This window comes from Sulfitobacter sp. W027 (genome assembly GCF_025143985.1).
Lineage (GTDB): Bacteria > Pseudomonadota > Alphaproteobacteria > Rhodobacterales > Rhodobacteraceae > Sulfitobacter.
Genome location: NZ_CP083564.1, coordinates 113,855 through 169,287, shown reverse-complemented (window position 1 = coordinate 169,287; position 55,433 = coordinate 113,855). Strand labels below are relative to the sequence as shown.

Here is a 55,433-nt window from a genome sequence, read left to right as displayed (position 1 = left end):
GTCTTGGGCGAAGCGATTTTTCGGACCTATTTGCCGGATGCTGAGTGGCGGTTCCTTCTTGAGAACCTCGGCTATTCCTTAGGCTTCATCGCGGTCATCATGGGCCGGATGCAGTTGTTTACCGAAAATACCATCACCACCGTTCTGCCACTGATGCAAGAGCGTAGCTGGTATGTCTTTGGCAGCCTCTTGCGGCTTTGGGGAGTGGTGCTGGGGGCGAATGTCATCGGTGCCTTCGCCGCAGCGGCGCTGTTTATTCATACGCCTGCAATTCCTGGGGAAATTCTGCCTGCCATCATTAGCTTGTCGGAACATGCCACCGGAATGCCTCCGTCTGAGGGGTTCTGGCGCGCTATTCCTGCGGGGGTGATCGTGGCGCTGATTGTCTGGATGCTGCCTGAGGCGGATGAGGCAGCGTTCTTCCTGATCCTGACCTTTACATGGCTCATTGCAGCGGGTGATTTTACACATATCGTTGCAGGCTCGGTCGAGATGGCCGCACTTATCCTGCATGGCGGCCTGGGGTTCCGTCAGGCGATCTTTGGCTTCTTCCTGCCGGTGCTTGTGGGCAACATCATCGGGGGCACCTTGGTCTTTACCCTTGTCGCTTGGGGACAGGTCCGCGACGATGTGGAGGATATATGACGCAAGGCGGTCCCGATTAAAGCCGGGTCCGGAGTGAAAGGATAGGCTTTGGTGCTGCGCAGACCTCCGACCCGACCGGCGATCTATTGGGATGCCTTCAAGGCGAGCTTGAAACAGGCGGCGGATGACAATCTTGCGCTGATCTCGGCTGGGGTGGCATTTTTCGCCATGCTGTCCCTGTTCCCGGCGCTGGCCGCGCTGATCGCGCTTTTGGGACTGATCTCAGACCCGGTGGTGGTGATTGCCCAGCTGGAGGATGTCCGCGGGCTGCTGCCGGCTGATGTCTATGACATAATCAATACACAGGTGACCGGTCTGGTCACTGCACGGGCTGATACGCTGGGCTGGGCTGGTATCTTGTCTTTGCTGGTGGCGCTTTGGTCGGCGCGGGCTGGTGTGGGCGCGATGGTGATCGGGCTGAATGCCGTTTATAACGAACGCAACCGCAACACGGCGAAGCACTACCTCCATGCGCTGCTGCTGACGGTCAGCCTTGTGGCTGTCGGGATCGTGGCGCTGTTGGCCGTGGTGGTCGCACCCATCATCCTAGCCTTTATCCCTCTGGGCCCTTTTGGCAACGCCGTGGCCGATCTGCTGCGCTGGACCGTGGCCACGGTGGTGCTGTTTGCCGGGGTTGGGGTGCTCTACCGCTTTGGTCCAAACCGACGTGCAGCGCGACTGCCCTGGCTGAGCAGCGGGGCGGTCTTGGCTGTTTTGTCTTGGGCGGTTCTGTCGATCGGGTTTTCCTATTACGTGGCCAACTTTGGGAATTATAATCAGGTCTATGGCTCTATCGGGGCCGTAATTGCGATGCTGGTATGGCTTTGGATCAGCAGCTTTTTGATCCTGTTTGGTGCAGCGCTGAACGCTCAGGTCGAACGGCGCACGCGGTCAGACAGCACAGTCGGCCCGGCCAAACCGCGCGGGCGTCGTGGGGCCGAGGCGGCGGATACCTATATCGACATTGCGGAGGAGTGACCGCTACAGCAGGGGGCGCTTTTGGCGGCCCTCGAGTGTGGTCATGCCCACTTTTGCTAAGGCGGCGAGGTTGTTGATCTGAAGCACCCTGTCGGACCATGAAAGCAACTGCCGCTCCTTCAAAGCGCTGAGCGTTTTATTCGTATGGACCACTGACAGGCCAAGAGCGTCGGCAAGATCCCGTTGCGAGTAGGGCAACGGCATCTGGTTGTGGGTGACCATGCCCAGCGATTGGCCCCGTTCGAATATCTTGACCATCGCCCAAGCGATGGCCTGTATCGCAGTGCGCTGGCCGATCGTGGCGAGGACTTCGCCCATGAAATGCTCTTCGATGGCGGCAAGCCACGTGATGTCGAAGGCGCGTTCGGGGTGGGACTTAAAGAAATTCCAAAACTCACTGCGGTTGAACACACAAAGGCGCATGTGAGTCCGGGCCTCGACCGAATGGCCCATCTCGCCCATGATGCCTGCCTGCAAGCCGATAAAATCACCGGGGAAGACAAAGCTGATGACCTGCCGATTGCCGTTCTCCAGCGTTTTGTCGCGGATGCCCATCCCGGTCAGCGCCGTGTAAAGCTGCGGCGAATTTGAGCCCTCAAGCAGGATCGGTGTGCCCGGCTCAACCGTCAATTCGCCAGACTTGAACTTCTCCATAAAGCTCAACTCTTCTTTCGACATCGGCAGGAAGGCATCTTTGCGTTGAAGGGGGCAATAGCGGCATTGTGTCGTCATCAGGAAAAGTTGCCCTCTTATGTCTTAGTTTAATGCACCCCTATGATACCGCCCGTAAAAACAGGCTTTTGCTCACCGGGGGAAGACCATGTCGATCTTGATCTACGAACCGGACCCGTTGGTCTGTTCAGACATAAATGAAACGCTTTCTAACGCCTTTCCGCAATCGCAAATTGACGTTTTGGAGGCATTCGACGTCAGCAAACTGGTAGAGAACATCAGCGATACTCGGCTCGCGGTCCTGTCGCTAAGGCAGGAACAGTTTCATCAGTATTTGCCAGAGTTGCGCAATTTACAGGTGTGGTTTCCGGTGATCTGTATCATGAGCGATAAGCCCCGTTTGACCGATACAGAGAAAGGGCTGAGGTTCATTACCCGCCCTTTTTCCAGCAGCACCTTGTTGAACGCTGTTAACGCCGCGCTTTCTGACCGGCAGTTATGCCAGCCAGAAATGCCATAACCAAATTTTTGAGCCCGTCATGTTCGGCTGAGGTTGGCTGTTCTTGCTGGGGCGCCTGACGCGCGGTGCTGCCGTCAGAGCCGGCCAGAGCGAGCATGAGAAACCCACCGCCAAAGTAAGCCGCGCCGAGGATCAGCGCGGCAGTAAGTGTTGTGGTCACGGTGATGAGGTAAAGCCAAGCTGCGAGGGTCAGGAACAGCAGACCTATTAGCAAAAAGATCGCAGCGCCGGCACTCAGCATAGCGGTGCGGACCGCGCGCCGCACGGACCCGCGCAGATGTTGCATCACCGATGTAAGCATCTTAGCGGCGTGCCGTCACGATACCGACAAGGAAGCCAAGTCCCGCTGCAATGCCAAGTGCAGTGCCGGGCTGGGCGTGCAGAAACTCTTCGGCCTGTTTTTGCGCTTCCATCGCTTTGGCACGTCCGGTTTCGGCAAAGTCGTTGGCCGCCGAGCGGGCGTTGTCGCGCATCTCTTCTGACTTGGCTTTGCCATATTCGCCCAAAGTTTCAGTCAGCGATGCGATGTCATTTTTGAGGAGCGCGATCTGGTTGGACAGATCGTCGATGGTCACCTCTTTTGCGGCAGCTGTCGTAGTCTTGGCCATGAGGGCCTCCTGAATGTTTGTGTGATGTTAGGCAGCGCGGGTGTCTGATGCAAAACATTCCCTGCGCGTAAATACTGCGCAGGGAGCTCTGTCATTCAAACCCGGTTCAGGCGTTGAGCGTTTCCGTCGAGGAAAAGAACATCGCTTGCGAAACTGCCGATACGACCTGGTCCACCGAATAGGGCTTGGAAATCAGGAAGGCGGGTTCGGGTTTGTCGCCGGTCAACAGGCGCTCAGGGAAGGCCGTGATAAAGATCACAGGACGCATGCCAAGCTCGTTCAGCAGGTCGTTCACCGCGTCGATACCCGATGAGTTGTCGGCCAACTGAATATCGGCGAGGATAAGGTCCGGCACATCGGCCTTGCCGAGTTTCACAGCCTCTTCGCGGGTGCGGGCGATGCCGGTAACGCGGTGGCCCATCTCTGCCACGATGGATTCAATGTCCATTGCGATGATGGCTTCGTCTTCGATAATCATCACCGAACCCGACGTGCTGTCGGCCATCTCGCGGTGGGCGATCTGGATCAACTCGTCTGCTTCAGCCTCATCAACACCGATGATCTTGGCGATTTCACCGTGGGAAAACCCTTCGATCGTGTGCAGCAAGAGCGCTTCGCGGCTGTTGTTGGTCAGGCTGGCAAGATGGCGCTGCGCCTTGGCCCGGGGACCGCTTTCACCTTCTTCCACAGGGGCGCCTGCGCTGGCCCAAATTCCATATAGAACTCTGAAAAGACCCGTCTTTGTGTCTACTCCGTCGAGCACCGAGCGATCAACCAAGATGGCTTCGAGGGCCGCCGCGGCGAATGTGTCACCACTAGTTTGGCTGCCTGTCATCGCCCGCGCGAACCGGCGAAGGTAGGGGATGTTGGCTCCCAGTTCATCGCTGATGCTGGTCTTTTGTGTCGCATCGTTCATCTAGTCGAATCCTTTTTTACTTTTCTTGGAACCAAACACGCTGACATTGTGTTTGGTTCCAGTATGCGTACATAATTATTTAAACGAGACGACGATGCCAGAGGTGATGTTAGTGAATTCAGGAAACAAGGACGAGCGCGAGCGCGTCATCGACGACAACCTTAAGCGTGTCTTCGATGAGACGCTCGACGAAGGCATCCCTGACCGTTTCAAGGATCTGCTTCAAAAGTTGAAGGAACAGGATTCAGAAAAAGGAACGTCATAATGACCCGTCCCGATCCGCGAGACGAGCTGGTAGAACATCTGCCGGCCATGCGGGCCTTTGCCATCAGCCTGACCCGCAATGGTGCAACGGCAGACGACATGGTGCAGGACACGTTGGTCAAGGCATGGACCAATATCGACAAGTTTCAGGTTGGCACCAATATGCGTGCGTGGCTCTTCACGATCCTGCGTAACACTTATTATTCCTCGCGCCGCAAAGCCAAACGCGAAGTGTCGGATGTCGATGGCGTTCTGACGGACGGTTTGGCCGAAAAGCCCGCGCACGATGGCCACATGCAGATGACCGATTTCCGCAAAGCGCTTGCTCTGTTGAAGGATGAGCAACGCGAAGCGCTGCTTCTTGTGGGGGCCTCTGGTTTCTCCTACGAAGAGGCTGCTGAAATGTGTGGCGTTGCCGTTGGCACCATCAAAAGCCGCACCAATCGGGCTCGCGCGCGCCTTGCCGAACTGCTTGGCCACCATGAAAATGAATCGCTTGAGATGACTGACGACGCAACTATGTCTGTCCTATCCGCCTCAAAAGTTTCTTCTTTCTAAATATGACATCTGGCTTCTTCAGCGGTGATCTGATGCGTGGGCTGACGATCCGTATTCTGCTGTTTCTGTCACTCGCGCTTTTGCCCATCGGGCTGATCGCGGTGGTACAGACACGGCAGATTGCGGATCAAAGTCGGCAAAGCGCGGAGCTATCGCTGATCGCCGTCACGGAACAAGCATCCGCGGCGGAACGCCGGGTGATCCAAGAGGCCTTTGGTGCCGCCGAAGCCTTGACCTCCATCGTGCGCCTGCGGCGGGATAACCCAGAGGAATGCACGGCGTTTCTGAAGGAGTACAAACAGGCCTCGGATATCTATTCACTCGTGGGATTTATCGGCCTTGATGGGCGGATGACTTGCTCTTCCACAGGGCAGAACCATGATTTTTCCGATGACAAAAACTTCCAATCATTGCTGAAAGCGCCGGTGCGCCGGGCGATGCCGGTTTTGCAGGGGGCCGTTAGCAATCAAGTAGTCACCTTGATCAACGCGCCGGTCTATGAAGAGCGCGAGCTAATTGGATTCATGGCCCTCAGCATCCCCGAAGATGCGATCAATGCGATCCGCGAGCCGAAGGGAAAGCACAGCAGCGTCGCGATGATGACCCTCAACAAAAAGGGTCATATCCTTACTACGGAAAATGGACTGGAAGTCGCAAAGAAGGAATATCCCAGCGATGTCGCCCTGTCGCTGCTGACCACCGCAGAGCCGAACGTATTCTTTTCGCACAACTCCGAAGGCCAAGAACGCGCCTATGCGATCGTGCCGATTGTGCCCGACACTGTTTTTGCGCTGAGCGCTTGGCCGAGCAACACCCCCTTTCTCGATACCGGCGTTTCCACACGGCTAAGTGCGCTTTTGCCCATCGTTATGTGGCTGGCGAGCCTTATCGTGGCCTTTTGGGCGTTGAACAGGTTGGCGATTAACCACATTCGCAAGCTTGGGCGGCAGATGCGCCGCTTCGCGCTGAACCGCACCTTGCCCCGTGGCACGCTCGGCCCCTCGGTGCCGACTGAATTGGTGGAGATGGAATCTGCCTTTGTCGGTATGGCGGAATCGATTTTGAGAGATGAGGCAACGCTGGAAGACAGCCTCCGCCAAAAGAACATCCTGCTAAAAGAGGTTCATCACCGGGTTAAAAATAACCTGCAGCTTATCTCTTCGATCATGAACATGCAGATCCGTCAGGCCAAGAGCGAGGACGCCCGCTTTGTCCTGCGGCGGCTGCAAGATCGGATCCTTAGCCTCGCCACTGTTCATAAAAACCTCTACCAAAACGACGATCTTGTACGGGTCAACGCGAGCGAGTTGCTGCGCGAGATCGTGGGTCAACTGCTGTCCGTGGGGCTTGCCTCAGGCTCTGGCGTGAAGGTTGAGCAGTCTTTTGAGGCGATCGACATTGACGCCGACGATGCCGCTCCATTGACCCTGCTGGTGTCCGAAGCGCTGACCAATGCGCTGAAATATGTCTCTACGGTCGAGCATGGCAAAGGGTTTATCTCGCTCAAGCTGATCTACACTGGCCCGGAACAGGCGATGCTTGAAGTGCGCAACACCATCGGCAACCCCGAAGAAGTGAAATCAGGCACCGGTCTGGGCTCGCGGCTGATCCTTGCCTTTACCCGGCAACTCAATGGCCAAGTGGAGGTAGAGACGACCGATGACGTATACCAAATACGGGTAAATTTCCCTGTCCCGAAGGACAGCAAGATCGTCTACGACTACTGACCCGGGAAACGGTCTGCGGAATCTTGCCGGAATCGTGGCCTGCGTGTCACAGACTCGTCATGAGCGAAAAATTAGTCGGAACCCTTTGCTCCGCGCGCGGTTGAGCACCTGAAACGCAGTGCAAAAAGGAATACGGAGATGCCCACTGAGCTATTTCTCGGCGGTCTGACCATCCTGACCTTAGCAGCGGTCATCATCCTTGCCCTTACGACGGGCAGAAGGGAACTTCACCCGGATGAGGACCGTACCGGGCGCGACGAGCAGCAACCGGAGACCCAGAGGTCGAACTACCGGTCAGACTACTAAGACCTGACACCCTATCGACCGCCCCGAGCAGAACGCTCGGGGCGGTCGATATTTATAAGGGCGGTATTAGAAACTTGGGGGTGTGCAGGCGCTGACGATCTCGCACAGCTCATCACTGATATTGCGGAACCGATGCGGTAAACGGCTGTCGAAGAGATAGCCATCCCCGGATTGCAGCAAGCTTACCGCGCCATCGACCGTCACCTCGATACTCCCGCGCACCACCACACCGGCTTCTTCGCCATCGTGGCTTAGAAACTCCGGCCCGGTATCCGCGCCGGGCTCGTAGGTTTCATGCAGCACCTGAAGCGCGTGATGCGCCGCATTGCCCAGTTGACGCAGTGACACGCCACCTTGGTGACTTGGCGAAATCTCGGTCAATTCCTGCGCGCGGTAGAACACTTTGGCGCTGTCGTCTTCTTCAAGGATCGAGAAGAACTCCGCCATGCTGATGGGAATCGCATCCAATAGGCTTTTTAACGAGGCGACAGACGGACTGGTCCGGTTCTTTTCGATCAGCGATATCGTGCCATTAGTGAGCCCCGCCTTGGCCGCAAGTTCACGCTGCGATAGCCCATGTTTCTTGCGGATCGCTCTGAGTTTTTCGCCGACGTTCAATGACTTGTCCTTTGTGGGCGCCATCGCCTTCGCCGGATGGCCATTGCGATGGATCAACTGATGCTCATGGGAATTGTTAAATAGTGGCTGCGATGGCGATTGACAATTATATTAAACAGAATATGGATTTTTTAAACGACCTGACACACTAGCCCTCCTTCTTCCCAATAAGGTATCTGTTCCATGTCCAGCACCGCCAAGAAATCGACCCGGAAGTCCGCCGGCAAAGCTAAGGCAGCACCGCAAATGACCGTAGTCGAAGCCAACCCCGCAACTCAATCCAACGGTCAGACCAACACCGAACTCGTCGCCCGCCGCGACGCCGCCGTGCCGCGCGGTGTTGCCTCTGCCGCGCCGATCTATGCGAAATACGCAGAGAATGCCGAGCTGTGGGACGTGGAAGGCAACCGCTACATCGATTTCGTCGGCGGCATCGGCGTGTTGAACACCGGCCATCGCCACCCGAAAGTAGTCGAAGCTGCTAAGGCGCAGGAAGACCACTACACCCACACCAGCTTTCAGGTCGTGCCCTACGGCCCTTACGTCGAACTGGCGGAAAAGCTGAACGCGCTCGCCCCCGGTGACGCGCCCAAGAAGACGCTGCTGGTCACCACCGGTGCCGAAGCCGTTGAGAACGCAGTGAAAATCGCCCGCGCCGCGACCGGCCGTCCGGGCATCATCGCCTTCACCGGCGGCTATCATGGTCGCACCCTGCTGACGCTGGGCATGACCGGCAAGGTCACGCCCTACAAAAAAGACGTGGGCCCCTTCCCGGCGGATGTCTTCCGCGCGCCCTTCCCGTCGGTCCGTGACGGCATCACCGTGCAGGATGCGCTGACCGGGCTGAAGAACCTCTTCCTGACCGATGCCCAGCCCGAACGCGTGGCCGCGATTATCATCGAGCCGGTCTTGGGCGAAGGCGGCTATACCCCGGTGCCCTTCGACATGATGCTAGAGCTGCGCGCGATCTGTGACCAGCACGGCATTCTGTTGATCGCTGACGAAGTTCAGGCAGGCTTTGGCCGCACCGGCACATGGTTCGCAATTGAGCATTCCGGCGTCGTGCCAGACCTGATCACCGTGGCCAAATCCATGGCGGGCGGCTATCCGTTGGCCGGCGTGATTGGCCGCGCCGATGTGATGGACGCGATGGCCCCCGGCGGCTTGGGCGGCACCTACGGCGGCAACCCGGTGGCTTGCGCCGCAGCTCTGGCGGCGATTGAAGCGATCGAAGACGAAGGTCTGCTGGCCCGGTCGACCGCGATGGGCGAAACGCTCAAAGCCCGCTTTGCCGAGATTGGCGAGCGTTCCGCGCCTTTCCGTTTCTGGGATATCCGTGGCCTTGGTGCGATGGTCGCCGTTGAATTTGTGACCGATTTCGACAGCGCCAAGCCTGACGCGGATTTCACCAAACGTGTCATTGCCCATGCTCTAAAGCGCGGCCTGCTGCTGCTGAGCTGTGGCATGCATGGCAACGCCGTGCGTGTCATGGTGCCGCTGACCGCATCCGACGCCATCGTCGAAGAAGGTCTGGCGATCTTTGAAGAGGCGGTCGCCGCCGCCGTCGCCGAAGAGCAAAAGTAAACCAACGGCCATGCCGAATGGATTGGGCGCGCGGGGCAACCTGCGCGCCCTTTTTTGCGGCCTATGCTGAGCACTCTCGTCGCCTGCCGTTACCGGGTCTTGGCATCCGCTGGGGAAGCGCGCAAACTCCGCGCGAAATCAATGCCGGAGTGACGATGCCACTGCTAGACCCCTCGCCCATTTGCACCAGTACGGGGATGTTTCACGTGAAGAGCCTGACATGAGCGCCCCGATGCGCCCCGGCCCCCGCAACCTGATCACCGATGTGACGGGGATCAAGGTGGGCAATGCGCAGGACGCGCGGCTGAAATCCGGCAGCACCGTGCTGATCGGCGATGCGCCCTTCACGGCCTCTGTTCATGTCATGGGTGGTGCGCCGGGCACGCGCGAGACTGATTTGCTGGCCCCCGATAAAACCGTCGCGGCGGTGGATGCGCTGGTGCTCTCGGGCGGCTCTGCCTACGGGCTCGACGCCTGCTCAGGCGTGGTGGATGCGCTCCGTGCGCAGGGGCGTGGTTTTCGTGTGGGCGATGCGCTGATTCCGCTGGTGCCCGGTGCGATCCTGTTTGATTTGCTCAACGGCGGAGACAAGGAATGGGCGCAGAACCCCTATGTCGATCTGGGCCGCAAAGCCCTTGAGGCAGCGGGCAAGGAGTTCGAGATAGGCTCTGTCGGCGCGGGCACGGGCGCGCTCAGCGCGATGGTAAAAGGTGGTCTCGGCTCTGCCAGCCTACTGCTGCCCGATGGCAGCATGGTCGGCGCGTTGGTGGGGGCCAATCCGGTCGGTGCCGTCACCACGCCCGGTGACCGCTACTTCCACGCCGCCCCATTTGAGATCGACAGGGAGTTTGGCGGGCTGGGACCAGACCCTTCCACCGGTTTGGGCCTCACCCTTGAAAGCCGCAAGATGGCCGCCATGTCGGCCCGCGCCAATACCACCATCGCCATCGTCGCCACCGATGCCACGCTGACCAAAGCCGAATGCCAACGCGTCGCCGTTGCCGCCCATGACGGCATTGCCCGCGCTGTGGTGCCAGCACATATGCCCAATGACGGCGATCTGGTCTTTTCCCTCTCGACCGCGGCGCGGCCTGCGGGCGATGTGGCGATGATCGGCCATGCCGCCGCCCTTTGCCTGTCACGCGCCATCGGCCGCGCGATCTATGCAGCCACCCCTGCCGGAGGGGATCTTCTGCCTTGTTGGAGCACGCTGAATGCCTGATCTGCCCCTCTCCGATATCTCCTTCCATTACGAGGTCGACGGCAGCGGCCCGCCGCTTTTGATGCTGGCCGGGATGCTGAGCGACAGCGCGAGTTGGGGTGCACTGGCCCCTTTGCTTTCCGATCACTTCACCCTGATCCGGCCCGACAACCGCAGCACCGGGCGCACGACACCTTGGGACGCCGAAACCTCCGTCGCGCAGATGGCACGGGATGCGCTGGCCCTGATGGACCATCTGGGGCATGAGACCTTTCACGTTGTCGGCCATTCCATGGGCGGGCTGATGGCGATGGAGCTTTTTGGCTTAGCACCCGAGCGCATCCAAGCGCTCAGCATCCTCGCCTCCGCCCCGGTCCGTGCGCCGCGCACCATGGCGGTGTTCGACGCGCTGCTCGCCGTCCGCCACGCGCCGGAGGGGGAGCAGCTTTGGCTTCGCGCGCTTTACCCGTGGATTTTCGTCCCCGGTTTCTTCACCGATCCAGCCAATACAGACATCGCCCTCTCCGCCGCGCTGGCCTATCCCCATGCACAAAGTGCGGAAGCCATGGCCCATCAACTCGAAGCACTACGCGGTTTCCGCCCCACGGTCCGGCCCTTTGATCTGACCTGCCCGACCCAAGTGCTCCACGGGGCCGAAGACCTGCTGATCCCCCGCGCCGCCGCTGAAGAAGCTTTCGCGCAGATACCGAACGTGGTGCAGGCCACTCTGCCCGATGCGGGCCATTCGATCCATTGGGACGCAGCCCCTGCCGTCGCCCAATACCTGCGCCAATTTCACGACACCGCCGGAGACCCGAGATGACACAAGACCTTTACGGATTGGAAACGACAGCCAGCCGCCCGGAAACCCTGCAGGCGATCAATGATTTCATCCACGGTTTTCTGTCCTACCAGCCCAAAGCCGCAGGCATCATCGCCGCCGCCGATACCGACCCAGACTGCCCGCTGGTCAACGCCTACGCGGCCCTTTTGTGGATGTTTCTTGAGCATCCCATAGCGCCGTCAAAGGCGCGTCCCTATCTAGAACGCGCCAACGCCTCGAAAGTCGCAAACGCCCGTGAACAAGAAGTCATTCGCGTGGTGGGGCATTGGGTCGAGGGCGATGTGCCTGCCCTTCTAGCTGCCTGCGACACGCTCACTGACCAATGGCCGCGCGATCTGGCGATGCTGAAACTGGCGCAATACCATCTCTTCAACACCGGCGATGCCGCTGGCATGTTGCGCCTGGCGCTGAAATCCGTGCCCGAGGCCGAGGACATTGCCTATACCCACGGCATGATCGCATTTGGCTACGAGCAGTGCCACCTGCTCGACCGGGCCGAGGCCGCCGCCCGCCGTGCGATGGAGCTGCGCCATGATGAACCTTGGGCGCATCACGCGATGGCCCATGTGATGCTTACCCAAGGCCGCGTGGCCGAAGGCGCGCGCTTCATGGAAAGCGTGGCAGAGACTTGGAGCGATCTGAACTCCTTCATGCGCAGTCATAACTGGTGGCATCTGGCGCTCTTCTACCTGTCGCAAGGTCGCCATGACGACGTGCGCGCCGCCTATGACCAACACATCTGGGGGCTGGAGAAGGACTATTCCCAAGATCAGGTCGGCGCGGTGTCTCTATTGGCGCGAATGGAGTTTGCAGGCATTGATGTCGGAGACCGTTGGAGCGATGTAGCCGATCATGTAGCGGCCCGGGGGCAAGACACGGTCAGCCCCTTCCTGACACTGCAATACCTCTATGCCCTTTGCCGCACCGAACGACCCGAGGCGGCAGAGATGCTCACCGCAATAGAAGCCCGCGCCGCCGAAACTAACGCCTATGACCATGCCGCATGGGCCGAAGTCGCCCTGCCTGCCGCCCGTGGCATCGCCGCCCATGCCGAAGGGGATTGGAGCACCGCAATCCGCGAATTGGGCATGGCTCTGCCTCGGATGGCGGAATGCGGCGGCAGCCATGCCCAGCGCGATCTGTTTGAGCAGATCCATCTTGATGCACTGGTGCGTGATGGTCGGGCCTCTGCCGCGCAGCAGGCTTTGGAAATGCGCCGCACCTATGATCCCGACGGCGTGCCGCTGAACCTGATGCTGAGCGAAGTCTATGAAAAGACCGGCCTGCCTGACCTTGCCGCGCAGGCGCGTGCAAGGGCCGAGCGGACGTTGGCCAGTACCTAAGCGCTAGACCGCGTCGGGCTGGTTGGCCGGCACGGCGCGTTCCAATTCAGGGAGGGCCATGCAATTGGCGTGAATACGACGGATCGTCGGATAGGGGGTCATATCGACCTCAAAGCGGGCGTTGTTAAGCACCTGCGCGTATAGACAGAGGTCGGCCAGCCCCACCCTGTCGCCGTGGGAGAACTTGCCGGTTTCAGGTTCCTGCGAAAGCCGCGTTTCCAGTGCCGTCATCCCTGCGCTGGCCCAATGGCTAAACCACGCCGCCTTGGCGGGGGCATCTGCGCCAAACTCACCCTCAAGGTGCCGCAGCACCCGAAGATTGTTCACCGGGTGCACATCTTGCGCCACCAAATACGCCAGCGAGCGCACCCGCGCGCGGCCCCACGCGTCGGGCGGCAGAAGCGGCGGTTCGGGGAATGCCTCATCCAACCACTCAAGGATTGCCATTGATTGCGACAGCGGCCCCTGCCCCGTCACCAAGGTCGGCACCGCCCCCGAAGGGTTCAGCGCCAGATGTTCGGCCCCATGTTGTTCTCCGGCAAGCAAGGACAGCGGCACATAGTCATAGCGCAGCCCCTTGAGATTCAGCGCCGCCCGCACCCGGACCGAAGTCGAGGAGCGGAAGTAATTATACAGCGCCAGATCGCTCACGCGCGCGGGCCGACGGTAACCTCAAACTCAGCAATGCCATCGACGCCGCCAGTCAACACATCACCCGGCACCACGGCGCCAACCCCGGCTGGCGTGCCCGTCATGATGATATCGCCCGGCGCCAGTATGACTGCCCGTGAAAGGGTTGCGGTATGCTCGCGCACCGACCAGATCATCTGCGACAGATCGGCCTCTTGTTTCATCTCACCGTTTACGGCCAACCAGATGCGCCCTGTCTCAACCGAAGCAACATCTGCAATCGGCAAGATCGGTGCGATGGGCGCGGAATTATCAAACGCCTTAGACCAGTCCCACGGGCGGCCCATCTTCTTGGCTTGGGCCTGAAGATCACGGCGGGTAAAATCAATGCCCACGGAGGCCCCCCAGATGTGATCCATCACATCAGCTTCCGCGATATTCGCGCCACCCTTGCCGATGGCGATCACAAGCTCTGCCTCGAAATGAAAATCCTCCGTCAGCGGCGGATATGGCACGGTGCAGGGCGTATCAAGCGTGGCATCGGCAGGTTTGGTGAAAAAGAACGGCGGGTCACGCATATCATTGCCCATCTCAAGCACATGCGCTTCATAGTTACGGCCAACGCAAAAGACACGGCGCACCGGAAAACGGTCGTTGGTGCCTTGAACGGCAAGGCTGCTCTGCTTTGGGGGGTCAATCACATACATCACTGGGTTCCTCTTGGCATGTTGCGGCCAAGGAACACTCGCGCTTTGTAACAGTCAATGACCCCCGCGCCTATAAGGCCTTAAGCGGCAACTCTTTCACAGGTCCGCACCTTTGCGGATCGCTTCTTGTACCTCACGAATGTCCTCAGCGCTCAGCCCATAGTCCGCGGTAGCAACCTCTGCAGAGATATAGCCGCGCAGCAGATCGCGTTTGACTAGTTCCTTGGGGCGCTCAGACGCATCGCCGTATCCCGCGCCACCGGGGAAGGCCATCATCACCCGGCGGCCATGCGGCACGAACTGCTTGCCCTTGCCACGCATCGGGGTGCCGTCATCTTGGGCAATTGTTGTGGGTGCGCCAGGCTTGCCGCCCTGCCGCCCACGAGCGGGATGATCGACGCGGTCGAACATCGCCTGCATGTCGAACTCATGCCCCTCGCGGGCGCTGACCTCCATATACTGTCCCAGCCCGCCGCGCTGACGTCCTGCCCCGCCGCTGTCGGGCCGCAGTTCCTTACGCCAGATCACCACCGGTCCTGCATGTTCTGTGGCCTCAACCGGCATGGTCATCACGCCTGAAGGGAAAGCCGTGGCATTCAGCCCGTCATGTTCTGGCCGCGCACCCGAGCCGCCGGAGTTGAAGGTCAGCACCTCGGCGCGCCTTGCACCCTTGGGCGGTTGGGTATCCGTGCGGGGGCGCAGACTGACTTGGAAGTTGCACAGGCAGCCCGCACCTTCGGCCGGCACCAAGTTTGGCAAGATTTGATCGAGCGCGGCATAGACCGTATCCGGCACGAAATGCCCGACAATATGGCGCAGCGCGACTGGCGCGGGGTGTAGCGCATGAACGATCGTGTTCTCCGGCGCGGCGATCTCAAACGGGGCGAGCGAGGCCGCGTTATTGGGAATCTCCGGGGCGATAGCGCATTTCAGCGCGTAGCAGGCATAGGCCTTGGTATAGACCAATGGACAGTTGATGCCCTTTTTATCAATCCCCGAGGTGCCGGCGAAATCTGATAGGATGCGATCCTCCTCGATGCTTACCGTGACCTTAAGCGTGATCGGCGTGTCGAAACCGTCAATCGTCATCTCCCCAGTGGCCCGCTGGCGCGGCAGCGCATTGATGCGCTCCAGCGTGGCGCGGCGGGAATTGTCGAGGATGAAGGCGGCGATACCTTCAAGATCTGCGAGGTCAAACTCCCCCATCATATCGACCAAACGGCGGTGGCCGATCTCGTTGCAGGTGGTCAACGCGTAGATGTCGCCAATCAGTTGATCCGGCTCGCGCACGTTGCCGCGGATGATCCGCACCAGTGTTGCGTCGACCTCGCCCGCATCGGCGAACTTCATGATCGGCAGATAGAGGCCTTCTTCATAGACACTCGCTGCATCCGCGCCAAAACCGCGCCCACCAATGTCTACGATATGCGCGGTGCAGGCGAAAAACCCGACCAGCTTGCCGCGATGAAAGGACGGCGTGACCATGGTGATGTCATGCAGATGGCCTGTCCCCTCCCAAGGGTCGTTGGTGATATAGACATCGCCTTCGCGGATGTTCTGCCGCCCAATGCGGCGGATAAAATGCGCCACCGCGTCAGCCATGGCGTTGACGTGTCCGGGCGTGCCGGTGACCGCCTGCGCCAGCATCCGGCCCTCGGTGTCATAGACGCCCGCCGAGAGATCGCCCGCCTCGCGCACCGAGGTTGAAAAGGCGGTGCGCACCAGCGCCTGCGCCTGTTCCTCGACGACCGAGATCAGCCGGTTCCACATGACCTGATAGGCGACGTTTGAATGTGTCTGTGCCATGGGCTTACCCTTTCACGGTGATGTCGATGCAGCCGTCCGGCTGGCAGATGGCTTGGCGCGACGCGGGGACAATGATCGTGGTCTCATCCTCAGTAATCGCAGCGGGGCCTTGGGTGGTGCTGCCCGGTGCCATTTCACCGCGCAGCACCACAGCCGCATCGCAATATTCGGCCAAGGCCGGGTCGAACATGCGCCTTGTGCTGGCCGCATTTGCTGCAGCGCCGGGGGTCGCGCCGGTGATCCGTGCCACTTGTTCAGGTGGGGTGGTGGCGTTGACCGCCCAAACGGTGATCTCGATGTCCAAGCCTTCGACGGTGCGGCCAAAGAGCTTGGCATAATCTGCCTCGAAGAGCGTCTCGAACCGCGCGGCATCTGGGTTCATCGCGTCATCTGCCCCGAGGATGATCGGGATCTCCCAGCCCTGCCCGCTGTAGCGCATGTAGACTTTGAATTCCGACAGGATCTTGGCCTTGGCATCGCAGTTGCGGACAAAACCGGTGGCTTCTTCTTGCAGCTCCGTCAGCAACACCTTGATGCGCGGCGCATCGAAATTCGAAAGTTTCATGTAGACCGAGCGGTTGGCCTCAAAGCTGAAAGGCGCGCGCAGGAAGCCGATGGCCGAGCCAACCCCGGCACCGGGCGGCACCAGCAGGCGTTCGACACCCAGTTTTTCACAGAGCCGCCCGGCATGGAGCGGCGCTGCCCCACCGAAAGCGATCATCGTGTATTCGCTAAGGTCCTCGCCGTTTTCGACCGCGTGAACACGGGCGGCATTGGCCATGTTCTCGTCCACCACCTCGGCCAGACCGAAGGCAGCGGTGGCGGCGTCCATGTCGATCTCCTTGCCAATTACGTCCTGCAACGCCCCTTCAGAGCTTGCGGTATCAAGCTTGATCGAGCCACCCGCGAAATTGTCAGGATCAAGCTTGCCCAGCACCAGATCGGCGTCCGTTACGGCAGGTTTCGCACCACCCCGACCGTAGCAAGCCGGTCCGGGCTCGGACCCCGCGCTTTCGGGCCCCACACGAATTTGTCGCATCGCATCGACATGGGCCAAAGAACCACCGCCTGCCCCAATCTCTACCATATCGATCACCGGGATCGAGATCGGCATGCCGGAGCCTTTCTTGAAACGGTAGGTCCGCGCCACTTCGAAGACCCGGCTGGTCTTGGGCGTCTGGTTTTTGATCAAGCAGATTTTAGCCGTGGTGCCGCCCATATCAAAGCTCAGCACCTTGTCGAGCCCGTAGCGCGCGGCGATGTTCGCGGCAAAGACCGCCCCGCCCGCCGGGCCGGATTCCACCAGCCGCACCGGGAATTCGGCGGCGCTTTCGATCGAGATGATGCCGCCGCCCGAGTGCATCAGGAAGATGTTGCAAGAGACACCCTCCTCCTGCAGCCGCCCTTCGAGCCGCCCGAGGTAGGATTTCATCAGCGGTTTGATATAGGCATTGGCGACCACGGTGTTGAACCGCTCGTACTCGCGCATCTGCGGCGACACCTCGGCGGAGATCGAGACCATGACGCCGGGCAGCCGCTCCTCCAGCACCTCGCGGATCATGCGCTCATGCGTGTCGTTCAGATACGAATGGATCAGCCCCACCGCGACGCTCTCATAACCCGCTTCGGCGATGCGGTCCGCCAGCGCCTCGACCTCGGCCCGGTCGAGCGGCAAAAGTACGGCGCCGGTAGCATCGACGCGCTCTTCCACCGTGTAGCGCATCTGGCGCGGCAGCAGCGGTTCGGGCAGGTTGAGGTTCAAGTCATACTGCTCGAAGCGGCTTTCGGTGCGCATCTCGATCACGTCGCGGAAACCTTGGGTGGTGATCAGCGCCGTCTTGGCCCCGCGCCGCTCGATCAGCGCATTGGTAGCCAGCGTGGTGCCGTGGATGATCTGGGTCAGATCGTTGGGCGTGATCCCGGCCTTGGCGCAGACCTGATGCATCCCGTCGATGATCGCGTTCTCGGGCGCGGCATAGGTGGTCAGCACTTTGGTCGAGAAGCTCTCCCCGCCCTTTTCCAGCACCACGTCGGTGAAGGTGCCGCCGATGTCTACGCCCAGTCGAATGGTTGATGCCATGTCTCACTCCTCTTTGGGCGCAGGATAGGAGCGGGCGCAGCATCGTTGCAAATTATTATATTCTATGGGTGTGAAAGGTTTTTTCGATCCTCGGCCTCGAAGACCTGAGCGCAGTCACGGGCCAGCTCGGCGGCGCGGGTGACATAGGCGGGCGTGCGATCCGCGTGATAACGCGCGGCGACCTGCAGTGGGCGCGGATGCCATGCGGCGGGCAGAATACGCAGCGCCCCGTCGACCAAGGCGCCTGCCACCATAACACGCGGCATTACCGCCACGCCCATCCCGTCGAGCACCATGTTCATCGCCGCCGATAGGCTGCTAGACGGCACCAAACGGGCCTTGGTCGCGGTGGTGCCATCGAAATGACGGATCAGATCAGAATGCGCCTGCGTGTGCCGCGCATGGCCAAGCACCGGATGGCGCAGCATCGCGGCAAAATCGGGTGCGGGGCCAATCTGTGCGGCCAATTCAGGGGCGGCCACCCAGATATAGTCGTAGGTCGCCAAATCCACCTGCCCGCTCGCCGGGGTCGAGAAGGGCGCGGTTTGCAACGTCAGGTCAAGCGCATGGGCGGCGAGTTCTTGATCCAGATCACGCGATAGATCGACGGTAAGTTCGACGGTAAGATTGGGATAAGCCTCGGCCAGCGCGCGCAGAAAGGGGCGCAGCCATGTGCTGGCGACCACTTCGGTCACCCCAAGCCGCAGGCTGTCGTCGATCAGATCGGGCCGCGCGGCGGTTTCGACCAGAGCTTCGGCCTCCCGCAGCACACGGCGGGCTTGGGTCAGTAGGGCGGTGCCCTTTTCGGTCAGTCGGATCGACCCGGCATCGCGTTGCATCAACGTCACGCCCAAAGTCGCCTCGAGCCCTGATATCCGGGCCGAGATATTCGGCTGCGTGGTATTCAGATGCGCGGCGGCGCGGCGGAAGCTGCCAAGGTCGGCGACCCAGATCAGCGCTTCAAGCTGTTTTAGCGTGAAGAGATTGCCGATCATTCGCGCCAGTCGAAAAAGCCCGGACCCGCCTGCGCCAACAGCTTGCGCGCCATGTCTTCGCCCGCCGCCGCACCATCAGAGATGGTGCAGGTCACGTCATCGCCAATCGCGTCGGACCCGTCCGGGCGCAGCACTTGGCCGCGCAGGCGCATGTTGGTGCCGTTAAGTTCCGCCAGCCCGGCGATGGGTGTTTCGCAAGACCCGTCGAGCGTCGCTAGAAACGCGCGTTCGGCGGCCAGTTGTTCGCCCGTAGCAGGGTCATGGATCGCGGCCAACATGTCGGCGGCGCGGCTATCGTTATTGCGGCGCTCGACGCCAATGGCACCCTGCGCAATCGCTGGCAGCATGTCATCCGTATCGACGGAAGCCTTGGGCACCTCGTCCATCTTCAGGCGGTTTAGCCCCGCCATCGCAAGGAATGTCGCTTCGGCCACGCCGTCATCCAGCTTCTTCAAACGGGTTTGCAGGTTGCCGCGAAACTCGACCACTTCCAGATCGGGGCGACGCAGTTTCACCTGCGCCCGGCGACGCAGACTGGAGGTGCCGACAACCGCACCCTTCGGCAGGTCAGCGATGGATTTCAGGTGCGGCGAGATGAACGCATCGCGGCAATCTTCGCGCGGGAGATAGGTGTCGATCACCAGCCCACCGGGTTGCAACGTCGGCATGTCCTTCATCGAATGGACCGCGATGTCGATGGAGCCCTCAAGCAGCGCGGCCTCAATCTCGCGGGTGAAGAGCCCCTTCCCGCCAATCTCTTTAAGCGGGCGGTCGATGATCTTGTCGCCGGTGGTCTTAATCACGACGATGGTGAACGCCTCAAACGGCAGGTCAAAGGCGGCGGCGAGCCGGTCGCGCACCTCATTCGCTTGCGCGAGCGCCAGAAGCGATCCGCGTGTGCCGATGTTAAGGGGCTGAGCCGGGGTGGGGAGCTGATACGTCATGCCGCATCCCTACCCCCGTCGACATGAACTGACAACTGCTGTACCTCGCATCCCAACGGCTTTGCCACAGTTAGGAGCGCCAAAATGACAAAGAACAAGACCATCCTGCGCGCCCTTGCGGGCGAAACCCTGCCGACCCCACCAATCTGGATGATGCGCCAAGCCGGGCGTTACTTGCCGGAGTACCGCGCGACGCGGGCCAAGGCGGGGGATTTCCTGTCGCTTTGCTACAACCCCGAACTGGCCGCCGAGGTAACATTGCAACCGATCCGCCGCTACGGGTTTGATGGGTCAATCCTCTTTGCGGACATCCTGCTGGTGCCCCAAGCGCTTGGTGCCGACCTGTGGTTCGTCACGGGCGAAGGCCCGCGCCTGTCGACGATCACGACAAAGGCCGAGATGGAGGCGCTGAAGCCAGCCGATGCGATCCACGACCACCTCGCCCCGATTTACGAGACTGTGCGCATTCTGTCCCGCGAACTGCCCGATGAGACCACGCTCATCGGTTTCGCAGGTGCGCCTTGGACCGTGGCGACCTATATGATCGCGGGCAAAGGCACGCCGGACCAAGGCCCGGCGCATGCCTTGAAAGACGAAAACCCAGAGGTGTTCGATGCGCTGATGGAGCGGATTACGCTGGCGACCATCGAATATCTCGACATGCAGATTAAAGCCGGGGCCGAGGTGGTGAAGCTTTTCGACAGTTGGGCCGGATCGCTGCAAGGCACCGATTTTGACCGTTATTCGACAGAGCCGCTGCGCCAGATTATCAGCGCGCTGAAGGCGCGGCATCCGGATGTCCCGATCATCGCCTTCCCCCGCGGCGCGGGCGCGCGCTTTGCCAATCTGCATGCGGCGACCGGTGCGGATTGCATCGCCATCGACGATGGCGTCAGCGCGGAATGGGTTGCCGAGCATGTGCAGCCCAATGGCTGTGTGCAGGGCAATCTGAAGTCATCGCATATGGTGACGGGCGGGGATGCATTGGTGCAGGAGACGCGGGCGATTGTCGATGCGCTGGCGAAGGGGCCGCATATCTTTAATCTCGGCCATGGCATCACGCCAGATGCGGATCCGGAGAATGTGCAGTTGATGATCGACACGGTGCGCGGAACGCGAGGCTGAACCTCCGCATCTTACAATGAGGGCCATCGCCTGCCAGCGGGTCGGCGATGAGACGATGGCTCATGCCACTTTATGGTTCAACCGTGATGTGCCTTCACGAAGTCATGCCCAGCCTCTCCAAATCGCCTACCGGGTCGCACCGAAGGTGCGCCAAATATGGGAGGCACGCCTCCGGCGTGACGGGCGGGCAGGCGATGGCCCGGCGCCTGCGGCTTGATTCCGGGCTCGGGCGTCAGTTCAAGCCCATTTCGCCATCGGCGGCAGGCTCATCAGCACTGCATCAGGGTCGTGCCCCGTCTCCAACCCGAACTTCGTGCCCCGGTCATAAACGAGGTTATATTCGGCATAGAGCCCACGATGGCGCAGTTGCACGTCCTTATCGTCCATGTCCCAGTCCATCTCACGCCGCTTATCAACCAGCGGCACATAGGCGGGCAGAAACGCCCGGCCCACGTCTTGCGTCAGGGCAAAATCCGCCTCCCAATCGCCGCTGTTGCGGTCGTCATAAAAGATACCGCCCACACCCCGCGCCCGTTTGCGGTGCGGGATGTAGAAATACTCATCCGCCCAAGCCTTCAGCTCATCATAGAGCGTGGCACCATGGGGGTCACAGGCGGCCTTCATCTCGGCATGGAAATGTTCGGTGTCTTCGTCATACTCAATGCAAGGGTTCAGATCGGCCCCACCGCCGAACCACCACGCATGGGGAGTCCAAAACATACGGGTGTTCATATGGACCGCTGGAACATGAGGGTTCTGCATATGCGCGACCAAACTGATCCCCGAGGCCCAGAAACGCGGATCATCGGCCATGCCCGGCAGTCCTTTGCGCGCGGCCATGGCCGCTTGCGCACGTTCGCCCAAGGTTCCGTAGACGGTGGAGATATTGACGCCCACCTTCTCAAACACGCGCCCGCCGCGCATCACCGACATCTCGCCGCCACCGGCGTCCGAGCCATCGGGCGCGGTGCGGGTGGTGTTGCTGACCACGAAACGCCCGGCCTCTTCCTCGCCGACATGACGTGCTTCGATGTCATGGAACGCCTGAACGATGTCATCACGCAGCTTGCGAAACCAGTCCGCCGCGCGTGTCTTTTTTTCCTGCATGTCGTCGGTCATCTCTGGCCCGCCCTTCTCTTATTCCATCGCCCCATCGCCGAGGATCAAGCCTTCGTGCTCGGCCATGTAGATCCGCAACCAAGGCGTATAATCATCCGGATGCTGCGCGAGATCCACATGCAGATCGCTCAAGCTGATCCAGCGCGTCGCCATCACCTCATCCGGGTTTTCCGTGATCGACAGGTCAGTGGCCGCATGGGCAAGAAAGACCTCAACCACCTCATGTTCGATCAGTCCGCCACCAACATCGGCGCGGTATTCGACCTGTCCGCGATGCTGAAGGTCCAGCCCGGTGATCCCCAGTTCTTCGTCCAACCGCCGTGTGGCACAGGCTTGGGGCGGCTCGTCCCATTGCGGATGCGTGCAGCAGGTGTTCGCCCACAGACCGGGCGTGTGATACTTGCCAAGCGCACGTCGTTGCAGCAGCAGCTTGCCATCGGCGATGACAAAGACCGAGATCGCCATATGCCGCAGACCACGTTCATGCGCGGCGAGTTTCTCGACCGGTTGCAGGGTGCCGTCAACCCAGGCGGGGACCATGATCTCCATTAAATGCGGCTCGCCGTTGTGTTCATCTCACCCTCAGCGCAGAAGAAATTCACTGGCAGTTATCGGAGGAATCTCCCCTAGCCTCAACCACTAACCGGCATGCGGTGCGCCCATGCTACCTTTTGGCGCAGCACAGGTCCTTTACCCCGTCGCAGCGGACGCTAGTTTCGAAGCAGCCAGACAAAGGAACTCATAATGAACATGCGTATCGCGTCGATCTTCGCCATCTGCCTCGGGGCCACGCCCCTTTGGGCGGAAAGCCATGCCTCCGGTGATGCCGAAGCCGGGGAAAAGGTCTTTCGTAAATGCAAAAGCTGCCACATGATCTCGGACGATGAAGGCAATGACATCCAAAAGGGTGGCCGTACAGGGCCGAACCTTTACGGCATCTATGACCGCGTCGCCGGGTCCGTCGAGGACTACCGCTATGGTGATTCAATCGTTGAGGCCGGCGAAGCCGGTCTGGCGTGGAACGAAGAGAATTTCACCGGCTATGTAGCCGACCCCAAAGGGTTCCTTGCCAGCTATCTTGATCAGACCCGCGCGAAATCCAAAATGTCCTATCGGTTGAAGGATGAGGACGACGCGAAGGACGTTTGGGCCTATCTGGTCTCCGTCGGCCCAGAGGTCGAGATGGACGCCGAAGAAGAAAAGGCGACCGAGTAAGCGCGGAACCGCGAAGATCCGGGGGGCTGCCATGGGCGGGCCCCCTCTTATTGCCGCCATCTCCCGCGCCCGCGGTTTGGCCGATAGGGGGTTTCGTGGTAGCCTCTTTGGCATTCTTCCTACATCGGCCGATTGCCGGGAGGTCTGCCATGCGCCTGATCGTAACACTGCTATTATACCTGACCGCGGCGCCGCTTGCCGCGCAGGGGCTGAGCGAACGCGACATCGTACAGGTACAGGGTCTGCTCGCCGACATGGGCTATCGCGCCGAGCTGGGCACCGTCGACGGCGTCATGGGGCCGGGGACCGCCGCCGCCATCACATCTTTCCAGCGCGAGACCGGCAAAAAGGTTACCGGCACCCCGTCGCGCGCCTTGATTGAGCAGCTGCGACAATTGCACGGGCAGGGCTGGGACCGGGGGGAGGTCGTCGCCACCGGGCCGAGCTTCGATTGCGGGCGCGCCGGGACAGCCGTGGAACGGACGATCTGCGCCGACACCCGCCTGTCGCGGCTGGATCGGGACGTGGCACAGGCCTACGCCGCGGCACTGGCCCGCGGCGGGGACCGCAACGCCGTCCGGGCGGATCAGAAACGTTGGCTTGGATTGCGGAACGATTGCGGCAACGACCGGCGTTGCATCGATAATGCCATGACCGGGCGGATCTACATCCTGAACAAGCGCTGATACGCGAACCGGACCGGCAAAAGGGGCCGCAGAGGACGGCCCCGTTCTTGCCTCAGAAACATTCACGCAGCAACTGCGTGGTGTTTTCCCGCGTCAGTTCGATGGGGTTGCCGCCGCAGCTCGGGTCCTGCAACGCGGAGGCCACCAGCGCGTCGATGTCGGGGTCGGTGACGCCTAGGGCTGTCAGATTGGCGGGGATGTTCAGCTCCGCGTTCAGCTTGCCCACGAAATCGTAGAACCCGTCGAACCCCCCGACGATATCAAGATAGGCCGCCGCCTTGGCCAGACGCTCTTCGATCGCGGGGCGGTTCATGCGCAGAACGGGCTGCATGACCACCGCGTTGGTGGTGCCGTGATGCGTGTGATGCACCGCGCCGATCGGGTGGCTGATGGCATGGATCGCGCCCAGACCCTTTTGGAACGCCGTGGCACCCATGGCAGCGGCAGACATCATATGGCCGCGCGCCTCAAGATCACTGCCATCGGCATAGGCGCGGGGCAGATATTCCTTGACCAGACGCATCCCTTCCAGCGCCATGCCTTGGCTCATCGGATGATAATGCGGCGAGCAGAAGGCTTCGAGACAATGGGCAAAGGCGTCCATCCCGGTGCCTGCGGTGATCATCGGCGGCATGCCGACGGTCAGTTCCGGGTCGCAGATCACGACGGCGGGCAGCATCTTGGGGTGGAAGATGATCTTCTTCTCATGGGTCTGGGAATTGGTGATAACGCTGGCGCGACCCACTTCCGACCCAGTACCAGCCGTCGTCGGCACGGCCACGATGGGCGCGATACCGCCCGCGTCTGCTCGGGTCCACCAATCGCCGATATCCTCGAAATCCCACAGCGGGCGGGTTTGACCCGACATGAAGGCGATGACCTTGCCCAGATCCAGCCCGGAGCCGCCACCAAAGGCGATCACACCGTCATGGCCGCCGTCGCGGTAGACTTTGATGCCCGCCTCGGCGTTCATCTCGGTCGGGTTCGGGTCAACGTCCGAGAACATGGCGCGGCCCAGACCTTCGGCCTCCATCAGGTCGAGCGTGGACTGGGTGATCGGCAGATAGGCCAGCCCTTTGTCGGTGACCAGAAGCGGTTTTTTGATACCCGCAGCGGCGCAGGCCTCGGCGATTTCGGCAATCCGGCCCGCGCCGAAGCGGATGGCGGTGGGGTAAGACCAATTGGCAGTCAGGGACATGTCTCAGGCTTTCTTGAGGTGGTAGGATTTGGGGCGTGTCAGCGCGTGATAGCCCAGTTCAGACAGGCCCGCGCCGCGCCCGGTTTGCTTGCAGCCGGTCCAGCAAAGCGCCGGGTCAAGGTAGTCTGCGCGGTTCATGAAGACGGTGCCGGTCTCTAACCGTGCGCCGATGGCGTCAGCCGCCTCGGCATCGGCGGTAAAGATCGCCGCGGTCAGGCCAAACTGGCAGTCGTTCATCAGCTCGATGGCTTCTTCGTCGTCCTTCACCGGCATGATGCCGACCACGGGGCCAAAGCTTTCGTCACGCATGACGCGCATTTCGTGGGTCACATTCGTCAGGATCTGCGGGGTGAGGTAGGCACCATTATCGTCGGCGGGCATCTTTTCGATATGGGCCTTGGCGCCATCGGCCAGTGCTTCGTCGATCTGTGCGCGGACCTCATTGGCAAAGCGGACATTGGCCATCGGGCCGAGGGTCGTCGCTTCGTCCAGCGGATTGCCGAGGTTCAGGTTGTTCACCCAAACGACGGCCTTCTCAACGAAAGCGTCATAGAGGCTCTCATGCACATAGATCCGCTCGATCCCGCAGCAGCACTGGCCCGCGTTGAACATGGCACCGTCCATCACGCCGTCGACGGCGGCATCAAGGTTGGCATCGGCGCGGACATAGGCCGGGTCTTTGCCGCCCAATTCCGTCGCCACACCGGTAAAGGTGCCTGCTGCCGCGCGTTCCATCGCCTGACCGCCGCCGACGGAGCCGGTGAAGTTGATGAAATCGAACTCGTTGTCGGCGATTAGACGGCCGGTGGTGTCATGGTCCAGCACAACGTTCTGAAACACATCCTCGGGCACGCCCGCCGCGCGGTAGGCATCGGCCAGATGTTCACCAACCAGAATGGTCTGTGCGGCATGTTTCAGGATCACCGTGTTGCCCGCGATCAGCGCCGGCGCGATGGTGTTGTTCGCGGTCATATAGGGGTAGTTCCACGGTGCCACGACGAAAACCACGCCATGCGGTTCGCGCATGATCTTGCGGGTGAAGCTCGCGCTGTCTTCGATCACCGTGGGCGCAAGCGCTTCGGCGGCGATCTTGGCCATATGGCTGGTGCGCTCCTGCAAGCCACCAAACTCACCCCCGTAGCGCACCGGGCGGCCCATCTGATGGGCGAGCTCCTCGGTCATCCGGTCGGTGGAATTCTCAATCTCTTTCAACGCGCCCATCACCAGATCGACACGTTCCTGCAGGGGCCGCGCCGCCCATGCCTTTTGCGCCTTGCGGGCGCGGGCGACTGCACTTTGCGCCGCGTCAAGGCTCAGGGTTTCGCGTTCCGCATAGACTGATCCGTCAATCGGAGAGATACATTTTACCGTCGTCATTCTCAGGCCCTTTCAAAGCCACGGGCGATTTCCCAATCGGTCACCACCCGGTCAAATTCTTCCTGCTCCCATTCCGCCGCACGGGTATAATGGGTCACTACATCGTCGCCCAAGGCCTCGCGCAGGAACGTCGAGCCGCGCAGGGTCTCGGTTGCTGCCCGCAGGGTCTGGGGGATATCGACTGCATCGGATTTGCCGTAAGCATCGCCGCGTGTAGGCGGGGCCAATTCCATCTTGTCTTCGATCCCTTTGATCCCGGCAGCCAGCATGACCGCTTGCGCCAGATAAGGGTTCAGGTCCGATCCGCCAATACGGCATTCGACCCGCACGCCCTTTGTCCCTGCCCCGCACAGTCGGAAACCCGCGGTGCGGTTGTCGACGGACCAGACAGTCTTGGTCGGTGCAAAGGTGCCCTTGGCGAAGCGCTTGTAGCTGTTCACATAGGGCGCGAGGAAATAGGTGTATTCTGGCGCATAGGCGATCAAACCGGCCATGTAGTGGCACATTAGCTCGGACATGCCCAGTTCATCATCAGCACCCACGAACATCGGCTTACCGTCCTGCCACAGCGACTGGTGCACATGGCTGGACGAGCCAACGCGATCCTTGTGCCACTTGGGCAAAAAGCTTGCCGCATGGCCCTGCTGCCACGCGATCTCCTTGACCGCATGTTTGGCAATCGTGTGGTAGTCGGCGCAGTCGAGCGCCGCTGAATAGCGGATGTTAAGTTCTTCCTGACCGGCTTCGGCTTCGCCCTTGGTGTTCTCAATCGGCAAACCAGCGGCAAAGAGATGGTTGCGCAGCGGGCGCATCACGTTCTCTTCCTTGGTGGTCTGAAGGATGTTGTAATCCTCGTTATAGCCGCTGATCGGCGTGAGGTCGCGGTAGCCGCCCTTGCGGATTGTGTCAAAGCTCTGCTCGAAGAGGAAGAACTCCAACTCCGTCGCCATCATCGCGTCAAAGCCCAACTCCTTCAGCCGGGCGATCTGTTTCTTCAACATGGCGCGGGGCGAATGAGGCACGGGCGCATGGGTGTCGTGATCCAGCACATCGCAAAGCACCATCACCGTCCCGTCCAGCCACGGCACCGGGCGGATCGTATCAAGGTCGGGCTGCATCACGTAGTCGCCGTAGCCGGACTGCCACGAGGTGGAGGCGAAACCATCGGGCGTCGCCATCTCAAGGTCGGTGGCCAGCAGGTAATTGCAGCAATGGGTCTCTTTGTAAGAGGTTTCGACAAAGTTAACCGCATGGAAGCGCTTGCCCATCAACCGGCCCTGCATATCCACAAGGCAGGCAAGGACCGTGTCGACGGATCCTTCTTTGACCAGTTTTTTCAGCGCATCGAATGTCAGGGTGCCGGGCATGTTCTGTCCACTTCAGGGGGTAAGGCGGGGGCGCAGGCAGCGCGCCCCCGGTTGTCGGTTCAGCCGTTGGTGTAGGGCGGACCGGCTTTGTTGATGACTTCGTTATAGTCGCGGAAGATCTGAACGATCTTGGCGTGCACTTCGCCTTCTTCGGCGATCTCGGTCCAGAAGTCCTTGGCCGCGTTTTCGACCTCAGCCCATTCGTCGGCAGGCACGGTGCTGAGCTTAAGCTTGTCGCCCTGCGCGCGCAGACGCGCCTCGCCGCCCCAGTACCACTGGTTGCGGTAGGTGTGGCCCGCTTCGATCCCCGCCATGACCAACTGCTTGAGGTGATCCGGCAGATCGGCCCACTGCTGCTGGTTCACGAAGAACGACCCGATCCAAGCACCCGAGATGTTGTTGGTCAGGAAATAGTCGGTCACATCAGCCCAGCCGACGGTGTAGTCTTCGGTGATGCCCGACCACGCCATGCCGTCGAGCTCGCCAGTTTGCACCGCAACCTCGGCGTCTTCGTAAGGAATGTTCACCGGCACCACGCCGAACTTCGACAGGAAGCGGCCCGCGGTAGGGAATGTGTAGAGCTTCAGACCGTCCAGATCGGCGACCGATTTGATCTCTTTGGTGGTGTTGAAGTTACAGGGGTCTTGACCCGCGGCAGACAGCCACTCGACGCCAACCTTGGCGTATTCCTCTTTCCAGATGTCGGCCAAACCGTACTGGTTGAACAGCACCGGCACGTCGAGGATATGCTTAGTGGCAAAGGGGAAGTAGCCGCCGAATTGCTGCAAGGGTGTGGGCGAAGCCATGGAATCGTCATCGGAATGCACCATGTCGATGGTGCCGCGCTGCATGGCTTGGAACAGCTCACCGGTGGGCACGATCTGGTCGGCGTAGAACAGTTCGATCTCCATCTCGCCATTGGCGGCTGCGTTGATGTAGTCGACGGCAGGCTTGGTCACCTGCTCACCCAAGGCAGCACCGGCATAGGTCTGCATGCGCCATTTGATCGGCGCTTGGGCATGGACAATGGACGGTGCGGCCAAAGCCGCTGGGGCGGCGACGGCGGCCCCTTTTAGAAACTTTCTGCGAGTGGTCATACGTCTCTCCTTTGTTGAAAATCAGGCCGTCTTTTCGCGGCTCTCGTTGTTATTTGTCGTAGATATAATCGGGCAGCCATGTCGCGATCTGCGGGAAGACCATGACGAGTATCAGCGCCAAGACCATCACCAGCACGAAGGGCGTGATCGAAGCGTAGATGTCGCGCAGGGTAATCTCCGGCGGAGCCATGGCGCGCATCAGGAACAGGTTATAGCCAAAGGGCGGCGTCATATAGGCGATCTGCGTGGTGATCGTATAAAGGATACCATACCAGATCAGATCAAAGCCCAGCGCACCAACCAAAGGCACATAGAGCGGGGCCACGATGACCAGCATCGCGGTGTCGTCAAGAAATGTGCCCATGAGGATGAAGCTGAGCTGCATCAGGATGAGGATCATCCAAGGACTCAGGCCCATCTTCTCGGTAAACAGGCTCTCGATTGCCTTCACCGCGCCCAGCCCGTCAAAAACCGCGCCAAAAGCAAGGGCGGCGAGGATGATCCACATAAACATGCAGGTGATCCCCAGCGTATTGCGCACCGAGTTCTCGAACACCTGTTTGGTCATGCGCCCCTTAAGCACCGCCGCAAAGAAGGCCGCCGCAGCCCCGATGGCCGAGCTTTCGACCAAGCTGGTCCAACCGTTAACAAAGGGCACCATCATCACAGCAAAGATCACCAGCGGCAGGATGCCCGCACGCAGCAGGCGCAGTTTCTCGGCGCGGGGAATATCGCGGTCCTCGGGCGAAAGCACCGGACCGAGGGTCGGATTCATCCAGCAGCGGATCACGATATAGGCGATGAACATCGACGCCATCATCAGCCCCGGCACCACACCCGCCAGCCATAACTGCCCCACCGGCTGCCGCGCGATCATCGCATAAAGCACCAGCACCACTGACGGCGGCACAAGGATGCCGAGGCTCGACCCGGCCTGGATCACCCCGGTCACCATCCTTTTGTCATAGCCGCGTTTCAGCAGTTCCGGCAGCGCAATGGTCGAGCCGATCGCCATGCCCGCCACGCTCAGCCCGTTCATCGCCGAGATCAGCACCATCAACCCGATCGTCCCAATCGCCAGCCCGCCGCGTACGCCGCCCATCCAGACGTGGAACATCTTATAGAGGTCATCGGCAATGCGGCTCTCGCTCAGCACATAGCCCATGAAGATGAACATCGGCAGGGTCAGCAGCGGATACCATTTCATCAGCTTCATCGCGGCGGCAAAACCGATGTCATAGCCACCCTTGTCCCCCCAGAGCAGCAGCGCCGAGACCACGGCGATAAAGCCAATCGCCCCGAAGACGCGCTGGCCGGTCAGCAACATCAGCATCATCGACGAGAACATCAATGTCGCGATCATTTCATAGGACATCAGATGGCCTCACCCTTTAGCCGCAGCACGTCTTTCGCGAGCTCGGACAGACATTGCAGCAGCATCAGCACGAAGCCGACAATCATTACGACCTTGATGGGCCAAAGGTAGGGCCGCCATGCGGAGCTGGATTGCTCCATATGGCCGATCTCTTCCGCGCCAGTAACCAGACCGCCGAAGAAGCTGAACGGCTCGGTCCCCCAATAGCCCAGCGAATAGGCGGTAGAACTCACCGCGCCATAGAGCAGCACACAGAGATAGAAGATCAGGAAAAGCACCGTGAATAGATCAAACCACGCTTTCCGGCGCAGCGACCAATCGCCATAGAGCAGGTCCATCCGCACATTCGAGCCAAGCTGGATCGAATAGGGCCCGCCCAAGATGTAATAGCCCACCATCACGAACTGCGCCATTTCCAGCGTCCAGAGGGACGGCACGAAGAACGCCTTGCTGACCGTCGACCACAAAAGCACCCCCATCAGGACAAAGATGCCATACATCATGACCCGCCCGATCCGCCGGTTCATCGCATCAATGCTCCGGATATAGCCCCGCATGAATTTCATGGTTTGGCGTCCTTCATCGCGTCACTCATTTCGGGCCGCTCAAGCGCGGCGCGCAGCCAGTTGCTGATCATCTCGGCCATCTGCTGTTGCTCAGCTTCGGTCGAAATAAGGTCATTACGGATCTCAAGCATGACATGCGGATGACCATGGGCTAGCCCATGTTCTTTCAGCGTATGGGTCACTCCGTCTTGGGGGCCGTAGGGCGCGTTGCGTACGACATTGAGACCCGTGAATTCGGACGCCGCCGCAAGCATCGCATCGGCCAGCCGTGTGTCACTGTCGTGAAGAATGCCGATCTCAACGCTGCGCGGTTTGCCGTGGTAGATCGGCGTGAAACTATGCACGGTAACAATCGCAGGCGCATTGACCCGCTTGATCGTCGCAGCAAGGGTCGCGCGGAAAGGCTCGTAGTAACGTGTCACCCGCTCGGTCCGGCCCGCCTCATCAAGTGACGCATTGCCGGGGATCGCAAAAATCTCGCTCTGCGCGGGCATTGCGCCGGGGGCTTCGGGCGGACGATTGCAATCATAGACAAGGCGCGAAACGCGCCCGGCCACCAATACCGCGTCCAAATCCGAGGCCATCGCCCGCGCCACGGCCAGAGCACCGGGATCCCATGCCACATGGCTTTCGCGGGCTGCGGCATCCAAACCAAGACCATCATAGCAGGCCGGTATCTCACGCGCCGCATGTTCGCAGACCAGCACCAGCGGCGATTTGGCCCCGGCGTTAATCACTTCAACGGCTTCATTTGAAAGCTCTGTCCGCTCTGACACACTGTCCCCCTCAGTTACATCAAACCTCATTCGGGCGGGGGGCGTCTGTCAACAGAATAATGTCGAATTTATTACAACGCTGCTCAGTTTGTGCTATTACTCGTCAAAAGAGGGGCATCTATGGCTGAACCGACGCTGACCATTTCCGACCGTATCCAGCAAGAGTTGGATCGGCTGACCCGTGCGGAACGGCAACTCGCCCATTCGATTCTAGAGAATTACCCCGCCTCCGGCCTTGGCCCGCTGACCGCGCTGGCGAAGGACGCCAATGTCTCTACCCCCACCGTGGCGCGGATGGTGCAAAAGCTGGGATACAAGGGATACCCCGAGTTTCAGAACGAGTTGCGCGAAGAGCTAAAGGCTAAGGTCAAGAACCCCATTGCGAAACATGACACATGGGCCGAAGGCGCGCCCTCGGGCCATGTGCTCAACCGGTTCACCGATGCAGTGATCGACAACATCCGCCATACGCTGGGTCAAATTGAGCCGGCCACCTTTGACCGCGCCTGCGCAATGATCGCGGATACCAAGCACCCGCTATACATTGTCGGCGGGCGCATCACGCACACCATGGCCGAGTATCTGTTCCTGCACGCGCAGATCATCCGCCCGCGTGTGACGCATATCCAATCGACCTCCAACGCGTGGCCGCACTACCTGCTGGACGTGGCCGAAGGCGATGTTTTCGTCATCTTCGACGTGCGCCGCTATGAGAATAACACGCTGAAGCTGGCGGAGATGGCCCATGCGCGGGGGGCCAAGATCATCCTGTTCACGGACCAGTGGCGCTCTCCTGTGCACAGCCTTGCCGATATCTGTTTCTCCAGCCGGATCGTCGCGCCCTCGGCTTGGGACAGTGCGGCGGCGACGCTTTTGCTGGTGGAAAGCGTGATTTCCGCCATGCAAGACATCAACTGGGCCGACACCAAAGACCGGGCCGAGCGGCTGGAAGAGATGTTCGATCAGACCCGATTGTTCCGCAAGTTCACCTGAACTACGCAGGCTGATCGCCCTGCCATAAAGGGTATTGGCTTGCCCAAACCCCGCCAGTCGTCTATGGCCAGCACGCCGGGTGTGGTGTCCAGCGCGGTGCCGTGACACGCGCCAAGGCCGGAGGGGGACCGACCATGCGTGATGAAATCTTTTCGCCCAGCGAGCTTGAGCGCCACTATGACCTCGCGCCATCGCCTGCGCTGGCGGCTGAAATGGCCGATATCTACGCCAAGATGGACCGTGTCGTTTCCCCCCCCGATTGGGCCATCCACGCGCCCTATGTCGCCGCGATCAACAAGCTGAAAAAAGAGCGTAACGCGGTCATCCTCGCGCATAACTACATGACGCCCGACATCTACCATGGCATTGCCGATTTCGTGGGCGACAGCCTGCAACTGGCGATCAAGGCGACCGAGGTCGAGGCCGATGTGATCGTGCAATGCGGCGTGCATTTCATGGCCGAGACCTCGAAAATCCTGAACCCGTCAAAAACCGTGCTGATCCCCGACATGGAAGCAGGCTGTTCGCTGGCCGAAAGCATCACCGCCGAGGGTGTGGCCCAGATGCGCGCGCAGTATCCCGGCGCGCCGGTGGTGACTTATGTGAACACCACAGCCGAAGTGAAGGCCGCGTCCGACATCTGCTGCACGTCTTCCAATGCCGCGCAGATCGTCGCCGCGATGGAGAGTGACACCGTCATCATGACGCCGGACAAATACCTTGCCCAGAACATCGCCAAACTGGTGCCGCAAAAGCGCATCGTCTGGTGGGACGGCGCCTGCATTGTGCACGAACGCTATACTGCGAAAGATATTGCAGATTACCGCGAGTGGAACCCCGACACCCGCATCATCGCGCACCCCGAATGCCCGCCCGATGTGGTCGCGGAGGCAGACTTCTCCGGCTCTACCAGCGGTATCCTTGAGTATGTGCAGCGCGAAAAACCGGCCAAGGCAATGCTGGTCACCGAATGCTCCATGGCCTCGAACATCGCCGACGAACTGCCCGAGGTCGATTTCGTCGGCCCCTGCAACATGTGCCCCTACATGAAGAAAATCACGCTGGAGAAAGTGCTGTGGTCGCTCCACACCATGTCCGGCGCGGTTGAGGTTGAGGCGGAAGTGGCCGCTAAGGCGCGCGTGGCGGTGCAGCGGATGATCGACCTCTCCCGCGAACTCGGCCTATAAGGGCCGCGCCCCGTGCAAGAGATCGCAACCGGCAGGATCATCATCGTCGGTGCCGGGCTGGGCGCGCTTTATGCCGCGCTCTGTCTTGCGCCCCGCCCGGTTTTGCTGATCTCGCCTGACGCGCTCGGGTCGGGTGCCAGTTCCGCATGGGCGCAGGGCGGTGTGGCGGCCGCGATGGCGCAGGCCGACAGTCCTGAGGACCATGCGCTAGACACAATCGCTGCCGGTGCTGGCACGGTCGAGGCGCGCGTCGCGGCGACTGTGACGGAAGAGGCGCGCGCGCATATCCTCGCCCTGACAGATTATGGCACCGCTTTCGACCGCAGCCCCGATGGGGGCTATGTCATGTCCCGCGAGGCCGCGCATAGTTTCGCGCGTGTGGTGCGGGTACAGGGCGATCAGGCCGGGGCAGAGATCATGCGCGCCTTGATCGAGCGGGTGCGCAACACCCCGTCGATCCAAGTACTTGAAGGCGTGCTGGCGCGCGGCTTGGACTGCGACGGCACCAAAGTCACCGGTGTTGAGATCGAATTGGCCCGGTCCGAAGGCTCTGCCCCCGCCATGCTGCGCGGCGCAGGCGTTTTGCTGGCGGGCGGCGGCTCGGGCGGGCTTTATGCGCTGACGACCAACCCGGCACGGATCCGGGGGCAGGTGATCGGCATGGCCGCGCGGGCGGGCGCGCTCATTGCTGATGCCGAGTTCGTGCAATTCCATCCCACCGCCATCGATTGCGGCGAAGACCCCGCTCCGCTTGCCACCGAAGCATTGCGCGGTGCCGGGGCGCATCTGATCAACCGCGAAGGCGCGCGCTTTATGGAGGCGGTTCACCCCCTCGCCGAGCTTGCCCCGCGCGATGTCGTAGCCCGCGCGATCTTTGCCCAGACCCAAGCGGGCCTACGCCCCATGCTCGACACCCGCACAGCCTTAGGGGTTGCGGTGCTGACCGACTATCCCGCCGTCGCTGCCGCCTGCGCGCGTAACGGCATCGACCCGGTGACACAGCCGATTCCGGTGGCCGCTGCCGCGCATTACCACATGGGCGGCGTGGCTACAGATGCGCATGGGCGGTCCAGCCTTGCCGGACTGTGGGTCTGTGGCGAGGCGTCCTCGACAGGGTTGCATGGCGCAAACCGTTTGGCATCAAACGGGCTGCTCGAAGCGCTGGTGTTTGCCCGCCGCGCGGCGCAGGACATGCTTGAAGAGTGCCGCGCGGGTGATAGCGACGCCGTGACCCTGCCTGACCTCCCCTCTGGCGAAACGCCCGATGAAGCCCTCGTTACACAGTTGCGCCAGACCATGACGTCCCATGTCGGCGTTCTGCGCGATGCGGAGGGACTGCAACGCGCCCTCGCCACGATTGCACAGATTGAGACCGCACAGCCCGACTGCGCCCAGCTGCAAAACATGACCGCGACGGCAACACTGATCGCTGCCGCCGCCCTCGCCCGCCGCGAAAGCCGGGGCGCGCATTGCCGCACTGATTATCCCGACACGCTCCCCGAAGCCGCGCGCAGTTTTCTGACACTGGCCGAGGCCACCGCCCTGCGCTCCAACCCTGAGGAACTTCCCGCATGACCACCGCCCTGCCCGACCTGATCCTTGAGCCGCTGGTCCGCGCCGCGCTGATGGAAGACCTCGGCACCTATGGCGATGTCACCACGCGCAGCGTGATCCCCGAGGGCACGACCTATACCGCCCGCCTGCGCGCCCGCGCCGAGGGGGTCGTTTCCGGTATGCAGATCGCACGGCTGGCCTTTCATCTGGTCGACCCAACGCTTGAGGTTCGCACGCTGAAAGAAGACGGAAGCACGATTTCCAAAGGCGACACGCTGATGGAGATCGAAGGCTCTGCCGCCGCGATCCTTTCCGCCGAACGTGTGGCGCTGAACTTTGCCGGGCGGCTTTCGGGCATCGCCACCCTCACGGCGGCCTGCGTCGCCGAGACGAAGGGGACCGAGGCCCGGATCACCTGCACCCGCAAGACCACGCCGGGGCTGCGGATGGTCGAAAAACAGGCGGTGCTGCATGGCGGCGGATTCAACCATCGCTTCTCCCTCTCGGATGCGATCCTGATCAAAGACAATCACATCGCCGCCGCCGGGGGCATCCGGCCTGTCTTGCAGGCAGTGAAATCCAACGCCTCGCATATGATCCGGGTCGAGATCGAAGTCGACACGCTGGCGCAGCTGGAAGAAGTCTTGGACGAAGGCGGCGCGGATGTTGTGCTTCTGGATAACATGGACACAAAGACGCTGCTTCAGGCTGTGGAAATTGCCAAAGGACGTATCGTGCTTGAAGCTTCGGGCAATATGACATTGTCACGCATTGCCGAGGTCGCGGCGACGGGGGTGAACTATATCTCCATGGGCGCGCTGACACATTCCGCGACAACGCTGGACCTTGGGCTGGATTTCTGAACCAACTGGGGCAAAGATCGCGCAGCAGCGAAGGGAGCCCTGCCATGTCCGACCTCACAATTCGTACCGTGAAAGACCACGACCGCGCCGATTGGGAGCGGCTCTATCAAGGCTATGCCGCGTTCTACAAAGTCGAGCAGACGCCAGAGATGCGCGCACGAGTCTGGTCTTGGCTACATGATCCGCTGACCGAGGTCGAAGGGCTGGTCTGCGAAGATGCTCAAGGACGCGTGATCGGCCTGACCCATTTCCGGCACTTCGCGCGCCCCTTGGCGGCGGCGACGGGCTGTTTCCTCGACGATCTTTTTGTGGAGCCCGAAGCCCGCGGCAGCGGCGCCGCCGACGCGCTGATTGGGGAGGTGAAAAAAATCGCCCAGAAACGCGGCTGGAGCCTCGTGCGCTGGATCACGGCCGAGGATAACTACCGCGGCCGTGGGGTGTATGACAAGCTGGCCACGCGGACCAACTGGGTCACCTACGACATCAAGCTGTAGGGTCAGGCGCCTTTTTCGGGGCGTCGGGATTGGTCGGCTCGTCTGTGTCCGTCACCAACTCTGCCTCTTCGATGTCGTCGGTCCGGGTTGTCAGCGCGCCTTCTGGCGGCGTCGTTTCCGGGGCCCCGACGATCAGCGGCAGCATCTGCACACCGCTTGGCATGGCGACTTCGGAGAGCGGCGGCGTTTTCCATTCCAATGTGTCAAAGCTTTTGCAGTTTTCGCAGATCGGCTTCCATTCGGCGTGGATGTGGTGACAGTTTTCGCAAATCCACTGCGGCCCGCGCGAGACATTGAGCGCGCGTGTCAGCCAGCCTTTCACAACCGTATCAGACGCGCCTTCGCCCCGCTCAATCGCGGCCATAAGCGTGACGGACCGCGCCGAAGGATCAGTCTCAACCAGATTGCCAAGCGCACGGCGCGCTTCGGGGAAGTCCTCATTGGCGATGTGCAATTCGGCCAGCAGCATCTTGGTTTCGGGATGATCGGGCTGCGATTTGGTCAGCGCGCGGAACCGTTTGATGCGCTGCTGCGGGGTTTCATCCGGCTGGATCTCGGCAAAGGCGGCGGCGAGATCGGGGTGCGGATGCACGCTCCACGCCTTTTGCAATACTTTCGAGGCGTAGCGGGGTTTATCCTGCGCGATATAGCTGCGCGCGGCCATCACGGCGGCTGGCACCAGATCGGGCGACAGGCGGTTGGCTTCGATCGCGGCTTCGCGCGCTTCGATGCTGTTGCCCTCGGCGATGACTTCCCGGGCTTCCGACAGCGCCAGCACCGCATCGCGGCGTTTGTGCACGTCGCGCGGCAGATGGCCGTTTTTGTATTTGGCTTGCAGCGTCTGGCGCGCACCAGTCCAGTCGTGTTTGTCGGCCTGAAGCTTCAGCAGCGTATCGCCGGTTTCTTCGTGTTTGGGCTTCAGCGCGAAAGCTTTCTCGGCCAGTTTCAGCGCTGTCTCCGTATCTCCGTCAGCCAGCTTTTGCTTCATGATGCCGCGCACGCCGACGAAACGAGTCTTTTCGTCTTCGACCAGCTTGCGGTAGGTCCGTTCGGCCTTGCGGCGGTCGCCTGCGAGTTCAGCGGCTTGGGCCGTCAGCAAATTGGTTAACGCCGGACGCTTGAGGTAGCGGTCCGCCTTGGCGGCCTTGGCCATCGCAACCTGCCCTTCACCGCTGGCCAGCGCCATCAGCCCGTCCGACAGCGCCTCATAGCCCTTCCGCTCACGGTTTCGGTCAAAGTAGCGCGACAGCGCCGTCTCATCCCCGTTCAGGAAATGCCATGTTGCCGACAGCAACGCCACGATCTTGAGCAGCACCCAGACCGCGAACATCAACAGCAGCACGGCGATCACCGATTGAAGTGGCCCAAGGGTGTATTCCGTGCCTGCCACGGTCAACTGTATGCCGCCCTCGCTTTCCAGCAAGAAGCCCGCACCCCAGGCCAAAGCGGCGACAAGCACGACGAAAAGAACGATTTTAATAAGAGACCAGAGCATTTTTCGTTCCTCAGTTGGCCGTCAGGCGTTGGGAGAGTTCATCAGCAGCGGTTTTCGCGGCCTGACGCGCGCGGGCATCGGCGAGCCATTCCGCCATCGCGTCCTGCGCAGGCGCGGGCAACGTGTCAATCTCGGCCAGTGCATCGGTCAAACGGCCATCGCGCACCGCCGCTTCGGCGCGGGAGAGGACAGCATCGGCATCCGTTCCGTCACGCGGCGCAACCGAACGGGCACCGAGCTGGCGTTTCAGGAAACTGCCAAAGCCACCTTCACCTTCTTCAGGCACGGCGGCGCGGGCGGTGGCCAGTGCCTGCCGCGCGGCATCGGGATAGCGCGCTTGCAGATTGGCGAGAGTAACCACACCGCCCGCGGCGGTATCACTCAGCGCTTGGGGGATGTCCTCAACCCCGGCTTCCTGCAATTCTGCCAACGCGGTCTCAAAGGGGCGTCCGGCGCTGATCGCGGCGTTCATCTGGGTCATCGCTGTCTGGGCACGGGCCGCCTCGGCTGCGGCGGCGGTGGCCTCTTCGGCGCTTTGGGCGTTGTCCAGCAGGCTTTCGATTTCGCTGCGCTGCTCAGCAACAGAGGCGCGCAGGGCCTCCATCTCACGCTCAAACGCCGCGACCGCAATCTCGTTTTCGCCACCGCTCACGGGCTGTTTTTCAACCGTGGTGAGGCGGTTGTCGATCTCAGCCAACTGGGTTTGGAGCGCCGAAAGTTCTTCGCGGGCGGAGGTCAGCTCTGCGCTAAGCGCATCGACCTGCGGCAGGTTTTCCGGAAGGGCGGCAGGCTCATCAGCGCGGGCTTCTAAATCAGCGATGCGGGCCTGTTGCGCTTCCAAAGCGCTCTGCAGGTCCGCCGCACTTTGCGCGCGGGTGCCGAGCACGTCGTATTCCGATGCGGCAAAGCCCAGACCCGCGGCAATGGCACCGCCGAGAAGCATTGGGAAAAAGACACTCCGCTTGCGTTCTTTCGGGGCGGGCGCGGGGGTTGGTGTGGGCGTCGGGGATGGTTTTGAAGGCGCGTCGCTCGGCTTTTCGGTCTTGGTCGACGCGGGCTTTGACGTGCTATCGCTTGGTTTCGTCGCAGCCGCCGATGCGCGCGAAGGCGCGGGATCGGCGGCTGGTTTCTCTGGAGGCGTTACCTTGTCTTTGGAGAGAGTACCGTTGGAGGTTGCCTTGGGATCCTCCTTGGCAGAGGTCGTCACTGGCTTCGTATTTGTGGCGGCAGAGGGGCCCTCGGCCTTGGTAGGTACCTTTGGATTATCCTTGTCGGGGGTCGGCCCTGACTTCGGGTCTGTAGCGCTCTCGGCCATGGCCGGCGCTTTGTCATCAGGCCTGGACAGGTCACTTGCAGCGGTCGGTTTTGCCGTCGCGCTGTCGGATCCCGGCGCGGTTCTGGGCGTTTTGCCCGGCTCGGTTGGTTCAGTCTTTGCCGTATCGGCATTGGCGGCATCAGTTTTCGGCCCGTCGGATTTCAACGCGTCCGCACGCTTACCATCGGTCTCGATTGGCTTCGACTCACCAGCCTTCGCTGCCGTTGTTGCCTTATCCGCCGCAGGAGGGGTCTGATCGGCCGTGGTCTTGTCCGCTTCGTTCTTGCTGACCGTCTTTTTGGGTTTCGCCACGCCGTCCGCCTTTCGATTCTGAACCTGTCATTCACTCGCAGAGGCGAGCTTACCCGGCATACCTATGCCCCTCAAGGCAAGGTGGTGCAGCGAAAAAGTTTTTCAACGCCCTTCGCCATAGCTTCGCCGGTGGGTTCTGCGGCGACATCATGCGCATAGAGCGGCAGAGCTTCAAGCGCTTGAGCGGCGGCGGGGCTGATCGACAGGGCGATGACCTGCTCGGTGCAGGTGGCCTCGCGGGCGAAATGCTGGGCGCTACGCGGTGAAAAGAGCGGCACGATGACCGGGGCAGAGCCATTTAGAAGGGCCTGCGCCTCCTCCGTGAGAGGTAGAAGGTTTTGTTCATAGACCGTCGCGACTTTAGTGGTGAGACCCGAGGCGCTTAAAGCCCCGGCAACATCGCCCCGCCGATGGCGTCCGGCAAGGTGTAATAGCGGTCCGATCTGCAGGCGACTGGAAAGCTTTGCAATCATCGCCTCGGCATCCAGCCCGACCATTTCCGCCTGCCATTTTGCCCTGGCTGCCGCTTCCGTGGTTTGCGGCCCCACGCAATAGGCGGGCCGCCCGTTTCCCTCTGGCCCATGAGCGACACCATTGGCCGAGGTAAAGATCACCCCAGCAAAGGGCGTCAGATCAATCGCCTCGCCTGTCGGGGCAATCTCAATCAAGGGAGAGATCACGGCCCCTTCGCGCAGTGCAGGCGAGAGCCGATCCAGAAACTGCGCAGCACCGGGTTGAGGGCGTGTCAGAAGCAATCTTGGCTGTGGCATCGCAAGGCTCCGGCATTGTTTGCGCGTGATAGCGGTGTTACCTGCGGTACAGGTGCCTTGCAACGGAAAGCCCCCATGCCCTCTACCCAGCCTCAGCCCCGCTTGATCCTTGGTTTGGAAAGCAGTTGCGACGATACCGCAGCCGCCGTGGTGCGCATGGATGAGGACGGGCGCGGCACCGTGCTGGCCTCGGTCGTGGCGGGCCAGACCGAGTTGCACGCCGACTTTGGCGGCGTCGTCCCCGAGATTGCCGCCCGCGCCCATGCGGAAAAACTGGATCACTGTGTCGAAGATGCCTTGGCCGAGGCCGGGATCGGCCTGCCGGAGATCGACGCCATCGCCGTCACTGCGGGGCCGGGGCTGATCGGCGGCGTGGTCTCAGGGGTGATGTGCGCCAAGGGGCTGTCGGCAGCGACGGGCAAGCCGCTTTATGGGGTGAACCATCTCGCCGGTCATGCGCTGACCCCGCGTCTAACCGATGATGTGCCCTACCCCTATTTGATGTTGCTGGTGTCGGGCGGGCATTGCCAGTTCCTGCTGGTGCGCGGGCCGGAAAGTTTCGATCGTCTCGGCGGGACAATTGATGATGCGCCGGGCGAGGCGTTCGACAAGGTCGCGCGGTTGTTGGGTCTGCCCCAACCCGGTGGGCCGTCAATCGAGAAATGCGCGCAAGAGGGCGACCCGAAACGCTTTGCCCTGCCACGTCCGCTGTTGGATCGTGACGGGTGCGACATGTCCTTTTCGGGCCTGAAAACCGCCGTTCTGCGCGCACGCGACAAATGCGTGGAAGCCCATGGCGGGCTGACGCGGCAGGATCAAGCGGATCTGGCGGCAGGGTTTCAAGCTGCCGTAGTCGATGTGCTCACCCACAAAACGCGCCGCGCTTTTGCGGATTATCCAAATGAGGGCGCGCGTGGCCTTTGCGTGGCGGGGGGCGTCGCGGCGAACAAGTCCATACGCACCGCGTTAGAGACTGTTGCGGCGGAGCAGGAGGCGCGTTTCATCGCGCCACCGCTGGCGCTCTGCACAGATAATGCCGCGATGATCGCCTTCGCGGCAGGAGAGCAAGCCGCCTTGCGCGAGGCCGATGATCTGACACTCTCGGCACGTCCCCGCTGGCCGCTGGATACCGCGCGACCTTCGATGCTTGGCAGCGGCAGGAAGGGGGCCAAGGCATGAGCGTTTCCGTTCTTGGTGCAGGGGCTTTCGGCACGGCGCTGGCAATCTCGCTCGCGGGTAAAGGGCCGGTGACGCTCTGGGCGCGCGATGCAGGGGATATGGCCAAGCGCCGTGAGAATGCCAGACGCCTGCCGGGCTGCCCTTTTCCCGAAACGCTCGCGGTGACGGATAGCCTCGAGGAAGCGAGCGAGGCCGAGATCCTACTACTGGCCGTGCCGATGCAGAAATTGCGCAGCGTTTTGGAAGAGCACAAGGATGCGCTTCACGGGAAACATTTGGTTGCTTGCTGCAAGGGCATCGAACTGAGCAGCGGCGTCGGGCCGGTGAGCGTGATCTCCCAGACCATCCCCGATGCCACGGCTGCGATCCTGACGGGGCCAAGCTTTGCCGCTGATATCGCCCGCGGCTTGCCCACCGCGCTGACCTTGGCCTGTGGCGATGCGGCGGCGGGCAAACACCTGCAAGCGGAACTGACCACGGCGAACCTGCGGCTCTACCGCACCACGGATACCATCGGCGCGGAACTGGGTGGGGCGCTGAAAAACGTCGTCGCCATCGCGAGCGGGGCCGCGATTGGGGCGGGTCTGGGCGAGAGCGCCCGCGCCGCTTTGATGACGCGTGGCTATGCCGAGATGCAGCGCCTCGCCGCGCATCTGAAGGCGGAGCCGACTACGCTGGCCGGGCTTTCAGGCTTTGGCGATCTGACGCTGACCTGCACCTCCGAGCAATCGCGCAACTACCGACTGGGGCAGTCGCTGGGGCAAGGAACGCCCTTTGACTCTTCGACCACGGTCGAAGGTGCCGCCACCGCCCGCGCCGTTGATGCATTGGCGCGCAAAGCCGCACTCGATATGCCAATTACTCGCGCGGTTGCCGGATTGCTCGACAACCAGTTAGATGTGGCTGGCGCCATGAAGTCACTGCTGACCCGCCCCCTAAAGGAAGAATGATATGTTTGTTGCCCTGATTGCCCATGACAAAGCCGATGGCCTGCCGATCCGTCAGGAAAACCGGCCTGACCACCTTGCCTACCTCAAATCCAGCAATGCCGTGGCTCAAGCTGGCCCGCTTCTGGACGCCGAGGGCGGCATGATCGGCTCGCTCATCATTCTGGATGTGCCTGACATGGCCGCGGCCGGAGATTGGGCCGCGAATGACCCCTATGCCAAGGCCGGATTGTTCCAAAGCGTGACCCTGACCCACTGGAACCGGGTGATCGGCTGATGGCCTATTGGTTGTTCAAATCCGAACCCGCAACATGGAGCTGGGCGGACCAAAAGGCCAAAGGCGACGCGGGTGAGGAATGGGACGGCGTGCGCAATTATCAGGCGCGCAACTTCATGCGTGAGATGAAGCTTGGCGATCTGGGGTTCTTCTACCACTCGCAAAAGGACCGGGAGATCGTCGGCATTGTTGAAGTCTGCGCGGAAGCCCATCCCGACAGCAGCACCGATGACCCGCGTTGGGAATGCGTGGACATCAAAGCGGTGCGGTCATTCAGCGTGCCTGTGACGCTAGATACGATCAAAGCGGACCCACGGCTTGAAGATATGGTACTGGTAAAAAACTCCCGCCTGTCGGTGCAGCCCGTGACCGAAGCGGAATGGGAACTTATCTGCGCTTTGGGCAAAACTAAGCCTTAAGATCGGAAAAATTAACGATTAGGAAACGAAAAAGGGTTCCGGCACCCCGCCAGAACCCTTCTCACCCCATGTGCTCCCGTAACCACCACACATGTTCTTAAACCTCTGATCAGCCGCTAGACCGATACAAGAGTGATAGCAGAAGTCAGTCATTCTCGCAACTTTCTACTGTGTCAAAGCCCCTTCAAAAACGAAACGCGCGCTTAACCAAGCGCGCGTCCCAAATAAGGTTTTATTAATTCATTGCAACGGCTTAATCAGCCGTAAACGGCCTCTTTGCCGAAGTGTTTGACCAGCATGTAATAGACCACGGCGCGGTACTTGTTCCGCTCGGAACGGCCATAGGTCTCGATCGCTTTTTGAATGCCGCCCATGAGATGTTCGTCATCCGGCAAGCCAAGTTTCTTGATCAAGAAGTTCTCTTTAACGGTGTTCAATTCAGCCGTATCGCTGGAAGACACCGTTTGCGCGTCAGCGTTATAAATAGACGGACCGCAGCCGATCGTCACTTTGGTCAGCAGGTCCATATCCGGATCCATGCCGCACTTGTTCTTCAAATCTTCGGCGTATTTGGCGATCCATTCGTCACGCTTGCCCATAAAATCTCTCCCAATAGTAAACTTCGGCCCTTCAGGGGTTCCTGAAACGGGAGCCTAAAGTCATATCCCTGTTTTGCAAAAGATTTATTTCATGCGGTAGGCAGGTCCCGGAGTCGCAAAAAAAGAGGCGCCCGCGGTGGGGCGCCTCTCGGTTAGAATATCGGCGGTCGCTTAGGACGCGTCGTCGAGACGCACGTCGTCTTCGAGACCTTCAATGGCGCTCTCATCAACTTCGGGCTGGGCTTCCAGTTCGGCTTTGGTCCAAGAGCTTAGCTTTAGGTCGTTCTCAGCAGCCATGGAGATTTCGTCAAGCGGCACGGCGACAGTGTGTTCGCCAAGGCCAAGGAAACCGCCCACGCCTACGATCGCGGCGTAGCCTGTATCGGTTTTGATTACGTAATCAATGTCACCGATCTTGTCGCCATCGGCTTCGACCACGGTCAGGCCAACCAGGTCACCCACAACCATACCGGAGAAAGCATTGCTCATGCCGGTGTCGGTGCGCGTCACGTCTGTTTCCATGTTCGCTTCGGTATCGGAAGCGACATCATCGGTCAGGTCAGTCTCATTCTCACCTTCGATTTCGGCGGTCATTTCGCTATCGACCGTCGCGTCGTCATCAGTGGCGACGTCGGTGTCTGCATCAACATCCGCTTCGATCTCGCTGTCTGTTTCCGCACTGAGCGTAGAGTTGGACTCAGAATCTGCGTCACCGGCCAGATCGGCTTCGGCATCAAGGTTCGTGTCGCTCTCTGTCTCGGCGGTTAGATCGCCTTCGACTTCTACATCAGATTCGACGTCAGCTTCAGCGCTGTCGGTTGTGGAGCGCACGGCGTCATCCACGGCCTCGGCAGTCTGATCTGCGGCATCGCGTGTCGCTTCGGCTGTGTCTTCTGCCTGCTTCTTAAGCGATGTGCCCAGATCCTCGGCGGAATTGCTTACGCTCTCACCCGAGACAGTCGCCTCGGCGGTCGCAGCAGCACCGGCCTCGGTGTCTGCGGTCTGAGCGAATGCGGTGCCCGCTGTCAGTGCAAGGGCGGCGACGGTGGATTTCAGGAATGTACGTTTCATTTTCGAACTCCTTTTTAATGGTCTGGGGGAGAAACACCGCCCGCCTGACTATGTTCCGCCCTCTAGCAGGCAGCTACGGAAATGTGCTTGAATCCGCCGATCGACCGTTATTTTAGTTTTAGTTCAATGCACTAGATGAAAAACGCCGCCCTGCGGTCTGCGGGGCGGCGTAAAAATCTTGGGAAGGGGCGGAACCCCTCGGGATTTAGTAGCGGTAGTGCTCGGGCTTGAACGGACCATCGGGGGTCACGCCGATATAGGCAGCCTGTTCGGCATTCAGCTTGGAAAGCTTCACGCCGATCCGATCAAGATGCAGGCGGGCAACTTTTTCATCCAGATGCTTGGGCAGGATGTAGACGTTATTGCCGTATTTGTCGGTGTTTTCCCAGAGCTCGATCTGCGCCAAAACCTGATTGGTAAAGGAGGCTGACATCACGAACGACGGGTGGCCGGTGGCGTTGCCGAGGTTCAGCAGGCGCCCTTCGGAGAGCAGGATCAGGCGATTGCCGTTCGGCATCTCGATCATGTCCACCTGTTCTTTGATGTTTGTCCATTTATGGTTCTTCAGCGCCGCGACCTGGATTTCGTTATCGAAGTGGCCGATGTTGCCGACAATCGCCATGTCCTTCATCTCGCGCATATGTTCGATGCGGATCACGTCCTTGTTGCCGGTGGTGGTGATGAAGATATCGGCGGTGGCTACGACATCTTCCAGCAGCACGACTTCAAAACCGTCCATCGCGGCTTGCAGCGCGCAAATTGGATCGACCTCGGTCACTTTCACGCGGGCACCGGCACCGCGCAGGCTTGCGGCAGAGCCTTTGCCGACATCGCCGTAGCCCATGACGACCGCGACCTTACCGGCCATCATCGTGTCGGTGGCGCGGCGGATACCGTCGACGAGGCTCTCTTTACAGCCATATTTGTTGTCGAATTTCGACTTAGTGACAGAGTCGTTCACATTGATCGCGGGGAAGGGCAATTGGCCCTGTTTCACCAGATCATAGAGACGGTGCACGCCGGTGGTTGTCTCCTCAGAAACGCCTTTAATCTGCTCACGCATCTTGGTGAACCAGCCGGGGCTTTCCGCCATACGCTTTTTGATCTGAGCAAAGATCGCTTCTTCTTCCTCGGACTTCGGCACGGCGATCAGCTCTTCTTCGCCATTCTCAACCCGTGCGCCCAGCAGAATGTACAGCGTCGCATCGCCGCCATCGTCGAGGATCAGGTTCGGGCCTTCGGGGAACATGAAGGATTTGTCGAGGTAATCCCAATGCTCAACCAGCGACTGGCCTTTGATGGCGAAGACCGGAACGCCCGCTTCGGCAATCGCCGCCGCGGCGTGGTCTTGGGTGGAGAAGATGTTGCAGGATGCCCAACGCACATCCGCGCCAAGTGCGACAAGCGTCTCAATCAGAACGGCGGTCTGGATGGTCATGTGCAAAGAGCCGACGATCCGCGACCCTTTCAAGGGCTTGCTTTCACCGTACTCGTCGCGCAGCGCCATCAGGCCCGGCATCTCGGTTTCGGCGATGTCCAACTCTTTACGACCGTAGGCCGCCAGATTGATATCCTTAACAATATAGTCGTGGGCCATGCGGCGCTCCTGTTTGCAGTGTTGCAGGGCGGTTAGCACCTTCGCCGCGAATTCTCAATGTGAATGGGGAAACGCCCCGCCTCATCAATCCAGAAGAGCGGCCAGTTGCTTATCGCCAGCGAGCCCGGCCATCCAGTCATCGCCCTGTGCCATGACACAGGCATTGCCATCGGCCATGGTTTTCACCAATGTCCACGTCCCCGATTGATCCGATGCCCAGAGTTGGCTGTTGTCGTTCCGCTGGCCCGGCACAGGCTCTTCACCGTACCAATCGATCAGGGCGGACTTCATTTCCTTGGCGGGCATGCAGACTTCTTCTGCCTGTGCAGCACCTGCGAGGCTGGCCAAGGTAACTGCAAGTATCGTACCGGAAAAAACGGGTTTCATGATTATCTCCTTCGTGGGATGAACAGGATGTAAAGGGGAATGGTTCCCAAAGGATTACCAAGGAAGGACCGCATCGCGATGGCTCAGAAACCCCGCGCGTGGCAGAGGATGCTCTCAGGTCGGCGGCTTGATCTGCTGGACCCGACCCCGGTGGATGTTGAGATTGAGGACATCGCGCATGGGCTGGCCTTCGTCGCCCGCTGGAACGGGCAGACGCGGGGCGACTATGCCTATTCGGTCGCCGAGCATTCGCTGCTGGTCGAGACGATCTTTGCCCGGATCGCCCCCCGCGCGCCTGCGAAATGGCGCTTGGCAGCCCTTCTGCATGACGCCCCGGAATATGTAATCGGTGACATGATCTCGCCCGTGAAGGCTGCCGTTGGGCCGGATTATCGCGCCTTGGATGAGCGGTTGACCACCGCCGTGCATCTCCGCTTCGGCCTTCCCGCCAGCTTGCCGGTGCGGGTGAAGCAGCAGATCAAGAAGGCGGATCGCGTCAGCGCATGGATGGAGGCGAGCCAGATCGCTGGCTTTTCCGAGACCGAGGCAACCCGTTTCTTTGGCCGCCCCGATGCGGCGCTGATGGAGGGGCTAACCATCCTGCTGCGCCCGCCGGTTGAGGTGCGCGCCGAATTCACCGAACGGCACGCGGCGCTGCTGCGCGAGATGGCGTGATCCACATCCGCCGCGCCGGGGCGCTTGATACGCGCGCTTTGGCCGAACTGCTGAACGCCATTATCGCCAAAGGCGGCACCACCGCCATGGTCAGCCCCGTCACCGCGCGTGAGTTGCAGGGCTGGATGGCCGCCCCCGACAGCGCATGGCATCTGGCGGAAGGTGAAAGCGGCAAGATCAAAGGCTTTCAGTACATCGAACCCCATCCAGACCTGCCAGCGGGCGGCGTAGATGTGGCGACATTCGTGCGTTTGGGAGAGACGGGCTTCGGCATCGGTTCGGCCCTGTTTGAGCAGACGAAGCGCGCCGCCCGTGACCTAGGCTATGGCCATATCCATGCCATCATCCGCGCCGACAATTCCGGCGGGTTGGCCTATTACCAAAGCCGCGGGTTTGAAGATTTCCGCCGCCTGCCCAACTGTACGCTGACCGACGGCACGCGTGTTGATAAAGTTTGGAAACGGTTCGAGCTTTAGCGCGGCGAGCGTTTTGCCAAAATCCGCTGCAAGGTCCGCCGGTGCATGTTCAGGCGCCGCGCGGTTTCCGATACATTGCGATCACACAGTTCATAGACCCGCTGGATATGCTCCCATCGTACGCGATCCGCACTCATGGGATTTTCCGGCGGCTCGGGCAGATTGCCCCCGGTGGCCAGAAGCGCGTTCACGATGTCATTGGCGTCAGCGGGTTTTGAGAGGTAATCCGTAGCGCCACTTTTGACCGCCGCAACCGCCGTGGCAATCGCCCCATATCCGGTCAGCACGACAACCCGCGTATCGGCGCGTTTGTCGCGGAGCACTTCGACAACATCGAGACCATTGCCATCCTGAAGGCGCAGGTCGACCACGGCAAAGGCCGGGGGACGCGCGGTGGCGATGGCCTTGCCCGCCGCGACAGAACCTGCGGTTTCCACCTCAAAACCGCGTTTTTCCATCGCCTTGGCCAAGCGGCGCAGGAACGGCTCATCGTCATCGACCAGAAGCAAACTGCGGTCTGGGCCTAAGTCAGCAATATCCTGCATCAACATACCCTCTCAAAGGTTAATATGGGGCGGCTATCGCGGCGGGTCAATTTCAGCTTTGATCGAGGAAGCAACCAATGCTGTCGGCCATCTGCTCGGGACGCACTTCGCGGCGGAAAAAGTCCACGACGCCTTCGCCGGGCAATACCAAATAGCTGAAGGTCGAGTGATCGACGAGGTATTCGCCATTCTCATCTGCCGGGTGGGCCTTGTAGTAGGTGCGGTAAGCTTGGCTGGCCGCTTTGACTTGTTCAGGCGAACCGGTGAGCCCTACCATACGCGGGTGCATTACCTCGGCAAAGTCACCGACCACTTCGGGCGTGTCGCGTGCCGGGTCGACGGTGATGAAAACCGGCGTGATGCTCTGACCGCGCTCTTCTAGAATCTCGGTCGCTGCGGCGTTGCGGTCCACGTCCAGCGGGCAGACATCGGGGCAAGAGGTATAGCCGAAATAGAGCAAGGCGGGCTCGGTAATCACGTCCGCATCGGTTACGGTTTCGCCGGCACCGGTGACCAATTCAAACGGCCCGCCGATATCGCCGCCCGCCACTTGGCTCGACCGGCAGGAGGCATAGGCATCGTCTTCGCCGCGCAGCACCATAAAGGCCGTGCCTGCCAGAAATACCGCTGCAACCCCAACTGCACCGAATGCAATCACCTGTTTCATGTCAGTCCTCCGCGCCGATAGCCGCTCTTGATCGTGTTTCGCCGCAGACCTACGCTAGATCGCAGGTGATGCAAGACGCAAAGAAGTGATGGGGCTAAGATGACGCAGGCAAATATTCGGCCCCTCGACGGGCGCACCCGCGCCAGTTGGATCCGGCTGCGCACGATGATCCTGTTGCGCTGGTTCGCCATTGCCGGACAGTTGACCGCGGTGACCGTTGCGCAATGGGCGCTTGGGCTGCAACTGGCCTTTGGCCTTTGTTATCTGACGATTGGTGCCTCGGTGGTGGGCAACCTCGTCGCGGCCTTCGTATTCCCCCAGAACAAACGCCTGTCCGAGCGCGAGAACCTCGCCATGGTGCTGTTCGATCTGCTGCAGCTGACCGCGCTGCTGGGGCTGACCGGGGGGCTGCACAACCCGTTCGCACTGTTGTTGTTGGCGCCGGTCACGATCTCTGCCACCGCGCTCAGCCTGCGCTCGACATTGGTGCTGGGCGGTACGGCGATCATCGCAGCTTCGGTGCTGGCGCTGTGGCATCTGCCGCTGGTCACCCAGTCTGGCGATGTGTTGCGCCAGCCGGGCATCTTTGTCTTTGGCCATTGGGCGGCGCTGCTGATCGCCATTGTCTTTACCAGCGCCTATTCCCGCCGTGTCACGTCTGAGGTCCACTCCATGGCCGACGCGCTCTCGGCCACGCAATTGGTGCTGGCGCGCGAACAGAAACTGTCGGACCTTAGCGGCGTCGTCGCTGCCGCCGCGCATGAGTTGGGCACGCCGCTGGCCACCATCAAACTGGCCAGCACCGAACTGCTGGGTGACCTCGAAGACCGGCCCGATCTGGCCGAAGACGCCGCGTTGATCCGCGATCAGGCTGACCGGTGTCGCGATATCCTGCGCGACATGGGGCGTATCGGGAAAGACGATCTCCACATGCAACGCGCGCCCCTGACAGCCGTGGTGAAAGAGGCCGCCGAGCCGCATCTGGAGCGTGGCAAGACGGTGATGTTCTCTGACAATCCAATGGCCCGAGATCACGCGCGGCCCCCGACGATCCCCCGCAAACCCGAGATCATTCACGGGCTGCGCAATTTGGTGCAAAACGCAGTGGATTTTGCTGAAACCACGGTTTGGATCGAGACCGAATGGTCCGCCGAGGATATCTCAGTGCGGATTATCGACAATGGGCCGGGTTTCCCGCCCCAGTATCTGGGCCGGATCGGCGATCCATTTCTGCGCCGTCGTAGCGGCACGGCCAGCGAACCTGCGCGGCCTGAATATGAGGGTATGGGGCTGGGACTTTTCATCGCCAAAACATTCCTCGAACGCTCCGGCGCGCGGCTGCGGTTTGCCAATGGGTCAGACAGCGGTTGGCTGCGCGGGCTGCCCCCCGCAGGCAGCGGTGCGGTGGTCGAAGTCGTCTGGCCGCGCCGCCTGCTGGACCTTGGCCCCGACGATACAGTTATCGGAGAGAACCAGCGCCTGACCGCTTGACTGCGGGCGCCATGAAAAGGCGTTAATGAACCATTAACCTTTGGCCGCCAAAATAGGGCGTCGCATTTGCCGAAAGGGTTTTCCGTCATGGCATTGCCGGATGTTCTCATAGTGCTTGCCGCCGCCTCTGTCACCGCTTTGGGCGCCCTCTGGTGGCTGAACCTGACTGCTGGCCGCCCCGCCGTGGCCCCGCCTGACATCGACGATATGAGCCTGCTTTTCGAAGACGGTCACCTGATCCACGGCTCTGACAGCGCGCTGACCCGCTTTGCCCTCGCCCCCGGCTATCACCAATGGGAGGATATCCGCGAAGCGCTGCTGTCGCGGTTTCCGGAATTTCCAGCTGTGCCCCGCCATGGGGCCACCGGCAATCTCACCCTCGCGGCAGAAGATGGCGACAGCCCGCCAGAGCTTCGCATCACGTGGCGGGACGCATTATGCTGGTTGCATCTCCCCCAGACCCGCGTGGCGGAAGAGATTACCCAGGAGACTTTCACCAAACTTGCCGCCCTGCGCCGCGCCAGTGACAGCAGTCCAAACCCCGCGTGGCAGACCGAAGCAAGCGGGCGGATCATCTGGCACAATCGGGCATATGCGGCGCTTAAACGAAAGGCAAAAACTGATCCCGACAGCGGCGGTGCCGCCCTGTTTAGCACGCCCTCACCTGAACACCCTAACCGCGTCTGCCTGCGCAATGCCGAAGAAGGAAAGCCCGATTGGTACGCCCTGACAACCACCACAGAGGACAATGTGCAGGTCTATCACGCTACCTGTATCAACGCCGTTGTCGCCGCCGAAGAGGCGCAGCGCAACTTTGTCCAGACCCTCGCCAAGACCTTTGCGCATCTGTCCATCGGGCTGGCGATCTTCGATCGCAATGGGCAGTTGGCCCTGTTCAACCCCGCGTTGGTTGACCTGACCGCCCTGCCCGCCCCGTTTCTCAGCGCCCGACCCACAATGGTGTCGTTTTTCGATCAACTGCGCGAAAGCCGCCGCATGCCGGAACCGAAGAACTACAAGACTTGGCGTCAGGAGATTGCAGAGGTGATCTCCGCTGCGACCGATGGGCGCTATCAGGAAACATGGTCGCTCGAGAACGGGCAGACCTACAGCATTCGTGGCCGCCCGCACCCCGATGGCGCCACCGCCTTCCTGATCGAAGACATCACAGCCGAAGTCACCCTGACCCGTAATTTCCGCGCCGAGCTTGAGCAGAGCCAAAGCCTGCTCGACACGCTCGAAGATGGTTTCGCCGTTTTCTCCGCCTCCGGCGTGCTGACATTCTGCAACGCCGCCTATCGGACCCAGTGGAAGCAAGACCCCGACAAAAGCTTTGCCGAAATCACCATCAATGACGCAATCCGCGTCTGGCAAGAAATGTCGGCGACCACTCCGCTTTGGCCCGACATCGCCGAATTCGTCCTCTGCCGCGGCGACCGTGATGGCTGGAACATGCCTATCTACCCCCTTAAAGGCGCGCCGCTCTCCTGCGAGGTCTCGGCCATCGCTTCTGGCGCAACGCTTGTGCGCTTCCGCCCGATCCCTGCCGGGGCGGCCTGCAAAGATCGCTCGGCCACCCCTTCTGAAAGCAACCGGCGGCAACCCTCCAACTAGGGCATTCCCGTCCGCTTTAATCTTGCGGCTGCGCGTCGGCACGCTAAGCATGGGGGCATGTCCGACGATACCCTTTCCCTCCTGCTTAGCAGCCCTGATGAGACCGCCCGGCGCGCCCGGCAATTGGCCCGCCGCCTGTTGCCCGGTGACGTCATCCTGCTCAGCGGCGATGTCGGTGCGGGTAAGACCCATTTCGCCCGCGCGCTGATTGCTGAGCTGCTTGACTATCCCGAGGATATACCCTCGCCTACCTTCACGCTGGTGCAAACCTATGAGGGTCAAAGCGGTGCGATCTGGCATGCTGACCTTTACCGCCTGACCTCAACCCATGAGATTGAGGAACTGGGGCTGGTCGAAGCCTTTCACGACGCAATCTGTCTGGTGGAATGGCCGGATCGGCTGGGTCCGCTGGCGCCAGCCGGCGCACTGCATATCAGTCTTTTCCCCGGTGACGAAGAAGACAGCCGCGTGCTGACTGCCCAATGGACCCAAGCCGATTGGTCCGACAGGCTGACCGAGTGGCGCATATGACGAAACGCACCCTTTTGATCGATACCATTTTGCAAATGGCAGGCTGGGCCGAGGCCACCCGCAAACTTCTGGCAGGCGATGCCTCTAACCGGCGCTATGACCGGTTGCGCAAAACAGATGGCGATACGGCCATCTTGATGGATGCCCCACCGGAACGCGGCGAAGACGTGCGCCCCTTCCTCCATGTCGCCACCCACCTCGCGGACTGTGGCCTCAGCGCGCCGGCGATCTACCACGCCGACAGCGACCAAGGGTTGCTGCTGATCGAAGACCTTGGCGATGATCTCTTTGCCCGGTTAATGGCGGCCGATCCCGCTCAGGAACTCCCCCTTTACCGCGCCGCCGCTGACGTGCTGGTCAAGTTGCACAGCGCCCCCTTGCCGGAACTGCCGCTTTGCGATGCCGAATGGCTTACCGATATGACGGCCCCTGCATTTGACTTCTACGCGCCCGAAGGCGGGCGACAGGCAAAAGACGCTTTCGGGCAGGCTTTCCACCCCCTCGCCACTGCACTGGATGACGCCCCGACGGTCGTGATATTGCGCGACTATCATGCTGAGAACCTGCTGTGGTTGCCGCAGCGCGAAGGAGCCGCGCGCGTGGGCTTGCTGGATTTTCAGGATGCGCTGCTGGGCCACCCGGCCTATGATCTTGTCTCAATCCTCCAAGACGCCCGCCGCGATGTCCCCCGCGCAGTAGAGGCGCAGATCATCGACTATTACCTCGGTCAAACTGAGCAGGAGGACGCCCCCTTCCGCCGGGCCTATGCGCTGCTTGGCGCCCAGCGCAACCTGCGCATTCTGGGCATCTTTGCACGCCTTTGCCTGCGCGATGGCAAACCGCATTACGTCGATTTGATCCCCCGCGTGTGGCAGCATCTGCAACATAACCTGCGCCATCCCGCGCTTGCCGCTGTGGCTGATAGTCTTGCAGGCGTGCTGCCGCCTCCGACCCCCGAATTTCTGGAGCATCTGAAAAGCCAATGCGCGAGAATCCCGACGCCATCATGATGTTCGCGGCCGGGTTCGGCACGCGTATGAAACATCTCACCCAAAACCAGCCCAAGCCCATGGTGCCGGTTGCCGGGCGCCCCTTGGTCGACCATGCGCTGGACCTTGCCCGTGGGATTTCGCCTGCGCGGATCGTGGCGAACCTGCACTACCTGCCTGACCAGTTGGACGCCCATCTGCGGACGCAGGGCGTAGAGACCGTGATTGAAACGCCTGAGATCCTCGACACGGGCGGTGGGCTGCGCAATGCCCTGCCGCTGCTGGGCGCGGGCCCCGTGTTTACCATGAACAGTGACGCGATCTGGGCCGGGGCGAACCCCCTCGAAATGCTGCGCAGCGCATGGGATCCGGCCCGAATGGAAGCGCTGTTGATGACTGTGCCGCTGGAAAACACACTTGGACATGGCGGCACGGGCGACTTTACCCGCGGTGCGGAGGGCCGCCTGCAACGCGGACCGGGGCAGGTCTATGGCGGAGTGCAGATCATCAAGACCGATCTGCTAGCCGATATCGATGCCGAGAAGTTCTCCCTAAACCTGTTGTGGGATATGATGCTTAAGCGCGAGACGCTGTTCGGCCTGCCCTATACCGGGCGCTGGTGCGATGTGGGTCATCCCGACGGCATTCCCCTCGCCGAAAGCCTTCTGGCGGGCGCCGATGTTTGAGCCGCAGGACAGCCCCCGCGTCTTTGGCCTTGCCCCCGGGGTCGACTTCCCACGCGGGCTGGTGCGTGGGCTTTGTGACCGGTTGGAGGGTGGCCCGCCCGAGGCGATGGCTCGGGTAGAACTTATAGTGAACACCAACCGCATGGCACGCCGGTTGCGCCATGATTTCGATGCGGGCCCGGCAGGCTTTCTGCCGCGCATCCGGCTGATCACGGACCTTGACGCCTTGGCGCCGGGCGTTGCCCTACCAGCGCCGACACCGCCCCTGCAACGGCGGCTGGAACTCATTCAGCTGGTCTCGCGCCTGCTGGATGCCGCGCCGGATCTCGCGCCGCGTGCGTCACTTTATGCACTGTCGGACAGCCTCGCCGGGTTGATCGACGAGATGCAGGGCGAAGGGGTCTCTCCCGAGACAGTGGCCGGGCTGGACGTTGGCCATCTTTCAGCCCATTG

60 protein-coding genes (2 of these 60 running past the window's edge) are annotated in these 55,433 nt (G+C 61.0%); 31 read left to right on the top strand and 29 right to left on the bottom strand.

What is annotated here, in order from left to right:
* Both K3759_RS00810 and K3759_RS00805 read left to right on the top strand, forming a co-directional pair.
* On the top strand, window positions 1-645 hold the 3' portion of the coding sequence (locus tag K3759_RS00810) for a formate/nitrite transporter family protein (protein ID WP_259983694.1). It extends 201 nt beyond the left edge of the window; the window shows 645 of its 846 coding nt (coding positions 202-846); the start codon falls outside the window, past its left edge; it ends in the stop codon at window positions 643-645.
* Between the two features lie 48 nt (window positions 646-693).
* Window positions 694-1,623: a YihY/virulence factor BrkB family protein gene (locus K3759_RS00805; protein WP_259983692.1), complete on the top strand. Its 930-nt coding sequence runs from the start codon at window positions 694-696 to the stop codon at window positions 1,621-1,623.
* Window positions 1,624-1,626: 3 nt separating this feature from the next.
* Here the strand turns inward: K3759_RS00805 and K3759_RS00800 are convergent, their stop codons facing one another.
* Window positions 1,627-2,355: a Crp/Fnr family transcriptional regulator gene (locus K3759_RS00800; protein WP_259983690.1), complete on the bottom strand. Its 729-nt coding sequence runs from the start codon at window positions 2,353-2,355 to the stop codon at window positions 1,627-1,629.
* Between the two features lie 88 nt (window positions 2,356-2,443).
* On the opposite strand from K3759_RS00800, the gene K3759_RS00795 reads away from it, so the two are divergent.
* Complete coding sequence (locus K3759_RS00795; protein ID WP_259983688.1) at window positions 2,444-2,815, top strand: hypothetical protein; 372 nt, start codon at window positions 2,444-2,446, stop codon at window positions 2,813-2,815.
* Here K3759_RS00795 and K3759_RS00790 read toward each other — a convergent pair.
* The 3 genes from K3759_RS00790 to K3759_RS00780 form a co-directional block, all read right to left on the bottom strand.
* Window positions 2,766-3,101, bottom strand: a complete 336-nt coding sequence (locus tag K3759_RS00790) for a phage holin family protein (protein WP_259983686.1) — start codon at window positions 3,099-3,101, stop codon at window positions 2,766-2,768. The genes K3759_RS00795 and K3759_RS00790 overlap by 50 nt on opposite strands.
* Before the next feature lie 16 nt (window positions 3,102-3,117).
* Window positions 3,118-3,423: a YqjD family protein gene (locus K3759_RS00785; protein ID WP_259983684.1), complete on the bottom strand. Its 306-nt coding sequence runs from the start codon at window positions 3,421-3,423 to the stop codon at window positions 3,118-3,120.
* 106 nt (window positions 3,424-3,529) lie between these two features.
* On the bottom strand, window positions 3,530-4,339 hold the full coding sequence (locus K3759_RS00780; RefSeq protein ID WP_259983682.1) for a response regulator: 810 nt from the start codon (window positions 4,337-4,339) through the stop codon (window positions 3,530-3,532).
* A 94-nt stretch (window positions 4,340-4,433) separates the two neighbouring features.
* Between K3759_RS00780 and K3759_RS00775 the strand changes: the two genes are divergently transcribed.
* The 4 genes from K3759_RS00775 (at window position 4,434) to K3759_RS00760 (ending at window position 7,194) form a co-directional block, all read left to right on the top strand.
* The gene (locus tag K3759_RS00775; RefSeq protein ID WP_201722086.1) at window positions 4,434-4,604 is read left to right on the top strand and encodes a NepR family anti-sigma factor; all 171 of its coding nucleotides are present in this window, start codon (window positions 4,434-4,436) and stop codon (window positions 4,602-4,604) included.
* Entirely contained in the window at window positions 4,604-5,161 is a 558-nt protein-coding gene (locus K3759_RS00770) for an RNA polymerase sigma factor (RefSeq protein WP_259983680.1), read from the top strand. Before K3759_RS00775 ends, K3759_RS00770 begins: the two co-directional genes overlap by 1 nt.
* A gap of 2 nt (window positions 5,162-5,163) precedes the next feature.
* Window positions 5,164-6,888 (top strand): sensor histidine kinase, encoded by a 1,725-nt coding sequence (locus tag K3759_RS00765; RefSeq protein WP_259983679.1) that lies wholly within the window; start codon window positions 5,164-5,166, stop codon window positions 6,886-6,888.
* Between the two features lie 138 nt (window positions 6,889-7,026).
* Window positions 7,027-7,194 (top strand): hypothetical protein, encoded by a 168-nt coding sequence (locus tag K3759_RS00760; protein ID WP_259983677.1) that lies wholly within the window; start codon window positions 7,027-7,029, stop codon window positions 7,192-7,194.
* A 66-nt stretch (window positions 7,195-7,260) separates the two neighbouring features.
* Here K3759_RS00760 and K3759_RS00755 read toward each other — a convergent pair whose 3' ends face one another.
* Window positions 7,261-7,812 (bottom strand): cupin domain-containing protein, encoded by a 552-nt coding sequence (locus tag K3759_RS00755; protein ID WP_259985684.1) that lies wholly within the window; start codon window positions 7,810-7,812, stop codon window positions 7,261-7,263.
* Between the two features lie 183 nt (window positions 7,813-7,995).
* Here K3759_RS00755 and gabT point away from each other — a divergent pair, with 183 nt between their 5' ends.
* From gabT to K3759_RS00735, 4 genes are all read left to right on the top strand, one after another.
* Window positions 7,996-9,396, top strand: coding sequence for a 4-aminobutyrate--2-oxoglutarate transaminase (gene gabT, locus K3759_RS00750; protein WP_259983676.1), 1,401 nt, complete (start codon window positions 7,996-7,998; stop codon window positions 9,394-9,396).
* 232 nt (window positions 9,397-9,628) lie between these two features.
* A complete protein-coding gene (locus K3759_RS00745; protein WP_259985683.1) occupies window positions 9,629-10,618 on the top strand; it encodes a P1 family peptidase in 990 nt (329 codons plus the stop codon).
* Complete coding sequence (locus K3759_RS00740) at window positions 10,611-11,420, top strand: alpha/beta fold hydrolase (RefSeq protein ID WP_259983674.1); 810 nt, start codon at window positions 10,611-10,613, stop codon at window positions 11,418-11,420. Before K3759_RS00745 ends, K3759_RS00740 begins: the two co-directional genes overlap by 8 nt.
* Window positions 11,417-12,784 (top strand): tetratricopeptide repeat protein, encoded by a 1,368-nt coding sequence (locus K3759_RS00735; protein WP_259983672.1) that lies wholly within the window; start codon window positions 11,417-11,419, stop codon window positions 12,782-12,784. The genes K3759_RS00740 and K3759_RS00735 overlap by 4 nt, the downstream gene beginning before the upstream one ends.
* A 3-nt stretch (window positions 12,785-12,787) precedes the next feature.
* Here the strand turns inward: K3759_RS00735 and maiA are convergent, their stop codons facing one another.
* The 6 genes from maiA to hemC form a co-directional block, all read right to left on the bottom strand.
* Complete coding sequence (maiA, locus tag K3759_RS00730) at window positions 12,788-13,435, bottom strand: maleylacetoacetate isomerase (protein WP_259983670.1); 648 nt, start codon at window positions 13,433-13,435, stop codon at window positions 12,788-12,790.
* Entirely contained in the window at window positions 13,432-14,121 is a 690-nt protein-coding gene (locus tag K3759_RS00725) for a fumarylacetoacetate hydrolase family protein (protein WP_259983669.1), read from the bottom strand. The genes maiA and K3759_RS00725 overlap by 4 nt, the downstream gene beginning before the upstream one ends.
* A 96-nt stretch (window positions 14,122-14,217) precedes the next feature.
* The gene (locus tag K3759_RS00720) at window positions 14,218-15,927 is read right to left on the bottom strand and encodes a hydantoinase B/oxoprolinase family protein (RefSeq protein WP_259983667.1); all 1,710 of its coding nucleotides are present in this window, start codon (window positions 15,925-15,927) and stop codon (window positions 14,218-14,220) included.
* Between the two features lie 4 nt (window positions 15,928-15,931).
* The gene (locus K3759_RS00715) at window positions 15,932-18,007 is read right to left on the bottom strand and encodes a hydantoinase/oxoprolinase family protein (protein WP_259983665.1); all 2,076 of its coding nucleotides are present in this window, start codon (window positions 18,005-18,007) and stop codon (window positions 15,932-15,934) included.
* 62 nt (window positions 18,008-18,069) lie between these two features.
* Window positions 18,070-19,002 carry a LysR family transcriptional regulator gene (locus K3759_RS00710; protein ID WP_259983663.1) on the bottom strand — a complete coding sequence of 311 codons (933 nt, stop codon included), beginning with the start codon at window positions 19,000-19,002 and terminating at the stop codon, window positions 18,070-18,072.
* Window positions 18,999-19,946, bottom strand: a complete 948-nt coding sequence (hemC, locus tag K3759_RS00705) for a hydroxymethylbilane synthase (RefSeq protein WP_259983660.1) — start codon at window positions 19,944-19,946, stop codon at window positions 18,999-19,001. The genes K3759_RS00710 and hemC overlap by 4 nt, the downstream gene beginning before the upstream one ends.
* Before the next feature lie 84 nt (window positions 19,947-20,030).
* Here hemC and hemE point away from each other — a divergent pair, with 84 nt between their 5' ends.
* On the top strand, window positions 20,031-21,071 hold the full coding sequence (gene hemE / locus K3759_RS00700; protein ID WP_259983658.1) for a uroporphyrinogen decarboxylase: 1,041 nt from the start codon (window positions 20,031-20,033) through the stop codon (window positions 21,069-21,071).
* 237 nt (window positions 21,072-21,308) lie between these two features.
* Here hemE and hemF read toward each other — a convergent pair whose 3' ends face one another.
* Both hemF and idi read right to left on the bottom strand, forming a co-directional pair.
* On the bottom strand, window positions 21,309-22,190 hold the full coding sequence (gene hemF / locus K3759_RS00695; protein ID WP_259983657.1) for an oxygen-dependent coproporphyrinogen oxidase: 882 nt from the start codon (window positions 22,188-22,190) through the stop codon (window positions 21,309-21,311).
* An 18-nt stretch (window positions 22,191-22,208) separates the two neighbouring features.
* Complete coding sequence (idi, locus tag K3759_RS00690) at window positions 22,209-22,739, bottom strand: isopentenyl-diphosphate Delta-isomerase (protein ID WP_259983656.1); 531 nt, start codon at window positions 22,737-22,739, stop codon at window positions 22,209-22,211.
* A gap of 195 nt (window positions 22,740-22,934) precedes the next feature.
* On the opposite strand from idi, the gene K3759_RS00685 reads away from it, so the two are divergent.
* Entirely contained in the window at window positions 22,935-23,405 is a 471-nt protein-coding gene (locus tag K3759_RS00685; protein WP_259983654.1) for a cytochrome c family protein, read from the top strand.
* A 95-nt stretch (window positions 23,406-23,500) separates the two neighbouring features.
* A complete protein-coding gene (locus K3759_RS00680) occupies window positions 23,501-24,091 on the top strand; it encodes a peptidoglycan-binding protein (RefSeq protein ID WP_259983652.1) in 591 nt (196 codons plus the stop codon).
* Between the two features lie 52 nt (window positions 24,092-24,143).
* On the opposite strand, the gene K3759_RS00675 is transcribed toward K3759_RS00680, so the two are convergent.
* Genes K3759_RS00675 through K3759_RS00645 form a run of 7 tightly spaced genes read right to left on the bottom strand, consistent with a single transcriptional unit; the run spans window position 24,144 to window position 31,877 of the window.
* Window positions 24,144-25,289: an iron-containing alcohol dehydrogenase gene (locus tag K3759_RS00675; protein WP_259983650.1), complete on the bottom strand. Its 1,146-nt coding sequence runs from the start codon at window positions 25,287-25,289 to the stop codon at window positions 24,144-24,146.
* 3 nt (window positions 25,290-25,292) lie between these two features.
* Complete coding sequence (locus K3759_RS00670; RefSeq protein WP_259983649.1) at window positions 25,293-26,666, bottom strand: aldehyde dehydrogenase family protein; 1,374 nt, start codon at window positions 26,664-26,666, stop codon at window positions 25,293-25,295.
* 2 nt (window positions 26,667-26,668) lie between these two features.
* A complete protein-coding gene (locus K3759_RS00665) occupies window positions 26,669-28,033 on the bottom strand; it encodes a glutamine synthetase family protein (RefSeq protein WP_259983647.1) in 1,365 nt (454 codons plus the stop codon).
* A 59-nt stretch (window positions 28,034-28,092) separates the two neighbouring features.
* On the bottom strand, window positions 28,093-29,130 hold the full coding sequence (locus K3759_RS00660) for a TRAP transporter substrate-binding protein (protein WP_259983645.1): 1,038 nt from the start codon (window positions 29,128-29,130) through the stop codon (window positions 28,093-28,095).
* A 49-nt stretch (window positions 29,131-29,179) separates the two neighbouring features.
* Entirely contained in the window at window positions 29,180-30,505 is a 1,326-nt protein-coding gene (locus tag K3759_RS00655) for a TRAP transporter large permease subunit (RefSeq protein ID WP_259983643.1), read from the bottom strand.
* Entirely contained in the window at window positions 30,505-31,071 is a 567-nt protein-coding gene (locus K3759_RS00650; RefSeq protein WP_243261889.1) for a TRAP transporter small permease subunit, read from the bottom strand. The genes K3759_RS00655 and K3759_RS00650 overlap by 1 nt, the downstream gene beginning before the upstream one ends.
* Window positions 31,068-31,877 carry an N-formylglutamate amidohydrolase gene (locus tag K3759_RS00645; RefSeq protein WP_409202497.1) on the bottom strand — a complete coding sequence of 270 codons (810 nt, stop codon included), beginning with the start codon at window positions 31,875-31,877 and terminating at the stop codon, window positions 31,068-31,070. The genes K3759_RS00650 and K3759_RS00645 overlap by 4 nt, the downstream gene beginning before the upstream one ends.
* A gap of 90 nt (window positions 31,878-31,967) precedes the next feature.
* Here K3759_RS00645 and K3759_RS00640 point away from each other — a divergent pair, with 90 nt between their 5' ends.
* From K3759_RS00640 to K3759_RS00620, 5 genes are all read left to right on the top strand, one after another.
* Window positions 31,968-32,840, top strand: coding sequence for a MurR/RpiR family transcriptional regulator (locus tag K3759_RS00640; RefSeq protein WP_259983640.1), 873 nt, complete (start codon window positions 31,968-31,970; stop codon window positions 32,838-32,840).
* Window positions 32,841-32,974: 134 nt separating this feature from the next.
* On the top strand, window positions 32,975-34,027 hold the full coding sequence (gene nadA, locus K3759_RS00635; protein WP_259983639.1) for a quinolinate synthase NadA: 1,053 nt from the start codon (window positions 32,975-32,977) through the stop codon (window positions 34,025-34,027).
* A 12-nt stretch (window positions 34,028-34,039) separates the two neighbouring features.
* A complete protein-coding gene (locus K3759_RS00630; protein WP_259983638.1) occupies window positions 34,040-35,602 on the top strand; it encodes an L-aspartate oxidase in 1,563 nt (520 codons plus the stop codon).
* Complete coding sequence (nadC, locus tag K3759_RS00625; RefSeq protein ID WP_259983637.1) at window positions 35,599-36,444, top strand: carboxylating nicotinate-nucleotide diphosphorylase; 846 nt, start codon at window positions 35,599-35,601, stop codon at window positions 36,442-36,444. Before K3759_RS00630 ends, nadC begins: the two co-directional genes overlap by 4 nt.
* Before the next feature lie 44 nt (window positions 36,445-36,488).
* Entirely contained in the window at window positions 36,489-36,938 is a 450-nt protein-coding gene (locus tag K3759_RS00620) for a GNAT family N-acetyltransferase (protein WP_259983635.1), read from the top strand.
* On the opposite strand, the gene K3759_RS00615 is transcribed toward K3759_RS00620, so the two are convergent.
* From K3759_RS00615 to K3759_RS00605, 3 genes are all read right to left on the bottom strand, one after another.
* Complete coding sequence (locus K3759_RS00615; protein WP_259983634.1) at window positions 36,928-38,433, bottom strand: heme biosynthesis protein HemY; 1,506 nt, start codon at window positions 38,431-38,433, stop codon at window positions 36,928-36,930. The genes K3759_RS00620 and K3759_RS00615 overlap by 11 nt on opposite strands.
* A 10-nt stretch (window positions 38,434-38,443) precedes the next feature.
* Window positions 38,444-40,060: a hypothetical protein gene (locus K3759_RS00610; RefSeq protein ID WP_259983633.1), complete on the bottom strand. Its 1,617-nt coding sequence runs from the start codon at window positions 40,058-40,060 to the stop codon at window positions 38,444-38,446.
* Window positions 40,061-40,131: 71 nt separating this feature from the next.
* Window positions 40,132-40,830, bottom strand: a complete 699-nt coding sequence (locus K3759_RS00605) for a uroporphyrinogen-III synthase (RefSeq protein WP_259983631.1) — start codon at window positions 40,828-40,830, stop codon at window positions 40,132-40,134.
* Window positions 40,831-40,905: 75 nt separating this feature from the next.
* Between K3759_RS00605 and tsaD the strand changes: the two genes are divergently transcribed.
* Genes tsaD through K3759_RS00585 form a run of 4 tightly spaced genes read left to right on the top strand, consistent with a single transcriptional unit; the run spans window position 40,906 to window position 43,652 of the window.
* Window positions 40,906-42,009, top strand: a complete 1,104-nt coding sequence (gene tsaD, locus K3759_RS00600) for a tRNA (adenosine(37)-N6)-threonylcarbamoyltransferase complex transferase subunit TsaD (protein WP_259983630.1) — start codon at window positions 40,906-40,908, stop codon at window positions 42,007-42,009.
* Window positions 42,006-42,959: an NAD(P)H-dependent glycerol-3-phosphate dehydrogenase gene (locus K3759_RS00595; protein WP_259983627.1), complete on the top strand. Its 954-nt coding sequence runs from the start codon at window positions 42,006-42,008 to the stop codon at window positions 42,957-42,959. Before tsaD ends, K3759_RS00595 begins: the two co-directional genes overlap by 4 nt.
* A gap of 1 nt (window position 42,960) precedes the next feature.
* A complete protein-coding gene (locus K3759_RS00590; RefSeq protein ID WP_259983624.1) occupies window positions 42,961-43,233 on the top strand; it encodes a YciI family protein in 273 nt (90 codons plus the stop codon).
* Window positions 43,233-43,652, top strand: coding sequence for an EVE domain-containing protein (locus K3759_RS00585; protein ID WP_259983623.1), 420 nt, complete (start codon window positions 43,233-43,235; stop codon window positions 43,650-43,652). The genes K3759_RS00590 and K3759_RS00585 overlap by 1 nt, the downstream gene beginning before the upstream one ends.
* Before the next feature lie 257 nt (window positions 43,653-43,909).
* On the opposite strand, the gene K3759_RS00580 is transcribed toward K3759_RS00585, so the two are convergent.
* The 4 genes from K3759_RS00580 to K3759_RS00565 all read right to left on the bottom strand — a co-directional run bounded on the left by K3759_RS00580 (window position 43,910) and on the right by K3759_RS00565 (window position 47,306).
* Window positions 43,910-44,251, bottom strand: coding sequence for a DUF2853 family protein (locus K3759_RS00580; RefSeq protein WP_259983621.1), 342 nt, complete (start codon window positions 44,249-44,251; stop codon window positions 43,910-43,912).
* Window positions 44,252-44,422: 171 nt separating this feature from the next.
* Window positions 44,423-45,322, bottom strand: a complete 900-nt coding sequence (locus tag K3759_RS00575) for an MSCRAMM family adhesin SdrC (protein ID WP_259983619.1) — start codon at window positions 45,320-45,322, stop codon at window positions 44,423-44,425.
* 205 nt (window positions 45,323-45,527) lie between these two features.
* Window positions 45,528-46,919: an adenosylhomocysteinase gene (ahcY, locus tag K3759_RS00570; RefSeq protein WP_259983618.1), complete on the bottom strand. Its 1,392-nt coding sequence runs from the start codon at window positions 46,917-46,919 to the stop codon at window positions 45,528-45,530.
* 84 nt (window positions 46,920-47,003) lie between these two features.
* The gene (locus K3759_RS00565; protein ID WP_259983617.1) at window positions 47,004-47,306 is read right to left on the bottom strand and encodes an S-adenosyl-L-homocysteine hydrolase; all 303 of its coding nucleotides are present in this window, start codon (window positions 47,304-47,306) and stop codon (window positions 47,004-47,006) included.
* Window positions 47,307-47,384: 78 nt separating this feature from the next.
* Between K3759_RS00565 and K3759_RS00560 the strand changes: the two genes are divergently transcribed.
* Window positions 47,385-47,981 carry an HD family hydrolase gene (locus tag K3759_RS00560; RefSeq protein WP_259983615.1) on the top strand — a complete coding sequence of 199 codons (597 nt, stop codon included), beginning with the start codon at window positions 47,385-47,387 and terminating at the stop codon, window positions 47,979-47,981.
* Window positions 47,978-48,457: a GNAT family N-acetyltransferase gene (locus K3759_RS00555; protein WP_259983614.1), complete on the top strand. Its 480-nt coding sequence runs from the start codon at window positions 47,978-47,980 to the stop codon at window positions 48,455-48,457. Before K3759_RS00560 ends, K3759_RS00555 begins: the two co-directional genes overlap by 4 nt.
* On the opposite strand, the gene K3759_RS00550 is transcribed toward K3759_RS00555, so the two are convergent.
* Together K3759_RS00550 and K3759_RS00545 are read right to left on the bottom strand one after the other, a co-directional pair.
* The gene (locus K3759_RS00550; protein WP_311199013.1) at window positions 48,454-49,008 is read right to left on the bottom strand and encodes an ActR/PrrA/RegA family redox response regulator transcription factor; all 555 of its coding nucleotides are present in this window, start codon (window positions 49,006-49,008) and stop codon (window positions 48,454-48,456) included. The two genes, K3759_RS00555 and K3759_RS00550, sit on opposite strands and share 4 nt — an antisense overlap.
* Before the next feature lie 46 nt (window positions 49,009-49,054).
* On the bottom strand, window positions 49,055-49,669 hold the full coding sequence (locus K3759_RS00545) for an SCO family protein (RefSeq protein ID WP_259983611.1): 615 nt from the start codon (window positions 49,667-49,669) through the stop codon (window positions 49,055-49,057).
* 99 nt (window positions 49,670-49,768) lie between these two features.
* On the opposite strand from K3759_RS00545, the gene regB reads away from it, so the two are divergent.
* From regB to addB, 6 genes are all read left to right on the top strand, one after another.
* The gene (regB, locus tag K3759_RS00540; protein WP_259983610.1) at window positions 49,769-51,160 is read left to right on the top strand and encodes a sensor histidine kinase RegB; all 1,392 of its coding nucleotides are present in this window, start codon (window positions 49,769-49,771) and stop codon (window positions 51,158-51,160) included.
* 87 nt (window positions 51,161-51,247) lie between these two features.
* Window positions 51,248-52,774 carry a PAS-domain containing protein gene (locus K3759_RS00535; RefSeq protein ID WP_259983608.1) on the top strand — a complete coding sequence of 509 codons (1,527 nt, stop codon included), beginning with the start codon at window positions 51,248-51,250 and terminating at the stop codon, window positions 52,772-52,774.
* Window positions 52,775-52,831: 57 nt separating this feature from the next.
* Window positions 52,832-53,305 carry a tRNA (adenosine(37)-N6)-threonylcarbamoyltransferase complex ATPase subunit type 1 TsaE gene (tsaE, locus tag K3759_RS00530; RefSeq protein WP_259983605.1) on the top strand — a complete coding sequence of 158 codons (474 nt, stop codon included), beginning with the start codon at window positions 52,832-52,834 and terminating at the stop codon, window positions 53,303-53,305.
* Complete coding sequence (locus K3759_RS00525; protein WP_259983603.1) at window positions 53,302-54,315, top strand: aminoglycoside phosphotransferase family protein; 1,014 nt, start codon at window positions 53,302-53,304, stop codon at window positions 54,313-54,315. Before tsaE ends, K3759_RS00525 begins: the two co-directional genes overlap by 4 nt.
* Window positions 54,288-54,980, top strand: a complete 693-nt coding sequence (locus K3759_RS00520; RefSeq protein ID WP_259983602.1) for a nucleotidyltransferase family protein — start codon at window positions 54,288-54,290, stop codon at window positions 54,978-54,980. Before K3759_RS00525 ends, K3759_RS00520 begins: the two co-directional genes overlap by 28 nt.
* On the top strand, window positions 54,973-55,433 hold the start of the coding sequence (gene addB / locus K3759_RS00515) for a double-strand break repair protein AddB (protein WP_259983600.1). It continues 2,497 nt past the right edge of the window; only the first 461 of its 2,958 coding nucleotides appear in the window; it begins with the start codon at window positions 54,973-54,975; its stop codon lies beyond the right edge, outside the window. Before K3759_RS00520 ends, addB begins: the two co-directional genes overlap by 8 nt.

Bases quoted from the DNA above. Each gene is read 5' to 3' on its own strand.
- K3759_RS00665 (WP_259983647.1), bottom strand. From the start codon at position 28,033: ATGCCCGGCACCCTGACATTCGATGCGCTGAAAAAACTGGTCAAAGAA.
- K3759_RS00725 (WP_259983669.1), bottom strand. From the start codon at position 14,121: ATGTATGTGATTGACCCCCCAAAGCAGAGCAGCCTTGCCGTTCAAGGC.
- K3759_RS00735 (WP_259983672.1), top strand. From the start codon at position 11,417: ATGACACAAGACCTTTACGGATTGGAAACGACAGCCAGCCGCCCGGAA.
- tsaD (WP_259983630.1), top strand. From the start codon at position 40,906: ATGCCCTCTACCCAGCCTCAGCCCCGCTTGATCCTTGGTTTGGAAAGC.
- K3759_RS00780 (WP_259983682.1), bottom strand. From the start codon at position 4,339: ATGAACGATGCGACACAAAAGACCAGCATCAGCGATGAACTGGGAGCC.
- K3759_RS00710 (WP_259983663.1), bottom strand. From the start codon at position 19,002: ATGATCGGCAATCTCTTCACGCTAAAACAGCTTGAAGCGCTGATCTGG.
- nadA (WP_259983639.1), top strand. From the start codon at position 32,975: ATGCGTGATGAAATCTTTTCGCCCAGCGAGCTTGAGCGCCACTATGAC.
- K3759_RS00575 (WP_259983619.1), bottom strand. From the start codon at position 45,322: ATGAAACGTACATTCCTGAAATCCACCGTCGCCGCCCTTGCACTGACA.
- K3759_RS00585 (WP_259983623.1), top strand. From the start codon at position 43,233: ATGGCCTATTGGTTGTTCAAATCCGAACCCGCAACATGGAGCTGGGCG.
- K3759_RS00790 (WP_259983686.1), bottom strand. From the start codon at position 3,101: ATGCAACATCTGCGCGGGTCCGTGCGGCGCGCGGTCCGCACCGCTATG.
- regB (WP_259983610.1), top strand. From the start codon at position 49,769: ATGACGCAGGCAAATATTCGGCCCCTCGACGGGCGCACCCGCGCCAGT.
- K3759_RS00590 (WP_259983624.1), top strand. From the start codon at position 42,961: ATGTTTGTTGCCCTGATTGCCCATGACAAAGCCGATGGCCTGCCGATC.
- K3759_RS00770 (WP_259983680.1), top strand. From the start codon at position 4,604: ATGACCCGTCCCGATCCGCGAGACGAGCTGGTAGAACATCTGCCGGCC.
- hemE (WP_259983658.1), top strand. From the start codon at position 20,031: ATGACAAAGAACAAGACCATCCTGCGCGCCCTTGCGGGCGAAACCCTG.
- K3759_RS00595 (WP_259983627.1), top strand. From the start codon at position 42,006: ATGAGCGTTTCCGTTCTTGGTGCAGGGGCTTTCGGCACGGCGCTGGCA.
- K3759_RS00615 (WP_259983634.1), bottom strand. From the start codon at position 38,433: ATGCTCTGGTCTCTTATTAAAATCGTTCTTTTCGTCGTGCTTGTCGCC.
- K3759_RS00670 (WP_259983649.1), bottom strand. From the start codon at position 26,666: ATGACGACGGTAAAATGTATCTCTCCGATTGACGGATCAGTCTATGCG.
- K3759_RS00655 (WP_259983643.1), bottom strand. From the start codon at position 30,505: ATGTCCTATGAAATGATCGCGACATTGATGTTCTCGTCGATGATGCTG.
- tsaE (WP_259983605.1), top strand. From the start codon at position 52,832: ATGTCCGACGATACCCTTTCCCTCCTGCTTAGCAGCCCTGATGAGACC.
- idi (WP_259983656.1), bottom strand. From the start codon at position 22,739: ATGGAGATCATGGTCCCCGCCTGGGTTGACGGCACCCTGCAACCGGTC.
- K3759_RS00775 (WP_201722086.1), top strand. From the start codon at position 4,434: ATGCCAGAGGTGATGTTAGTGAATTCAGGAAACAAGGACGAGCGCGAG.
- K3759_RS00675 (WP_259983650.1), bottom strand. From the start codon at position 25,289: ATGTCCCTGACTGCCAATTGGTCTTACCCCACCGCCATCCGCTTCGGC.
- K3759_RS00550 (WP_311199013.1), bottom strand. From the start codon at position 49,008: ATGTTGATGCAGGATATTGCTGACTTAGGCCCAGACCGCAGTTTGCTT.
- K3759_RS00565 (WP_259983617.1), bottom strand. From the start codon at position 47,306: ATGAAACCCGTTTTTTCCGGTACGATACTTGCAGTTACCTTGGCCAGC.
- hemC (WP_259983660.1), bottom strand. From the start codon at position 19,946: ATGACGTATCAGCTCCCCACCCCGGCTCAGCCCCTTAACATCGGCACA.
- K3759_RS00545 (WP_259983611.1), bottom strand. From the start codon at position 49,669: ATGAAACAGGTGATTGCATTCGGTGCAGTTGGGGTTGCAGCGGTATTT.
- K3759_RS00720 (WP_259983667.1), bottom strand. From the start codon at position 15,927: ATGGCACAGACACATTCAAACGTCGCCTATCAGGTCATGTGGAACCGG.
- K3759_RS00580 (WP_259983621.1), bottom strand. From the start codon at position 44,251: ATGGGCAAGCGTGACGAATGGATCGCCAAATACGCCGAAGATTTGAAG.
- K3759_RS00520 (WP_259983602.1), top strand. From the start codon at position 54,288: ATGCGCGAGAATCCCGACGCCATCATGATGTTCGCGGCCGGGTTCGGC.
- K3759_RS00715 (WP_259983665.1), bottom strand. From the start codon at position 18,007: ATGGCATCAACCATTCGACTGGGCGTAGACATCGGCGGCACCTTCACC.
- K3759_RS00620 (WP_259983635.1), top strand. From the start codon at position 36,489: ATGTCCGACCTCACAATTCGTACCGTGAAAGACCACGACCGCGCCGAT.
- K3759_RS00795 (WP_259983688.1), top strand. From the start codon at position 2,444: ATGTCGATCTTGATCTACGAACCGGACCCGTTGGTCTGTTCAGACATA.
- K3759_RS00760 (WP_259983677.1), top strand. From the start codon at position 7,027: ATGCCCACTGAGCTATTTCTCGGCGGTCTGACCATCCTGACCTTAGCA.
- K3759_RS00560 (WP_259983615.1), top strand. From the start codon at position 47,385: ATGGCTCAGAAACCCCGCGCGTGGCAGAGGATGCTCTCAGGTCGGCGG.
- nadC (WP_259983637.1), top strand. From the start codon at position 35,599: ATGACCACCGCCCTGCCCGACCTGATCCTTGAGCCGCTGGTCCGCGCC.
- K3759_RS00740 (WP_259983674.1), top strand. From the start codon at position 10,611: ATGCCTGATCTGCCCCTCTCCGATATCTCCTTCCATTACGAGGTCGAC.
- K3759_RS00800 (WP_259983690.1), bottom strand. From the start codon at position 2,355: ATGACGACACAATGCCGCTATTGCCCCCTTCAACGCAAAGATGCCTTC.
- K3759_RS00645 (WP_409202497.1), bottom strand. From the start codon at position 31,877: ATGAGGTTTGATGTAACTGAGGGGGACAGTGTGTCAGAGCGGACAGAG.
- hemF (WP_259983657.1), bottom strand. From the start codon at position 22,190: ATGACCGACGACATGCAGGAAAAAAAGACACGCGCGGCGGACTGGTTT.
- ahcY (WP_259983618.1), bottom strand. From the start codon at position 46,919: ATGGCCCACGACTATATTGTTAAGGATATCAATCTGGCGGCCTACGGT.
- gabT (WP_259983676.1), top strand. From the start codon at position 7,996: ATGTCCAGCACCGCCAAGAAATCGACCCGGAAGTCCGCCGGCAAAGCT.
- K3759_RS00745 (WP_259985683.1), top strand. From the start codon at position 9,629: ATGCGCCCCGGCCCCCGCAACCTGATCACCGATGTGACGGGGATCAAG.
- K3759_RS00660 (WP_259983645.1), bottom strand. From the start codon at position 29,130: ATGACCACTCGCAGAAAGTTTCTAAAAGGGGCCGCCGTCGCCGCCCCA.
- K3759_RS00640 (WP_259983640.1), top strand. From the start codon at position 31,968: ATGGCTGAACCGACGCTGACCATTTCCGACCGTATCCAGCAAGAGTTG.
- K3759_RS00525 (WP_259983603.1), top strand. From the start codon at position 53,302: ATGACGAAACGCACCCTTTTGATCGATACCATTTTGCAAATGGCAGGC.
- K3759_RS00765 (WP_259983679.1), top strand. From the start codon at position 5,164: ATGACATCTGGCTTCTTCAGCGGTGATCTGATGCGTGGGCTGACGATC.
- K3759_RS00605 (WP_259983631.1), bottom strand. From the start codon at position 40,830: ATGCCACAGCCAAGATTGCTTCTGACACGCCCTCAACCCGGTGCTGCG.
- K3759_RS00650 (WP_243261889.1), bottom strand. From the start codon at position 31,071: ATGAAATTCATGCGGGGCTATATCCGGAGCATTGATGCGATGAACCGG.
- K3759_RS00685 (WP_259983654.1), top strand. From the start codon at position 22,935: ATGAACATGCGTATCGCGTCGATCTTCGCCATCTGCCTCGGGGCCACG.
- K3759_RS00535 (WP_259983608.1), top strand. From the start codon at position 51,248: ATGGCATTGCCGGATGTTCTCATAGTGCTTGCCGCCGCCTCTGTCACC.
- K3759_RS00785 (WP_259983684.1), bottom strand. From the start codon at position 3,423: ATGGCCAAGACTACGACAGCTGCCGCAAAAGAGGTGACCATCGACGAT.